This is a genomic window from Ruegeria sp. HKCCD6604 (assembly GCF_013110635.1).
Taxonomy (GTDB): domain Bacteria; phylum Pseudomonadota; class Alphaproteobacteria; order Rhodobacterales; family Rhodobacteraceae; genus Ruegeria.
The window spans coordinates 1-56,409 of the sequence record NZ_WVQW01000001.1; the positions used below are offsets into that span (position 1 = coordinate 1).

Annotated in this window: 57 protein-coding genes (1 of these 57 only partly in view); 33 read left to right on the forward strand and 24 right to left on the reverse strand. The window is 58.3% G+C overall.

Features of this window, described 5'->3' with window-relative positions:
* Positions 1 to 89 precede the first annotated feature (89 nt).
* Positions 90 to 305, reverse strand: coding sequence for an acyltransferase family protein (locus GS614_RS00005; RefSeq protein ID WP_171116457.1), 216 nt, complete (start codon positions 303 to 305; stop codon positions 90 to 92).
* Positions 306 to 621: 316 nt separating this feature from the next.
* Here GS614_RS00005 and GS614_RS00010 point away from each other — a divergent pair, with 316 nt between their 5' ends.
* The 4 genes from GS614_RS00010 (at position 622) to GS614_RS00025 (ending at position 6,269) form a co-directional block, all read left to right on the forward strand.
* A complete protein-coding gene (locus GS614_RS00010; RefSeq protein ID WP_171725215.1) occupies positions 622 to 2,505 on the forward strand; it encodes a glycosyltransferase family 2 protein in 1,884 nt (627 codons plus the stop codon).
* A 94-nt stretch (positions 2,506 to 2,599) separates the two neighbouring features.
* Positions 2,600 to 3,271, forward strand: a complete 672-nt coding sequence (locus GS614_RS00015; RefSeq protein WP_170346632.1) for a class I SAM-dependent methyltransferase — start codon at positions 2,600 to 2,602, stop codon at positions 3,269 to 3,271.
* Between the two features lie 22 nt (positions 3,272 to 3,293).
* Entirely contained in the window at positions 3,294 to 4,346 is a 1,053-nt protein-coding gene (locus GS614_RS00020; RefSeq protein ID WP_171613694.1) for a glycosyltransferase family 2 protein, read from the forward strand.
* Between the two features lie 27 nt (positions 4,347 to 4,373).
* On the forward strand, positions 4,374 to 6,269 hold the full coding sequence (locus GS614_RS00025) for an ATP-grasp fold amidoligase family protein (RefSeq protein WP_171725216.1): 1,896 nt from the start codon (positions 4,374 to 4,376) through the stop codon (positions 6,267 to 6,269).
* A gap of 49 nt (positions 6,270 to 6,318) precedes the next feature.
* On the opposite strand, the gene GS614_RS00030 is transcribed toward GS614_RS00025, so the two are convergent.
* Positions 6,319 to 6,621: a DUF6476 family protein gene (locus GS614_RS00030; RefSeq protein ID WP_152457651.1), complete on the reverse strand. Its 303-nt coding sequence runs from the start codon at positions 6,619 to 6,621 to the stop codon at positions 6,319 to 6,321.
* On the opposite strand from GS614_RS00030, the gene GS614_RS00035 reads away from it, so the two are divergent.
* From GS614_RS00035 to GS614_RS00060, 6 genes are all read left to right on the forward strand, one after another.
* Positions 6,620 to 7,654, forward strand: a complete 1,035-nt coding sequence (locus tag GS614_RS00035) for an RluA family pseudouridine synthase (protein WP_171725217.1) — start codon at positions 6,620 to 6,622, stop codon at positions 7,652 to 7,654. The genes GS614_RS00030 and GS614_RS00035 overlap by 2 nt on opposite strands.
* 145 nt (positions 7,655 to 7,799) lie before the next feature.
* Complete coding sequence (rpoH, locus tag GS614_RS00040) at positions 7,800 to 8,696, forward strand: RNA polymerase sigma factor RpoH (protein ID WP_171116444.1); 897 nt, start codon at positions 7,800 to 7,802, stop codon at positions 8,694 to 8,696.
* 250 nt (positions 8,697 to 8,946) lie between these two features.
* Complete coding sequence (locus GS614_RS00045) at positions 8,947 to 9,921, forward strand: Gfo/Idh/MocA family protein (RefSeq protein ID WP_171725218.1); 975 nt, start codon at positions 8,947 to 8,949, stop codon at positions 9,919 to 9,921.
* 58 nt (positions 9,922 to 9,979) lie between these two features.
* Entirely contained in the window at positions 9,980 to 10,249 is a 270-nt protein-coding gene (locus GS614_RS00050; RefSeq protein ID WP_170346639.1) for a DksA/TraR family C4-type zinc finger protein, read from the forward strand.
* 113 nt (positions 10,250 to 10,362) lie between these two features.
* Entirely contained in the window at positions 10,363 to 10,656 is a 294-nt protein-coding gene (locus tag GS614_RS00055) for an antibiotic biosynthesis monooxygenase (protein ID WP_171725219.1), read from the forward strand.
* Between the two features lie 98 nt (positions 10,657 to 10,754).
* Positions 10,755 to 11,156: a GFA family protein gene (locus GS614_RS00060; protein WP_256368876.1), complete on the forward strand. Its 402-nt coding sequence runs from the start codon at positions 10,755 to 10,757 to the stop codon at positions 11,154 to 11,156.
* A gap of 138 nt (positions 11,157 to 11,294) precedes the next feature.
* Here GS614_RS00060 and GS614_RS00065 read toward each other — a convergent pair whose 3' ends face one another.
* The 3 genes from GS614_RS00065 to GS614_RS00075 all read right to left on the reverse strand — a co-directional run bounded on the left by GS614_RS00065 (position 11,295) and on the right by GS614_RS00075 (position 14,463).
* The gene (locus GS614_RS00065; RefSeq protein ID WP_171228542.1) at positions 11,295 to 13,115 is read right to left on the reverse strand and encodes a M3 family oligoendopeptidase; all 1,821 of its coding nucleotides are present in this window, start codon (positions 13,113 to 13,115) and stop codon (positions 11,295 to 11,297) included.
* A gap of 83 nt (positions 13,116 to 13,198) precedes the next feature.
* Positions 13,199 to 14,173: an alpha/beta fold hydrolase gene (locus GS614_RS00070; RefSeq protein WP_171725220.1), complete on the reverse strand. Its 975-nt coding sequence runs from the start codon at positions 14,171 to 14,173 to the stop codon at positions 13,199 to 13,201.
* A complete protein-coding gene (locus GS614_RS00075) occupies positions 14,173 to 14,463 on the reverse strand; it encodes an SCP2 sterol-binding domain-containing protein (protein ID WP_152457676.1) in 291 nt (96 codons plus the stop codon). Before GS614_RS00075 ends, GS614_RS00070 begins: the two co-directional genes overlap by 1 nt.
* A gap of 30 nt (positions 14,464 to 14,493) precedes the next feature.
* Here GS614_RS00075 and GS614_RS00080 point away from each other — a divergent pair, with 30 nt between their 5' ends.
* The 6 genes from GS614_RS00080 to GS614_RS00105 all read left to right on the forward strand — a co-directional run bounded on the left by GS614_RS00080 (position 14,494) and on the right by GS614_RS00105 (position 20,367).
* Positions 14,494 to 15,102 carry a tetratricopeptide repeat protein gene (locus GS614_RS00080; RefSeq protein WP_171204570.1) on the forward strand — a complete coding sequence of 203 codons (609 nt, stop codon included), beginning with the start codon at positions 14,494 to 14,496 and terminating at the stop codon, positions 15,100 to 15,102.
* A gap of 21 nt (positions 15,103 to 15,123) precedes the next feature.
* The gene (locus GS614_RS00085; RefSeq protein ID WP_171725221.1) at positions 15,124 to 17,919 is read left to right on the forward strand and encodes a helicase-related protein; all 2,796 of its coding nucleotides are present in this window, start codon (positions 15,124 to 15,126) and stop codon (positions 17,917 to 17,919) included.
* Positions 17,920 to 17,925: 6 nt separating this feature from the next.
* Complete coding sequence (locus GS614_RS00090; RefSeq protein ID WP_171725222.1) at positions 17,926 to 18,291, forward strand: RNA-binding S4 domain-containing protein; 366 nt, start codon at positions 17,926 to 17,928, stop codon at positions 18,289 to 18,291.
* Positions 18,292 to 18,357: 66 nt separating this feature from the next.
* The gene (gene fdxA, locus GS614_RS00095; protein WP_171725223.1) at positions 18,358 to 18,696 is read left to right on the forward strand and encodes a ferredoxin FdxA; all 339 of its coding nucleotides are present in this window, start codon (positions 18,358 to 18,360) and stop codon (positions 18,694 to 18,696) included.
* 282 nt (positions 18,697 to 18,978) lie between these two features.
* Complete coding sequence (locus GS614_RS00100) at positions 18,979 to 19,488, forward strand: CarD family transcriptional regulator (RefSeq protein WP_152457681.1); 510 nt, start codon at positions 18,979 to 18,981, stop codon at positions 19,486 to 19,488.
* Positions 19,489 to 19,605: 117 nt separating this feature from the next.
* Positions 19,606 to 20,367 carry an ion channel gene (locus GS614_RS00105; protein WP_152457682.1) on the forward strand — a complete coding sequence of 254 codons (762 nt, stop codon included), beginning with the start codon at positions 19,606 to 19,608 and terminating at the stop codon, positions 20,365 to 20,367.
* On the opposite strand, the gene cobS is transcribed toward GS614_RS00105, so the two are convergent.
* Positions 20,364 to 21,128, reverse strand: a complete 765-nt coding sequence (gene cobS / locus GS614_RS00110) for an adenosylcobinamide-GDP ribazoletransferase (RefSeq protein WP_171725224.1) — start codon at positions 21,126 to 21,128, stop codon at positions 20,364 to 20,366. The two genes, GS614_RS00105 and cobS, sit on opposite strands and share 4 nt — an antisense overlap.
* Positions 21,129 to 21,206: 78 nt before the next feature.
* Between cobS and cobT the strand changes: the two genes are divergently transcribed.
* Positions 21,207 to 22,217 (forward strand): nicotinate-nucleotide--dimethylbenzimidazole phosphoribosyltransferase, encoded by a 1,011-nt coding sequence (gene cobT / locus GS614_RS00115; RefSeq protein ID WP_171725225.1) that lies wholly within the window; start codon positions 21,207 to 21,209, stop codon positions 22,215 to 22,217.
* Positions 22,218 to 22,247: 30 nt separating this feature from the next.
* On the opposite strand, the gene GS614_RS00120 is transcribed toward cobT, so the two are convergent.
* A complete protein-coding gene (locus GS614_RS00120; RefSeq protein WP_171116422.1) occupies positions 22,248 to 24,128 on the reverse strand; it encodes a monovalent cation:proton antiporter-2 (CPA2) family protein in 1,881 nt (626 codons plus the stop codon).
* Positions 24,129 to 24,148: 20 nt separating this feature from the next.
* Complete coding sequence (locus tag GS614_RS00125) at positions 24,149 to 24,604, reverse strand: Lrp/AsnC family transcriptional regulator (protein WP_152457686.1); 456 nt, start codon at positions 24,602 to 24,604, stop codon at positions 24,149 to 24,151.
* 147 nt (positions 24,605 to 24,751) lie between these two features.
* Between GS614_RS00125 and hppD the strand changes: the two genes are divergently transcribed.
* Positions 24,752 to 25,849, forward strand: coding sequence for a 4-hydroxyphenylpyruvate dioxygenase (gene hppD, locus GS614_RS00130; protein ID WP_171725226.1), 1,098 nt, complete (start codon positions 24,752 to 24,754; stop codon positions 25,847 to 25,849).
* Between the two features lie 89 nt (positions 25,850 to 25,938).
* On the opposite strand, the gene GS614_RS00135 is transcribed toward hppD, so the two are convergent.
* The gene (locus GS614_RS00135; protein ID WP_171725227.1) at positions 25,939 to 27,888 is read right to left on the reverse strand and encodes a hypothetical protein; all 1,950 of its coding nucleotides are present in this window, start codon (positions 27,886 to 27,888) and stop codon (positions 25,939 to 25,941) included.
* Between the two features lie 155 nt (positions 27,889 to 28,043).
* On the opposite strand from GS614_RS00135, the gene GS614_RS00140 reads away from it, so the two are divergent.
* Positions 28,044 to 28,748: an SIMPL domain-containing protein gene (locus tag GS614_RS00140; protein ID WP_371809369.1), complete on the forward strand. Its 705-nt coding sequence runs from the start codon at positions 28,044 to 28,046 to the stop codon at positions 28,746 to 28,748.
* Here the strand turns inward: GS614_RS00140 and GS614_RS00145 are convergent.
* The 3 genes from GS614_RS00145 to GS614_RS00155 form a co-directional block, all read right to left on the reverse strand.
* Complete coding sequence (locus GS614_RS00145) at positions 28,745 to 29,461, reverse strand: GNAT family N-acetyltransferase (protein ID WP_171725228.1); 717 nt, start codon at positions 29,459 to 29,461, stop codon at positions 28,745 to 28,747. The two genes, GS614_RS00140 and GS614_RS00145, sit on opposite strands and share 4 nt — an antisense overlap.
* Before the next feature lie 2 nt (positions 29,462 to 29,463).
* Entirely contained in the window at positions 29,464 to 30,756 is a 1,293-nt protein-coding gene (locus GS614_RS00150) for an O-acetylhomoserine aminocarboxypropyltransferase/cysteine synthase family protein (protein ID WP_152457691.1), read from the reverse strand.
* A gap of 72 nt (positions 30,757 to 30,828) precedes the next feature.
* Complete coding sequence (locus GS614_RS00155; protein ID WP_171665580.1) at positions 30,829 to 31,824, reverse strand: hypothetical protein; 996 nt, start codon at positions 31,822 to 31,824, stop codon at positions 30,829 to 30,831.
* A 442-nt stretch (positions 31,825 to 32,266) separates the two neighbouring features.
* Between GS614_RS00155 and GS614_RS00160 the strand changes: the two genes are divergently transcribed.
* Genes GS614_RS00160 through preA form a run of 3 tightly spaced genes read left to right on the forward strand, consistent with a single transcriptional unit; the run spans position 32,267 to position 35,807 of the window.
* Positions 32,267 to 33,601, forward strand: coding sequence for an NAD(P)-dependent oxidoreductase (locus GS614_RS00160; protein WP_171204581.1), 1,335 nt, complete (start codon positions 32,267 to 32,269; stop codon positions 33,599 to 33,601).
* Between the two features lie 46 nt (positions 33,602 to 33,647).
* A complete protein-coding gene (locus GS614_RS00165; protein ID WP_171231815.1) occupies positions 33,648 to 34,484 on the forward strand; it encodes a methyltransferase domain-containing protein in 837 nt (278 codons plus the stop codon).
* Between the two features lie 18 nt (positions 34,485 to 34,502).
* Complete coding sequence (gene preA, locus GS614_RS00170; protein WP_171725229.1) at positions 34,503 to 35,807, forward strand: NAD-dependent dihydropyrimidine dehydrogenase subunit PreA; 1,305 nt, start codon at positions 34,503 to 34,505, stop codon at positions 35,805 to 35,807.
* 47 nt (positions 35,808 to 35,854) lie between these two features.
* Here the strand turns inward: preA and GS614_RS00175 are convergent, their stop codons facing one another.
* Positions 35,855 to 36,463: a TetR family transcriptional regulator C-terminal domain-containing protein gene (locus GS614_RS00175; RefSeq protein ID WP_171639665.1), complete on the reverse strand. Its 609-nt coding sequence runs from the start codon at positions 36,461 to 36,463 to the stop codon at positions 35,855 to 35,857.
* 172 nt (positions 36,464 to 36,635) lie between these two features.
* Between GS614_RS00175 and GS614_RS00180 the strand changes: the two genes are divergently transcribed.
* From GS614_RS00180 to GS614_RS00225, 10 genes are all read left to right on the forward strand, one after another.
* Positions 36,636 to 37,886 carry a Zn-dependent hydrolase gene (locus GS614_RS00180; RefSeq protein WP_171725230.1) on the forward strand — a complete coding sequence of 417 codons (1,251 nt, stop codon included), beginning with the start codon at positions 36,636 to 36,638 and terminating at the stop codon, positions 37,884 to 37,886.
* Between the two features lie 92 nt (positions 37,887 to 37,978).
* A complete protein-coding gene (hydA, locus tag GS614_RS00185; protein ID WP_171725231.1) occupies positions 37,979 to 39,433 on the forward strand; it encodes a dihydropyrimidinase in 1,455 nt (484 codons plus the stop codon).
* A gap of 55 nt (positions 39,434 to 39,488) precedes the next feature.
* Positions 39,489 to 40,286, forward strand: coding sequence for an ABC transporter ATP-binding protein (locus GS614_RS00190; RefSeq protein ID WP_171725232.1), 798 nt, complete (start codon positions 39,489 to 39,491; stop codon positions 40,284 to 40,286).
* Positions 40,276 to 40,719, forward strand: coding sequence for a GNAT family N-acetyltransferase (locus GS614_RS00195; RefSeq protein WP_253285271.1), 444 nt, complete (start codon positions 40,276 to 40,278; stop codon positions 40,717 to 40,719). The genes GS614_RS00190 and GS614_RS00195 overlap by 11 nt, the downstream gene beginning before the upstream one ends.
* Entirely contained in the window at positions 40,716 to 41,633 is a 918-nt protein-coding gene (locus GS614_RS00200) for an ABC transporter permease (RefSeq protein ID WP_171725233.1), read from the forward strand. The genes GS614_RS00195 and GS614_RS00200 overlap by 4 nt, the downstream gene beginning before the upstream one ends.
* Positions 41,630 to 42,475, forward strand: a complete 846-nt coding sequence (locus tag GS614_RS00205) for an ABC transporter permease (protein ID WP_171725234.1) — start codon at positions 41,630 to 41,632, stop codon at positions 42,473 to 42,475. The genes GS614_RS00200 and GS614_RS00205 overlap by 4 nt, the downstream gene beginning before the upstream one ends.
* 59 nt (positions 42,476 to 42,534) lie before the next feature.
* Entirely contained in the window at positions 42,535 to 43,524 is a 990-nt protein-coding gene (locus GS614_RS00210) for an ABC transporter substrate-binding protein (protein WP_152457702.1), read from the forward strand.
* 157 nt (positions 43,525 to 43,681) lie between these two features.
* Entirely contained in the window at positions 43,682 to 44,395 is a 714-nt protein-coding gene (locus tag GS614_RS00215; protein ID WP_152457703.1) for an ABC transporter permease, read from the forward strand.
* Entirely contained in the window at positions 44,388 to 45,122 is a 735-nt protein-coding gene (locus GS614_RS00220; protein ID WP_171116391.1) for an ATP-binding cassette domain-containing protein, read from the forward strand. The genes GS614_RS00215 and GS614_RS00220 overlap by 8 nt, the downstream gene beginning before the upstream one ends.
* A gap of 22 nt (positions 45,123 to 45,144) precedes the next feature.
* Positions 45,145 to 45,960 (forward strand): substrate-binding domain-containing protein, encoded by an 816-nt coding sequence (locus GS614_RS00225; RefSeq protein ID WP_171116389.1) that lies wholly within the window; start codon positions 45,145 to 45,147, stop codon positions 45,958 to 45,960.
* Positions 45,961 to 46,009: 49 nt separating this feature from the next.
* On the opposite strand, the gene GS614_RS00230 is transcribed toward GS614_RS00225, so the two are convergent.
* The 11 genes from GS614_RS00230 to GS614_RS00275 form a co-directional block, all read right to left on the reverse strand.
* Entirely contained in the window at positions 46,010 to 46,882 is an 873-nt protein-coding gene (locus GS614_RS00230) for a helix-turn-helix transcriptional regulator (protein WP_171725235.1), read from the reverse strand.
* Positions 46,883 to 47,008, reverse strand: a complete 126-nt coding sequence (locus GS614_RS22325; protein WP_256367494.1) for a hypothetical protein — start codon at positions 47,006 to 47,008, stop codon at positions 46,883 to 46,885.
* Between the two features lie 13 nt (positions 47,009 to 47,021).
* On the reverse strand, positions 47,022 to 48,284 hold the full coding sequence (locus GS614_RS00235; protein ID WP_171725236.1) for a c-type cytochrome: 1,263 nt from the start codon (positions 48,282 to 48,284) through the stop codon (positions 47,022 to 47,024).
* Positions 48,285 to 49,481: a formate dehydrogenase subunit gamma gene (locus tag GS614_RS00240; protein ID WP_171168539.1), complete on the reverse strand. Its 1,197-nt coding sequence runs from the start codon at positions 49,479 to 49,481 to the stop codon at positions 48,285 to 48,287. It abuts the gene before it with no gap.
* A gap of 27 nt (positions 49,482 to 49,508) precedes the next feature.
* Complete coding sequence (locus GS614_RS00245; protein WP_171168537.1) at positions 49,509 to 49,859, reverse strand: putative quinol monooxygenase; 351 nt, start codon at positions 49,857 to 49,859, stop codon at positions 49,509 to 49,511.
* Positions 49,860 to 49,970: 111 nt separating this feature from the next.
* Complete coding sequence (fdh3B, locus tag GS614_RS00250) at positions 49,971 to 50,564, reverse strand: formate dehydrogenase FDH3 subunit beta (protein WP_010439472.1); 594 nt, start codon at positions 50,562 to 50,564, stop codon at positions 49,971 to 49,973.
* A 12-nt stretch (positions 50,565 to 50,576) separates the two neighbouring features.
* On the reverse strand, positions 50,577 to 53,471 hold the full coding sequence (locus tag GS614_RS00255; RefSeq protein ID WP_171725237.1) for a formate dehydrogenase subunit alpha: 2,895 nt from the start codon (positions 53,469 to 53,471) through the stop codon (positions 50,577 to 50,579).
* Between the two features lie 105 nt (positions 53,472 to 53,576).
* Positions 53,577 to 53,765: a ubiquinol-cytochrome c reductase iron-sulfur subunit N-terminal domain-containing protein gene (locus tag GS614_RS00260; RefSeq protein WP_171116379.1), complete on the reverse strand. Its 189-nt coding sequence runs from the start codon at positions 53,763 to 53,765 to the stop codon at positions 53,577 to 53,579.
* Positions 53,766 to 53,822: 57 nt separating this feature from the next.
* Entirely contained in the window at positions 53,823 to 54,434 is a 612-nt protein-coding gene (locus GS614_RS00265; protein ID WP_171725238.1) for a molecular chaperone, read from the reverse strand.
* A 4-nt stretch (positions 54,435 to 54,438) separates the two neighbouring features.
* Positions 54,439 to 55,020, reverse strand: a complete 582-nt coding sequence (locus tag GS614_RS00270) for a DUF3306 domain-containing protein (protein ID WP_171168535.1) — start codon at positions 55,018 to 55,020, stop codon at positions 54,439 to 54,441.
* Positions 55,017 to 55,571, reverse strand: a complete 555-nt coding sequence (locus tag GS614_RS00275) for a DUF3305 domain-containing protein (RefSeq protein ID WP_171204594.1) — start codon at positions 55,569 to 55,571, stop codon at positions 55,017 to 55,019. The genes GS614_RS00270 and GS614_RS00275 overlap by 4 nt, the downstream gene beginning before the upstream one ends.
* Positions 55,572 to 55,834: 263 nt before the next feature.
* Here GS614_RS00275 and GS614_RS00280 point away from each other — a divergent pair, with 263 nt between their 5' ends.
* A protein-coding gene (locus GS614_RS00280) for a 4Fe-4S binding protein (RefSeq protein WP_171725239.1) crosses the window boundary here: on the forward strand, positions 55,835 to 56,409 show its 5' end (the start). It continues 1,378 nt past the right edge of the window; the window shows 575 of its 1,953 coding nt (coding positions 1-575); its start codon is at positions 55,835 to 55,837; its stop codon lies off the right edge, out of view.

Consider the following 56,409-nt stretch of genomic DNA (forward strand, 5'->3'; position numbering starts at 1 on the left):
TCGCCCGCCAGCGCCCGAAACCATCATACCAATGGATCGCAGGCCGACAATGCACTAACAATCAATTTGGACCAGTCAGATGAGGCTGCTCAGGGCACTCCTTTTGGGTAAGCCAGCGACATGGACATCGCGCTGATTATGAAAAACAGCGGCACCCCCATCGAAAAATAGTCGACACCCCAGTCTGTGTAATCGACACCAAGCGGATGAATTTTCACCGCGTGTACAAACACGACCGCAGACGCCGCGATACCGCGCAGTGAATCAAGGCCATGCGCCCTTTGATCTTTGAGATTGCCTGTCATGATCCACTCGAGATGCCGCGCCTGTGCTGCCAAATGACTTCGACAGCGGTGAATGCCAGCGATAGATGGTTGGCGCGCGATGGCAATCCGAATGACGGTTTCAAGGCGGAGACACGCTGGGGGATCGCTGTGTGCGGGGCCGTGGCCGTCTGCGGGATCTGGAGTTGGCAGACGTTGAACCGGCGGGCTCGTCCACTTGCATTGCATTTCCGGGGCCCGTAACAAAGCCGCAGGCAGGGATGCGCGCTACACATCTGCAAAGATGTGTTTTTTCCCGCTATCCTGAATTTGCGGGCCACGGGTACAGGTAGACGCGATGAGACTTGTCATATCCACGATGAAAGACGAGGGGCCGTTCATCCTGGAATGGATTGCATACTATCTTTCGATCGGCTTCACCCATTTTATCGTCAATTCGAACGATTGTTCCGATGGCACCGACACGATCCTTCAGCGGTGCCAGGAACTGGGGTTTCTGGCGCATATCGACAATCCCGACCCGTGGGAATTTGGACCTCAGGCTTCAGCTTATGCAAACGCCATGGAACACCCCTGGTGCAAAGAAGCCGAATGGATATTGGTCTGCGACGTGGATGAATTTCTTGATATTCGCGTCGGCGACGGAACACTGGACGATTTGTTTCGTGCATTGCCGCATGCGGACGGTTTCGCCGCAATCTGGCAGTTATTCGGGCACAACGGAATCGTCGAGTTCGAAGACAGGTTCATTGTCGAGCAATTCACCCGTGCGGGCGAGCTTGGCGCCGTCAGTCCTCACAACTTGCGGGCGTTCAAATCGCTGTTTCGCAACAACGGATCGTATCGCACAATCAGCACGCATCGACCGCGCGGCCCGATACCCAACAAGGCGGATCGATTTGCTTGGGTCGACGGGGACGGGGATCCGTTGCCGCCGGCCATGCGAAGACGCGGGTGGGCGTATTCATCAACGGGCGCCGGGTTTGGTCGCAGGCTTTTTCGGATGAACCACTATGCGGTGAGGTCCGTGGAAAGCTATCTGATGAAACGGTTGCGCGGGGATGTGAACACCTCGAGCTTTCATCCGAAGATGGAGGCAACCGGTCAGGCTTACTGGAAGCTGCATTGCTATAACGACATCGAAGAAACCTCGATCCTGTCCAAAGTCGCGCGACTGCGGGAGGTCTACGAAAAACTGCGATCCGATCCTGTTCTGGGGCAATTGCATCATCAGGCGGTTGCATTTCACAAGGAACGTATCGCAAGCCTCAGAAAAACTGAGGTGGCGCAGGATTTCGTTGCAAAGTTCAGCCGCTTTCGCAGCGGGCGCTATGTCAAGGCGCTGGACCTCGGCGTGATGGAAGACGGCGATCTGTCCTTCAACGCCGAAATGTACAAGGACCCGGAAATCACATTTGCCCAGGTCGCGAAATGGACGCGGCTTGGCAAGATGTCCAAGCCCGAGAACTCCAGGCCATACAATTTCCCCTGGTTTGTTCGGCTCGACTCCCTCGAAACCTCATTCGATTACGAAGAGGCCGCCGCGCAGCACGCGCAAATCACGGATGCCAAACAAGTTTCGGTGCCGTTTGATCCAAAGGATCCTGTCTACCTGCCTGCTGTCCCCCCGGAAGTTGAAAGAACAAAAGACCAGCGGCAGAGTTTTCTTCGATCGATCAGTGGCAAGAAGAACTGGGTGCTGATCGGACATGTTGAGACTGAAATCATTGAAGAAATACTTGACCTTGACGCTGTCGAGAGATTGACGGTCATAGGACCGTGGGGGCTGTCATGGGACGGTTTCACCTGCCCGGATGCAACCCAGGATCCCGAGCTACAGGCGTTGGACCGCACGTTCTATGCATTGCTGGAATATTTCCGCGACCCCATTCTTGCCGGACGATTGCGTGTCTACCGGGCACTGCCCCCCTTGATGCTGAAGCTGTTTGAAGACGAAAGCGTCGGTGTCGTCATCATCCGCGGGGTGCGGGCAGAGCAGGTGATGACCCAGCTGTTGCGCCGCATCGACCGGGTTCTTGCACCCGGGGGCAGTATCGCATTCACATCTTATCGCCGTCTTGGTGGCGGGTCGTATACGGGTATGAATGCGGCGATAAACAGTTTCCTGGGGCGCAATGCTGCGCGGTACCGGGTAACCAGCTTGCAGCCACCGTGGCTTGGTATCGACAAGTTGCCACCACTTGACAAAAAGGATGCATAGCTTCTGGTTCTTGCGCCGACGGCGTGGTAGCCATGTTTCAATAAACAAAACGGGTTCTGCGTGAACAGGATACCCGTCTGCAAGTGAGGTCGAGATGTCAAACGAATCCAAGGTTATCGGTGTTGCGCCCGGCAGCCAGAAGAAACCGAAGGCTGACAAGGCGACCAAGCGCAAGAACAGCAAGGAAGCAATCCGTCGCACATTCCTTTCGCGTTTGCCAAAGGGGGGCTTGGCCGTTGAAATCGGTGTCTGGCAGGGTGAGTTCTCTCCGACCATTCTGAAACTGATCGAGCCCAGTCAGCTTTTTCTGATCGACCCATGGAAACATATTGGTGAGGAATCACACACAACCGCGTTTGTGGGCCGGACCGAAGATGAAAAGATGGAGGCCATCTTCCAGAAGGTCGTAAAGTCTTTCGAGGCCGAGATCGAAGAAGGCAAGGTTGGTATCATACGCGATTTTTCGGTACCTGCGTTGGAGCTTTTCGATGATGACAGCATCTCGTTTGCCTATGTTGATGGGGATCATTCATATGAGGGCGTGACCGCCGATCTGGCCGCTTTGTTTCCCAAGATCAAACCCGGTGGGATCATGGCATTCGACGACTACCACCGCCGCGGCTGGTGGGGCGACGGCGTGATCCGTGCGGTCAACGAGTTTCTGGGCCAGCACCCCCGAGAGCTGCGCATCCGCGCGATTGCCGGCGCGCAGATCGCCATCGAAAAGATTGTCCCGCAAGATGACAGCAAAGGTCAGAACGACTAGGCGGCGGGGATAAGTGGCAGCGATGGAAAAGCCTGAAAAGATCCTCATCACTGCGATGAAGAACGAGGGCCCCTATATTCTGGAATGGGTGGCCCATCACAAGGTGCTGGGGTTTGACCGGATCATTGTCTACACCAATGACTGTACAGACGGCACCAACCAGATTCTGAGACGGTTGCAGGACTTGGGCCATGTGGAGTTTCACAGGAACCGGGTTGGAACCGGAGGGATTCATCGGTCTGCGCTGCGACAGGCACGGCGCTTGCCGGTGGTGAAAGACGCAAAGTGGATATATGTCGGCGACGCGGATGAATTCCTGAATATTCACGTTGGAAATCACAGGGTTGATGATCTGATCGAGGCAACGCCCGGCGTTGACGTCATTTCCATCCCCTGGAAGATTTTCTCGAACAGTGGTCGGCATGTTATGCGCGATACGCTGGTGACGCGGCAGTTCTTCGATTGTGAACTGGATTTCGAACAAGGCGGGGCAGGGCGCCGGTTTGTCAAATCCCTGTTCAGGCAGGGCGATTTCTATCTTCGTTTCGGGTTGCACAACCCGCACCCCCGTCCCGAACTTCAGGCCGGCGTGTTCCGGTCCGTGCCCGGAGGGCACGCCACGGAACCTGCGCCCTTCGGCAACCATGTCTCGCCTCCGTTTGGTTTTGAAGTCGCACAGATCAACCACTATGCCGTCAGATCCACGCAGGCCTATCTGGCCAAGCGCAGCCGAGGTCGGGCAAATCATTCCTCGCAGACACTTGGAACCGAATATTGGGACCGCTGGAACCGTGGCGGTGCCAAGGATGAAACAATCCTGCGGTACAAGGATGAAGTGGATGCGGCGCTGGAAGAGTTTCGCGCCGACGACAGGCTTCGACGGCTACATAGAAGAGCGTTCCGCTGGCACAAGGCCCTGATCAACGATCTGCTGAAACTGCCAGAGTATGATGAGCTGTACCAGAAACTTCTTGAAAAACCGGCTGTGGATTTTGTCGCAAAGGACCGTGGCGTAAGGGAACGCATGTCGTCCAGCGCGCCGTCTTCGACTGACGAAAACCGGACAGAGTCCTGACAAAACAGCCCCTGGAGAAATAGACGAATGGTTGCGGATCACTCTCTTCCGACGATTGGGATGCTGTGGATGGAAGGCAGCCTGAGCTTTCTGGAGCAGATGTGCATGCTGTCATTCGTCGAATGCGGGCACAGGGTTGTTTTGTTCCACTATGGGCAAGTCGACAACGTTCCGGATGGTATCGAACTGGTGTCGGCAAACGAAATCCACGAACCCAGGCAGTTCATCGTGAACAACCAGTTCAAGACGCCGGTGCCCCAATCCGATATCTTCAGATTGCACCTGATGAAGAAAACGGATTTTCTGTGGTGCGACACGGATGTTTTGGCGCTTGCCCCGATACCAAGGGCCGATCATGTTTTTGGGTATTTCAACCGCGATACCATCTGCAATGCTGTTATGCGGCTGCCCTTCGACAGCCCCACGTTGAACGCGTATTCCGAATACTGCCAGGATCCCTATCCGATCCGCCCTTGGGTTGAAGGGGAGGAACGGAAAGAACTGGAACGCCTTAAACAGGCTGGAGAGTTGCCTCATGCGTCAGATCAGGAACACAGTGTCTACGGCCCCGGCGTCATGACATGGTTTCTGCGCCATTTTGACGAGTTGAAGCATGCCAGCCCCATACCGGTCTTTTATCCTTTGCCGTTCAGACGGGCAGGGCAGGCCAATGACATTCACGTCCGAGAGTTCAGGGACGCGTATATCAAAGAGGAAACGCTTGCCGTGCATCTGTGGGGGCGTCGGATGCGGTGGTGGATTGCAAACGGGATCAAACGGCATTCGTTTCTGGATCGACGTTTGCGGAACCTGGGGGTGAGACCGGGCGACGCGCCTTTGCCGCGCCACGGCCGAGCGGGCCTCAAACCGGTGGAGTTTCCGGCAAACCTGCCCACCTTGCGCGCTACGACTGAAGAAATCCACGACGCCACCGGCGGCGTTGTTTCCGTTGCTCTGCTCTCTGACAGGGAAGACTATCTCAAGGCGGCACAGGCTGATCTCGACGCAATTGCAGCTGACAATCTGCATGGCTCCAACACCCCGCTACGCGTCGGTTTTTCGCGCGGTTGGGAACACTATGGCAGTGACCCTGCACGGCTGAATGCGCTTGGCATGTCACTGTACAACTATGCGGATAGCCATCGGTCTTTACCCGATCTGCGCGCGCCAAAGACGTTCGCCGAAAAGCTGGTGGTCATGAAGCTGTTTGGCGAAGTCCCTGATGCGTTGATTTCTGACCGGTCCAAATACGTGGGCAGCGCCTCGGAACTGCTCGCCTGCCCACAGCGCATGTGGGGGGCGCACATTCCGGCATTGCCCGAAACACTCGACCTCGGGCCCGGCCAGTATTGGTTGAAAGGAACGATGAGCCATGGTCACAAGCTGGCCCTGTCGTTCCCGCTGGATGGCACGCAGCGCGACGATGCCAACCAGAAACTGGCCGCGTGGCACAAGACAAAAACACCCGAAGGGTTCTGGACAGGCGAATGGTGGCGCGCCACGCAAAAGCCCCTCTATTACATCGAAGAAGACTTGTCCGCCGGGGATCGACAGGCCGGCACCTGGAAATTCTGGGTGATCGCCGGACGCGTGCAGCTGGTGCAGGTTGACCGTGACCGGGGGCGAGGGCGCATCCAGATGCTCCATGATCGCGACTACGATTACCTTGCAGATGAGCTGTATTCACCAACCAGCAGCACTGTTGAACCCCGGCCCGAACGTTTTGAAGACATGATCCGGATCGCTGAAACCCTGGGGCAAGACCTTGAATGCGCAAGCGTAGAGCTTTTCCCGGTTGGTGACAGGATTTGCTTGGGTGACATCATGTTGGCGCCGGTGTCGGGCAAGCACAAGATGCGGTCGGATGCGCTGGATCAGCGTCTGGGTGCTGCGTGGACCGGAACTCGGCTGTTTCCCGGCTGAGGCTGGACGATTCCCGGATCTTTCATGCCGCCGGAACAGGTGGCAGGGCCTATTCGACCGCGATTTCCTGGCGCAGTTTTCCAGTTGTTTTGTCAAAGATCAGAATGCGATTGTCATCGGTTGCGACGGCATACCAGTTTGCCCCGATGGTCAGGGCCTGCGCCCGGGCGCCGTCGGGCAGCGCGATCTGATCCGGCAAGGTCGGTGTGCGGTCCGATAGGCGGATGACAATCAGGGCGAATGTCACTAGAACCCCGCCAATCATCACCGCGGTCAACAGCATGACCATCCGCCGCAGCAATCGCAGTTGCGGAGTTTCCTGCGGTTCTTGAGGTTCGGAAGGGACAGTCATGGGCACCCGCCAGATTGAGTTTCAGATCGCGGCCGATCCGCCGCCTCGCCTTGATAAGGCGCTTTCCCGGGATGTGCCAGACGGGGAAAACTTGTCGCGCACCCGACTTGCGCGTCTGATCGAAGGGGGCGCGGTGCAGATCGAGGGTGCCGAGATACGCGACCCCAAGGCCAAGGTGGCCGAAGGGGCACGGGTCACGATTGCCGTGGCCGAGGCCGAAGACAGCCATATCGGCCCCGAGGACATCCCGCTCGAGATCGTCTTCGAGGATGCGGACGTAATCGTCGTCAACAAACCCGCAGGCATGGTCGTGCACCCTGCGCCGGGATCACCCAGCGGGACATTGGTGAATGCTTTGCTCCACCATTGCGGAGACGATCTGTCGGGCGTCGGCGGGGTGAAACGCCCCGGTATCGTGCATCGCATCGACAAGGAAACCAGTGGTCTTCTGGTGGTCGCTAAGTCAGACGCGGCGCATCACGGTCTGGCCGAGCAGTTCGCGGCGCATAGCGTCGAACGGTATTACCGTGCGGTGTGTTACGGGGTGCCGGATGCCAACGATCCTCGGTTGCGCGGTGTCAAAGGGATCAGCTTTGAACCCGGAAACATCATGCGCGTCACAACGCAACTTGCGCGACACAAGACCGACCGTCAAAAACAGGCGGTTCTGTTTCATGGCGGGCGGCATGCCGTGACACGCGCACGCGTTGTCGAGACATTTGGTGTGCCGGCGGGTCTTGCCCTGATCGAGTGCTGGCTTGAAACCGGCCGAACGCATCAGATCCGCGTTCATATGGCCCACGCAGGGCACGGGCTGGTGGGCGACCCGGTTTATGGTGGCAAGCGCAAGCTGTCCGCAAAAGCGTTCTCCGCCGCTGCCGCCGGTTTTGTAGGCACTTTTCCCCGTCAGGCGCTTCATGCCGCCGTTTTGGGATTCGAGCACCCCGTCACCGGTGAATCCCTGCGGTTCGAGGCCGATTTGCCGCAAGATATGCAATGCCTTGTCGAACGTCTGCGCACACCGCTGTCATAATAAGCAAACTCCTGTGAGAAAGGGCTTTTTACCTTTTCTTAACGTAAGATTAATTCCAGACTGTTAGCAGCACCTCTTGAATGGGAAGGGTTCCTTACCCATATCCTATGTTAAACATCTAAACATTTGTCGGAGGGACACAATAATGGCAAACTACGCAAATCTTCCCGCACCGACGCCCGAGGGCGGCCTGAATCGCTATATGCAGGAAATCCGCAAGTTTCCTCTGCTGGAGCCGGAAGAAGAATACATGCTGGCCAAGCGTTGGGTCGAAGAGCAGGACACCGAAGCCGCGCACAAGATGGTGACGTCTCACCTGCGTCTGGCGGCCAAGATCGCCATGGGCTATCGCGGCTATGGTCTGCCGCAGGCCGAAGTGATTTCCGAGGCCAATGTGGGCCTGATGCAGGCGGTCAAACGGTTTGACCCTGAAAAAGGCTTCCGTCTGGCGACCTATGCAATGTGGTGGATACGTGCCTCGATCCAGGAATACATCCTGCGATCCTGGTCTCTGGTGAAACTGGGCACGACCTCGGCGCAGAAAAAGCTGTTCTTTAATCTGCGCAAGGCCAAGGCCCGCATCGGTGCACTGGAAGAGGGCGACCTGCGCCCTGAAAATGTCAAGAAGATCGCCACTGATCTGGGCGTGACCGAAGAAGAAGTGATCAGCATGAACCGCCGGATGTCCGGTGGCGATGCGTCCCTGAACGCCACGGTCGGGTCCGAAGGCGAAGGCACCATGCAATGGCAGGACTGGCTTGAGGATGAGGATGCCGATCAGGCCGGTGATTACGAAGCACGCGATGAACTGGAAGCACGTCGGGAATTGCTGGCGGCGGCTTTGGATGTGCTGAATGATCGGGAAAAGGATATCCTGACCCAGCGCCGATTGATGGATCAGCCTGTCACGCTCGAGGAGTTGAGCACTCAGTATAACGTAAGCCGAGAACGCATTCGCCAGATCGAAGTGCGCGCGTTCGAGAAGCTGCAAAAGAAAATGCGGGATCTGGCGCGGGAAAAAGGCATGTTGGGCGTCAGCTAACAGTTGCGCCCCTGCTTGCCTCGCAGGAAGATTCTTTGCGTTCAAGCATTAACGGAAAACGCCTTCTGATGATCAGGGGGCGTTTTTTGCGAATGTTGGCGGAAACTGAACCAAAGCCCTGAATCAATGGCTGAAGGTCGAAAGCTGTGTTAGGAAAAGACGTGTTTTGTCTTTGATTTCGCAGCAGAACGAGCGCTGGTGCCCCCTCGGGAAGCGCGTAATTTGAAACAAGCCGAGTACGGAGGGTGCAATGCAAAGACCGGTTCAATTTGGTGTATTGGGTGCAGCGAAATTTGCGCGCGAATACATGGCCCCGGCGATACATGCCGCCAATGGCGCGCGCTTGGCCGCGCTGGCAACCTCGGATACCGCAAAGGCAGAACCGTTTCAGTCCTTTTGCCCAGATTTGCAAGTATTTGACAGCTATGATGCGTTGTTGGCAGACGCCGGAATCGACGCAGTCTACATCCCGTTGCCCAATCATATGCATGCGGAATGGAGCCTTAAGGCTTTGAGCGCTGGTAAGCATGTTCTGTGCGAAAAGCCCATGACCATGAAGGCGGATGAATTCGACGCATTGATCCAAAAGCGGGACGAAAGCGGCCTGCTGGCCGCCGAGGCATACATGACCGTCCATCACCCTCAATGGCAGCTTGCAAGGAAACTGATCGCTGATGGTGCCATCGGCAATTTGGTACATGTGACCGGTGCATTCAGTTTCGACAATCGCTCTGACACTCGGAACATTCGAAACCGTGCGGAAACGGGCGGCGGAGGATTGCGTGACATCGGGGTCTACGTGATCGGTGGAGCACGCTTTGCAACCGGGCAAGAGCCTGTGTCGGTGCAATCCGCGATCCGTTGGCAGGATGATATCGACATCTTCACTGAAATACGCGCCCAGTTCCCCGGATTTACCTATTCCAGCTATGTGTCCATACGGATGCATCCCCATCAAGAGATGGTATTTCACGGCGAGAGCGGTTTGATCCGCCTGACGACCCCGTTCAATGCGCGTGTGTTCGGAGAGGCGCGGGTCGAGCTGCACCGGCCGGGGCTTGAAGTTCAGGTCACCCGCTTCCCCGGAGCAGACCATTACAAGTTGCAGGTCGAGGCCTTTTGCCGATCAATCAGGGATGGGGCGGAATATCCTTGCCCTTTGGAATTCTCACGCGGGACGCAAGAGGTGATTGATCGTGTATTCGAGGGCGCGGTTTCACTGTAACTTGCGTTGCGGCCAACGGCTCAGCTATCCTGAGTGTCACAGTTTCAGGAGATGACCGATGGCCGGAGGTTGGGCACGCGACGGCGCTGTAAGCGAACAGATCGAAGCGTCGATCTCAGATGAACTGGCGCGGATGCAGGCGCAAAAGCGGCCCCAGGGCGAAAGCCTGACCCATTGTGCCGAATGCGAGGAACCCATACCGGAAAAGCGTCGCGTCGCGTTGCCGGGAGTAAAGCTCTGCCTGGATTGCCAGCAAGAGCGGGACGGCGCGTTCAAGGCGCGCGGCGGTGTAAATCGGCGTGGATCGAAAGACAGTCAGTTGAAGTGATCTTGGTATGGCCGCGATGAGCCCAAAGCAGACAATCTCGGAACGAAATGATATGTTCGCAGAACCAGAGGCGCTCATACATTCAGGAACCGTACTTTACGGAGGTCGGATGAATGATCATGCGTATTTTTCAGGTCGTGACACGGCCAGGCAAAGAGGAAGAGTTCAGCAAGTTCTTCCATGAAACAGCTATCCCCTTGATGAGGGGTACCAAGGGCATCGTTAAAGTGTTTCCTGGTGCCGCACGTGCTGACACACCGCGAGAGTTCAGCTTTGTGATGATTTGGGAAAACCTGGAGTCACTAAAGGCTTTTGCCGGCGATAACTACCAGAGTCCGCATATCGATCCGGCGGAGGCCGAATTGGTCGAGTCGCGTTCGATCAAGCATTATGAGCTGGTTCAATAAGAGCGATGGCTTGAATGCAAGGAAGCAATTAGGGGGAAACAATGATCAAGGGGAAATGCGGTTGCGGAGCCGTAACGTATAAGATGACTTCGCCACCCATGTTCGTGCATTGCTGCCACTGTCGCGAATGCCAGCGACAAACCGGAGCGGCCTACGTCTTGAACGCAATCATTGAAGCTGATCGCGTGCAGTTTGAGGGGCCAATCACTGAACATGAGCTCTCTACTCCAAGCGGGAAAGGTCAGATCATTACGCGCTGTAGGGATTGTGGCGTCGCCGTTTTTAGCAGCTACATGATCCGCCTTGGCAAGCTAAGGTACGTGCGCGTCGGAACATTGAACAACCCGGATCAATGTCCTCCGGATGTACAGATTTTCACCAACAGCAAGCAGGCCTGGGTGCCACTCAGCAAAGACATTCCTATCTTTGAGGAATTTTACAAATTCGATGAGGTGTGGCCGCCCAATGCGTTGGACCGTTTGGAGATAGCTCTATCCTGACGGTTCAGTCGCTCGGGCCATAAGGTCCGCATTGTCCCACGTAGCGGACGCTTGCATTCAACAGCCCCTTGGGCGCGACAGTGCCGAGGAAGGAGGATTTCCACAAGGCAGATGTCGCCACCCTCTGTTACGGGCGTCTCAGCCCTCCATCGCCTCCAGCTCGTCAATGAAGCCCGAGATCATCGACAGGCCCTTGTCCCAGAATTTCGGGTCGCTGGCATCTAGCCCGAACGGGGCCAGCAGTTCTTTGTGGTGCTTTGATCCACCTGCGCGCAGCATTTCGAAATACTTGTCCTCGAAACCTTCGGCGCCGCTTTCATAGACCGAGTATAGCGCGTTCACCAACCCGTCGCCGAAGGCATAGGCGTAAACGTAGAAGGGCGAATGAACAAAGTGCGGGATATAAGCCCAGAAGGTCTCGTACCCGTCCATGAATTCGAATGCCGGGCCAAGACTTTCGGCCTGAACGCTCATCCACAGGGCATTGATGTCGTCTGGGGTCAGCTCCCCCTCGCGGCGGGCGGCGTGCAGTTTGCATTCAAAGTCGTAGAAGGCGATCTGGCGGACCACCGTGTTGATCATGTCCTCGACCTTGCCGGCCAGCAGAACCTTGCGCTGTTCGGGCGTTTCGGCCTGGTCCAGCATCTTGCGGAAGGTCAGCATCTCGCCGAAGACGCTGGCGGTTTCGGCCAGCGTCAGCGGAGTCGAGGACAGCATCTCGCCCTGATCGGCAGCCAGCACCTGATGCACGCCGTGGCCCAGCTCGTGCGCAAGCGTCATCACGTCGCGCGGTTTGCCCAGATAGTTGAGCATCACGTAAGGATGCACCTCGGTCACGGTGGGATGCGCGAAGGCGCCCGGAGCCTTGCCGGGCTTCACCGCCGCGTCGATCCAGCCTTTAGAGAAGAACGGCGCCGCGATGTCGGCCATGCGGGGATCGAAGGCGGCGTAGGCTTCCATCACGGTTTTCTCGGCGTCCTCCCACGACACGGTGCGGGTGTCTTCCATCGGCAGCGGCGCGTTGCGGTCCCAGACCTGCATCACATCCAGCCCCAGCCACTTTCGCTTGAGCTCATAGTACCGATGGCTGAGTTTGGGATAGGCGGCCACGACCGCCTCGCGCAGGGCTTCGACCACTTCGGGTTCGACATCGTTCGACAAGTGACGCCCTGTTTGCGCGGTCGGCATCTTGCGCCAGCGATCGACGATTTCTTTCTCTTTGGCCTGCGTGTTGTGGACACGGGCAAATGTTTTGATGTTCTCCTGAAACACGCGGGCCAGTTCGCGCGCCGCGGCCTCGCGCTTGGACCGGTCCTGTTCGGTCAACAGGTTCAGGGTGCCTTCGATGTTCAGCTCTTCGCCGTCCACCGTAAAGGTCAGCCCGGCGATGGTTTCGTCGAAAAGACGCTCCCACGCGTCGCCGACAACGCCCAGATCGTGCAGGAATTTTTCCAGCTCGTCAGACAGCTGATAGGGCTTCATCGCGCGGATGCGCCGGAACACGGGCTCGTATCGGGCAAGATCCGGGTTGGCAGCAAAATGCGCCCCAAGCACATCATCTTCGATCCGGTTGATCTCGAGCGTGAAAAACACCAGAGGCGTTGTGAACACGGTGATCTTTTCCTGCATGTCCGACAGGAACTTGGCCCGCTCTGCGTCGGTGGTCAGTTGGTAATAGCGCAGACCGGCAAAGGACATGATACGGCCTGCGACGGCGTTGATCTTTTCATTGCGCTGAACGCAGGCCAAAAGGGCCGCAGCGTCCAGCTCTGCCAGCTTGCCTTCATAGTCTGCCGCAAAGGCGGCACATTCGCCTTCCAGCCAGTCCAAGTCGCGCGCCAGTTCGGGCGCCTCTTCCGAGGCGTAGAGATCCGTCAGATCCCATTCGGGAAGATTGCCCAGATTGTCAGCACCGCCCATTGCGTTTGCGTCACGGACGGGAAAGGGAAGGTCGCGCATGGATCACCTTTTGTAGACTGCTTTGCAAACATCTAGGGTTGGCGCGCGCGGATCACAAGCGGCCAATCCCAAGGTGAAAAGGTTTACGTGGAAACCAGCTTGGACGCCCCATTTGATTGGTTGGCCCGGAAATGACTGGCAAGCTGGTCCAGAACCGGGCCCCGAACGTCCGGTGCTTCCATCAGCACCTCATGTTCACCGTTCGGGATTTCGATCAATGTACCATTCGGCCAATTGGCCATGCGCGTCCGTATGGCCTTGCGATCCACGATTTGTTCGTGGCTGCCCAGAAAAGTCAGACAGGGTGTTTTTGGGGCGGGCTGTTCCATCAACCATTCGCATTCGTCCAGCGACTCGCGCAGCCAGCGGTTGGAAGGGGCACCAAGAGCCAGTTCGGGATGCGCATTCAGCTGATTTTGCATCATCCGGTACATGTCCGGGTCGCGGGTCAGCATATTCCCGTCGAAAGGTTGCGACAGGACATAGCTTTCAAGCGTCGTGGTCGGGGGGGTGCGTTCGCCAAGGCCAAGCGCGGTGCCCCAATATGCGGTAACGCGGCTCAGAGGTTTCATGACCGGAGTGAAGAAAATTCCCCACATCGGGCCGGTGAACGCGCACGCGGCAAAACACCCTTTTTCGATGACGGCACGCAACCCGATGGCACCGCCCATCGAATGCCCGACGACGTACCACGGCTTGGGCAAATCCAGAGCGTTGGCAAGGTCCAGGGTTGACTGAACATCATATTGGTAATCTGTGAAATGATCGACATGGCCGATGCGTGGGTTGTCCAGCAACCGATCCGCAAGACCCTGACCGCGCCAGTCCACGGCCAGCATCGCAAAGCCGCGCTTCGCGAATTCACCGGCGGTACTGCCATATTTTTCGATATACTCGGTGCGTCCGGGGAACATCATGACGGTGCCATGTGCGCCATCATCCGGATGCCAGTGACCCACGCGAATGCGTTTTTGGTCAGACGTCGTCAACCAATGGGCCTTTCCACCGGCAGGTCCGCCGGCCACGTCTTCAAAAAAGGGGGCCGGCGACAACTCCATCAGGCCAGCACCGAGGCAAGCTTCATGGCAACACCCATGTCGCCGTCAATGCTCAGCTTTCCGGACATGAACGCGCCGGTCGGATTCAGCTCACCGCTGAGGATCTGTTCGAATGTCTCTGCATCAGCGCTCATGGTGACACTGGCCTCTTCATCGCTGACCCGCGCACCGTTTTCGTCCAGAACGATCGAACCCAGATCGGTGATGGCGAACTTGGCCGTGTCATCAAACGCGCCGCCATCCAGTTTTTCGTTCAGTGCGGCAGCCGCCTTTTCAAGAGTCTCGCTCATGCTTTTCCTCATATTGTTAGTGCGCCGTGAATGGACATCCCCGGTCGCAACGCTACACTGACTATTGTTATGAGCATTGCAATTCACAATCTCAAAGGTACCGTTGCGGCACTTTTTGTCCTAGTCACGTTTTCCACCAATTGTTTCGCGCAGCAGGCGGATTCACGGGACGAGGATGAGTTGCTGCAAAAACTGGCGCAGTCGACCCCGGAACAGGCAATTGCACTGGATCGGCAGTTGCAGGCGCTGTGGTCGCAATCGGGGTCTGCGTCGGCTGATCTGCTGCTGGAGCGGGGACGCGAGGCCTTGGATGAGGGCGACGTCGATGCTGCTCTGGATCACCTGACCGCGCTGACGGATCACGCGCCTGATTTTGCCGAAGGCTGGCATCTGCGCGCATCTGCCTTTTTCGGGGTGGAGCGATTTGGTATGGCAGCCGCCGATCTGGAACATGTGCTGACGCTGAATCCAAATCACTATGAGGCTATTTACGGTCTGGGTCTGATCTTTGAAGTTATCGGGGAACCTCGGAAAGCCTACGAGGCTTATTCTCGGGCGTTGTCTATACATCCTCATCACGAAGAAGTAACCAATGCCGTGAATCGGCTGAAGCCTCAGGTTGAAGGCAAGGCGCTGTAAGGCTCGGGGCAGGGGGCGAATGTGAGCGGGTCATCCCGAATCGTGGCCGTACTTGGCCCGACCAACACTGGTAAAACCCATTACGCTATCGAACGCATGCTGGGCCATCGGACCGGCGTGATCGGTCTGCCGCTGCGCCTGCTGGCGCGCGAGGTCTATGACAAGATCGTTGCGATCCGTGGGCCGTCGGTGGTGGCGCTGGTCACGGGTGAAGAACGGATCGTACCGCCCCGCGCCCAGTATTGGGTGTGCACGGTTGAGGCGATGCCGGAAGGCATGGGCGCTGATTTTGTTGCCATCGATGAGATCCAGCTCTGTGCCGATCCGGAACGGGGTCACGTCTTCACCGACCGTCTGCTTAGGTCTCGCGGCACGAACGAGACATTGTTCCTGGGCTCGGACACAATGCGTGGCCCGATTTCGGCGCTGGTCCCCCAGGCGCAGTTCGTGCGGCGAGAGCGGATGTCACAGCTGGTTTACTCGGGCTCCAGAAAGATCAGCCGGATGCCTGCGCGCAGCGCCATCGTGGGGTTCTCGGTTGAAAACGTCTATGCCATCGCCGAATTGCTGCGCCGCCAGAAAGGTGGTGCTGCGGTGGTCATGGGGGCGCTCAGCCCGCGGACCCGGAATGCACAGGTGGACCTGTATCAAAACGGCGAGGTTGATTACCTGGTTGCCACGGACGCTATCGGGATGGGGTTGAACCTGGATGTGAACCACGTTGCGTTTTCATCCCTGTCCAAGTTCGACGGGCGCAGGATGCGTCCGCTTGCGCCGAATGAGCTGGCGCAGATCGCAGGCCGGGCAGGTCGCGGGATGTCGGATGGCACCTTCGGCGTAACCGGAGAGGCCCCGCCGCTGGACGAGGGCGTGGCGCAGGCGATCATGGACAGCCGGTTTACGCCGATGAAAAAGCTGAACTGGCGGAATGCCGCCCTTCGGTTCGGCTCGATTGATGCGCTGATCGACTCGCTTGAGGTCAGCCCGGATGATGAACACCTCATCAAGGCCCGCCCTGCTGATGACCTGAACGCTTTGAAATCGCTGTCGCAAGTGACCGAGGTTGTCGCCCGGGCAAGCGACGGCCCGTCCGTCCGGTTGCTGTGGGATGTGTGCAGAATCCCGGATTTTCGCGGTATCAGCCATGCGGAACACGCCAGCTTGCTGGAGGTGATCTATGGCCATCTGCATGAACGGGGATCTATTCCCGACGAGTTCATGGCACGGCAGATCAGACGGATCGATCAGACCCACGGCGATATCGACGCTTTATCTAAAAGATTGGCATATATTCGCACGTGGACATATGTTGCGCAGCGGAAAGGGTGGGTTCGTGACGAATCACATTGGCGTGACGAAACCCGCATTGTAGAAGACAGACTGTCCGACGCTCTGCATGAGCGTCTCACGCAAAGATTTGTGGATCGGCGCACATCGGTTTTGTTGCGCCGGCTCAAACAGAAGGAGGCCCTTTTGGCCGAAGTAAATGACAAGGGTGAAGTGACCGTCGAAGGCGAATTCGTCGGTCGTCTGGAAGGGTTCCGGTTCATCCCGGACAAAAGCGCGCAGGGAACCGAGGCGAAAGCTCTGAAATCGGCGTCTCTGCAAGCACTCGCGCCGCAATTCCATCTGCGCGCCGATCGCTTCTACAACGCGCCCGATACTGAAATTGATTTCACTGATCAGGGTGGCCTGATGTGGGGTGAATACGCCGTTGGCAAGCTGGTTGCCGGGGCGGAACCTCTCAAACCTATGGTCGAAGTGTTCGTTGACGAAGCGGCGGGGCCGGATGTCGAGCAGAAAGTGCAGCGCCGTTTGCAGCACTTCATTGACCGCAAGGTGGCCGCTCTGTTCGAGCCGCTGCTGAACCTGTCCCGCGATGAGGAACTCAGCGGCCTTGCCAAAGGCTTTGCTTTCCGCATGGTCGAAGCGCTAGGTATCCTGCCCCGCGCCCAGGTCGCACAAGAGGTCAAGGATCTTGATCAGGACGCCCGCGGTGCCTTGCGCAAGCATGGTATCCGGTTCGGCCAGTTCACCATTTTCATGCCGCTGCTGTTGAAACCGGCCCCCACGCGTCTGCGTCTCGTGCTTTGGGCGCTGTCCAGCGGGTTGCAGGAATTCCCCGAAGCGCCACCTCCGGGCCTGGTGACCGTGCCGGTCGCCAAGGATGCACCGCAGGGCTATGACACCATGTGTGGCTACCGCGATGCAGGCGAGCGTTCGATCCGTATCGACATGTTGGAACGTTTGGCGGACATGCTGCGCGCTGAAGACAGCCGCGGGGGATTCGAAGCCAAACCCGATATGCTGTCGATCACCGGTATGACCCTGGATCAGTTCGCAGACCTGATGCAGGGGCTGGGATACAAGGCGGAACGCGGCGAGCGGCCGAAAGTCAAACCTGCACCGGTCGAACAGCCGGCGGCAGCTGAAGCGGACAAACCGACCGCCGAAGAAGCCCCGGCAAGTGAAGTCGCGGCAGAAGAGGTCGCCGCACCCGCCGAGGCGGCAGCCGAGGCTGGCGCGGACAGCCTTCCCGCAGAACCAGTGTCAGACGAACCCGAGGTTGAAGTGTTCTACACCTTCACCTGGGCCCGTCAGCGACAACCCAATCGAGGCCCGCGCCGCGAGCAGGGGCAGGGCAAGGGCAAACCGCGCGGCAAACCGCAGGATGGCCGTGGCAAACCGCATGGCAAGAAGGGCGGCAAGCCTCAGGGCGCCAAGACCTTCTCGTCGCGGCCGCCGAAAAAGGAAAAGGCGATTGATCCCGACAACCCGTTTGCAGCCGCGCTGATGGGTTTGAAGGACGGCAACTGATCCGAAATGGCCGAGGCCAAGCTGCGGATTGACAAGTGGTTGTGGCAGGCGCGGTTCTTCAAGACCCGCAGCCTGGCCGCCAAACAGGTCAACGGCGGCCATGTCAGGTTGAACGGAAACCGGGTGCAAAAACCGGCGCAGGCCGTGGCCCCGGGCGACGTTCTGACCTTTCCTCAGGGCCGTATCGTCCGCGTCGTGCGTATCGAAAAAATCGGGGATCGCCGTGGTCCGGCCCCCGAAGCGCAAACGCTGTATTTCGATATGACCGAAAAACAGGACGTTCCGCCCAAAAATCCGGGGTTTGAGGGAAAAGGTCGCCCGACAAAGAAAGATCGCCGTTCACTTGATCTTTCTCGCACCGAAGATCGCTGATCATATCTTGAAGAGTAGGCCAGACTGAATTAGCTAAACGCTCAAACCGCAAACGGGAATCCGATCATGACCTATGTTGTCACCGAAAACTGTATCGCCTGCAAATATACCGACTGTGTCGAAGTATGTCCGGTGGACTGTTTCTATGAAGGTGAGAACACGTTGGTCATCCATCCCGACGAATGCATCGACTGCGGTGTTTGCGAACCGGAATGCCCGGCCGACGCGATCCGCCCCGATACTGAACCGGGCATGGATCAATGGGTCGAATTCAATCGCAAGTACTCGGAAATGTGGCCCGTGATCGTCACCAAGAAAGATCCGCTTCCCGATGCGGAAGAACGCGACGGTGAAGAAGGCAAGATGGAGAAGTATTTCTCGGAAGCACCGGGCGAGGGTAGTTGAACGATTCGCGCTCAAACCCCTGTTTGATGCGCAAAGAACGCGGCACAACCTGTTGAAAACAGGTTGAATATGAAAATTTACCGTGGGGTAAACTTTCGGGTGTCGTATTTTTGTGATATACTTGGTTCTTGTATGATGACCGAGATTGGGATGCGCTCCACAAGTATGCTCGCTTTGGAGATTTGAATTTGTGACAATATCGCCGCCTGTCGGGGCTGAAAAAGTCCCCGCATGTGGTGTTTTTGTTGTCTGTGTCCCGTCCGCAAGCAAGGAAAAAACTGAATGACAAAGTCGAAAAAGCTCGAGTTCCGCCCGAACGACTATGTTGTCTACCCCGCCCACGGCGTAGGCCAGATCATCTCGATCGAAGAACAGGAAGTCGCGGGATTCTCTCTGGAGCTGTTCGTCATCTCATTTGAGAAAGACAAGATGACACTGCGCGTGCCGACCAACAAGGTTACCGAATCCGGTCTGCGGTCGCTCAGCTCGCCCGACGTGATCAGTCAGGCGATGAAGACGCTCAAAGGAAAGGCAAAGGTCAAACGCGCCATGTGGTCGCGCCGTGCTCAGGAATACGAGCAGAAAATCAACTCGGGCGATCTGATCTCGATTGCGGAAGTGGTCCGCGATCTGCATCGCACGGACGATCAGCGCGAGCAGAGCTATTCCGAGCGTCAGTTGTACGAAGCTGCCCTGGAACGCCTGACCCGCGAGGTCGCGGCGGTTTCCGGCGCCGGCGAAGTATCCGCTGCCAAACAGGTGGACGAAGTTCTGACCTCTCGCGCTGCCTGACAGCGAGTTCGATATGACAACAGGCCGCTCCACCATCGGGGCGGCCTTTTTCGTGGCTTGGTGAATTCCGCAAGTACCGCTAATTTCACTGTATATGCAGCAAGCTACAGGGCGGACATGAAGCAGACAGTTAGATATCTGTATATCGGACATGACCCGATTTCGGTCTGGTTTCGGTACGCTCTGATCCTGTTCGATGTTGCGACAATCATTTTCTTTGTCGCAACGGCTCACGTCCCTCATGGTCCCGGCTTGGTCCTTGCAAGCCAGTTGATCGGTTTTTTGATTTTCTTGGACTTCTCTGCGCGGCTTTGGATTTCAAAGGATCGTTGGAAGTTGCTGCGCCAGATTTATACGCTGGCGGATATTGTCGTCATCGTCTCGCTGGTTCTGGATCCGTTCCTGACGGGCAACCTGGCTTTCCTGAGGATTCTGCGGGCCTTGCGCCTGATCCACTCATACCATCTGCTCAGGGACTTGCGACGCGACAGCAGCTTTTTTCGCACCCATGAAGACGCGGTGATTGCGGCAATCAATCTGATGGTATTTGTCTTTGCCACCTCTACGGCGGTTTTGGTGTTCTTCATTCCGGAAGACGCCCAGACGCCTTACATAGACGCGCTGTATTTCACTATGGCCACCCTGACCACAACCGGGTTCGGTGACATCACGCTGAGCACCCCTTGGGGCAAGCTGTTCTCGGTGTTCATCATGGTCGTGGGCGTCGCGTTGTTTGTCCGTTTGGCGCAGGCGATATTCATGCCGCAGAAGGTACGTCACAAATGCCCAAGCTGCGGGTTGTATCGGCATGATCCCGATGCCGTGCATTGCAAGCATTGCGGTGGAACACTGCGGATCGAAACAGGCGGCGTGTCCTAGATCTGCGCGCTGATGGCAAGCAGAAACGCGATCTCGGACAGTTGTTGCGATGCCCCAAGTATGTCCCCGGTCTGGCCGCCGATCTTCTTGCGCGCTGTCAGCGCCAAGATGGCAGCAACCGAGGCGGCAGAGAAGATGGCGGTGATCGCCGCACCCCCGCACAGAAAAACGGCGATTGGAGCGGCCAGGCCCAAGGACATGCTGACCGAAATCGCGCCGGGGGTTCCCACCGAATGGCTCAGCCCCGATTTTCTGGCGTTTGGCAGGGATGCCATCAAAACCGGCATCAAGGCGCGTGAGAACATGCAGGCTGCCAGAATCGCCCAAATCGACCCGGTTGCCAAAATCGTGGCAACTGCCGAAACCCGAGCAAGCTGAGAAAAAACCAAAGCGAGAACACCATAGGTTCCGATCTGGCTGTCTTTCATGATTTCAAGTCGACGTTCAGCGGTGAACCCGCCCCAGAGGCCGTCGAAGGTATCGGCCAGACCGTCCTCGTGCATCGCGCCCGTCGTCATGATCAACGTTGCAACCAATAGGGCCGCGGTAACAAAAGGGGGCAGATGAAAGACCATTGCCAACCATCCGACCAGACAGGCAATCGCTCCGACGGCCAGCCCGGCGATGGGGAAGGCCCATGCCGCCTGTGCCTGCCGCTTGAATACAGGTTCAGGCAATCGGGGCAGGGGCAGGCGGGTCAACAGCACCAGAGCCAGCGGAATGTCCCACAGGGAAAAGGGATTGGTGTCGTTTTTATGCACGCCCGTGCCTTTCGGGGTCTTGTTGGATTCGATGCTTCGGTTAAACACACAGGACCACTCTGATGCAATGAGGCTTTCATGTTGCCTGAACTGAATGATTTGAACGCGTTCCGTGCTGCGCTTGCAGCGGCTCCGGGGCCGGATGCCACCGCGGCGCAGGGCGCGGCAGAGCGAAACGGACAACTGACGAAACCCCCGGGCGCGCTGGGGCGACTTGAAGATTTGGCAATCTGGTACGCAGGATGGCGAGGAGATGCCCGGCCACAGATCGCGGCGCCACAGGTCATCGTCTTTGCCGGAAACCACGGAGTCACTGCACAGGGGGTCTCGGCTTTTCCGTCGGAAGTGACCGTGCAAATGGTGATGAACTTCGAACATGGCGGTGCGGCGATCAACCAACTGGCCCGGGCGGCGGGTGCAACGATGGATGTTCACGCGCTGGATCTGGACAACCCGACCGCAGATTTCACCCAGGCACCGGCCATGACGGAGGCCGAATTGCTGGACGCGCTGCGCACCGGCTGGCAGGCCGTGGACCCGCAGGCTGATCTGTTGGTCGTGGGCGAGATGGGCATTGGCAACACGACCCCGGCAGCCGCCATTGCCTGCGCGCTGTTCGGCGGTGACGCGGCCGATTGGACAGGTCGCGGGACAGGCGTCGATGATGCAGGGCTGACCAACAAGACCCGCGTTGTGGCCGAAGGTGTAGCGTTGCACAAGTCAGAGGACGGCCTTGAAATCCTGCGCTGCCTCGGAGGTCGTGAGATCGCGGCGATGGCAGGGGCGATTGTCGCCGCGCGGATATTGCGCATTCCTGTGATCCTTGACGGTTTTATCTGTACCGCCGCCGCTGCCTGCCTGTGGAGGCTGTCGGACACCGCGCTGGATCACGCCGTGGCCGGCCACCAAAGCGCCGAGGCCGCACACGGTGCCGTATTGGCGAAGCTGGGCAAGGAACCGCTGCTGAGTCTTGGTCTTCGGCTGGGCGAAGGGTCGGGCGGGGCACTGGCGATCAATATTCTCAAAAGCGCCGTGGCCTGCCATTCCGGTATGGCAACCTTTGCCGAGGCAGGAGTGTCTGACGGTTGATTCATTGCCTGACCCGGGCACAGGCTTGGGTCAGGCGGACTTCTTGGCGTGTTTTTCGGCCAGCTCAAGCAGCGCGGTTTCCAAATCTTTTTCCAGCTGCTGTGCACGCTCGATGTATTTCTTGTTTTCGGCAGTTGGCAGACCCGGGACCCATAGTTCGGCGAGATCGCGAACAGACATCCGGTCATGGTGATAAAAGGTCTGTTCCGCCTGTGCGGCCTCGTACTCACTTAGCCCGACATTCTCCAGAACATAGCGGCCTGCGCGCAATGAGCTGTCGAAAAGTTCCCGCACGATGTCGTTGGCGCCAGCCTGATAGAGCTCGTACACATGCGTCCGGTCGCGGGCGCGGGCGATGATGTGAAGGTCAGGGCGCTGCCGTCTGGCATACCCGACAAGCCGCGTGACTTGCTTGTGGTCATCCATGGCGGCGACAAGGACCGACGCTTTTTCCAACCCCGCAGCGCGCAGCAATTCAGGGCGTGTAGGATCGCCCAGAAACCCTTTGACGCCGAAACGGCGCATCAACTGAATGGTTTCAATATCATGGTCCAGTACAACCGTCTTGAAACCGCTGGCCCGCACCAGCCGGTTTACAATCTGCCCGAACCGACCAATCCCGGCGATGATGACGGGGCCTTTTTCGTCAATTTCGTCCGGCACAGGTTCTTTGGAAGTGTCGCCGATCTTTCGCGACAGAAGATCGTAGATGATAAACAGAAGCGGTGTGATCAGCATCGTCAAAGCGATGATCATCAGCAGTTTTTGGGACAGGTCGGGGGGGATGACATTCTGTTGCGTGGAAAATGCCAGCAGAACAAAACCAAACTCACCCGCTTGCGCCAACCCCAAGGTAAACAGCCAGTGATCGCGCCCACGCAACTTGAAGGCCTTGCCCACAAGATACAGGATGATCCCTTTTGCAAGGATCAAAAGAAGCGCCAGACCGATCAGGTCAAGGGGATCATCAAAGAAATAGGCAACATCGATCCCGGCACCGACCGTGATGAAGAAAAGCCCAAGCAAAAGCCCTTTGAATGGCTCAAGGTCGCTTTCCATTTCATGTCTGAACTCGGAACTGGCCAGAACCACGCCCGCCAGGAAGGCGCCCAGGGCAGGAGAAAGTCCGACGAGGGTCATCAGGAAGGAAATCCCGACCACGATCATAAGCGCCAGAGCAGTATACATCTCGCGCAGGCGGGTCGCGTGGATGAAGCGAAACAGCGGGCGGGTCAGGTAGACACCGGCCAGGATGACAAACACCACTGCCCCGATCGTAACCAGCGTGACGGCCCAACCCGGCAGACCTTCGACCAGAGAAAGGCTGTGATGGTCCGCGCCGTGAAGGTCTCCGGCCCCGCGGTCAATCGAACCATCCGATTCGATATGAGGCATGGCCGGCAAGGCCAGAAGTGGAAGCAAGGCCAAGATCGGAATGACCGCTATGTCCTGCGTCAGCAGCACCGAAAACGTAGCTCGACCGCCATTTGTTCGCATCAGGCCCTTTTCCGAAAGAGTCTGAAGAACGATTGCCGTGGATGACAGCGACAAGGTCAGCCCTACGGCCAGGGCGACCGACCAGGGGTGGTTGGCGTACATTGCCACGGCAGCGATCGCAGCCGTCGACAACGCAACCTGCAACCCGCCCAACCCCAGCAACTTGTCGCGCATATCCCACAGGGCGCGCGGCTCCAGTTCCAGACCGATCAGGAACAGCATCATCACCACACCGAATTCGGCAACGTGCTGAAGGTTTTCCGTTTCCGCGCCGACAAGCCCAAGAACAGGTCCAATGATGATCCCGGCGGCCAGGTATCCCAGCACCGACCCCAGCCCCAGCCGTGCAGACAGGGGAACGGCGATGACCGCCGCTGCCAGATAGATCGAAGCCTGATATAGGAATACGTCCATAGGTGTCCTCTCGGGCCCGTTCAGGTGGGCAGGGGGGCGTCGCGTTTCAGTTGGTCCATTACGATCTGGCTATGGACCCTTGCAACGGCAGGATGCGGCAGGATGACCGAATGTAGCAAGCTGTTGAGCGCGGAAAGATCGTCACAATAGATGTGCAGCAGGTAATCTGCCTCTCCGGTCATCGTCCATGCGCTGGTAATTTCGGGGCGGGTGTCGACCATGCGGGCGAAGCTTGCAGATTGTTCAGGGCCATGTGTCCCCAGATGGACTTGAACAAAGCCTTGCACCTGCAGACCCAGTTTCAACGGGTCCAGCCGGGCGGCATACCCGGTTATGTACCCTTCGGCTTCAAGCCGCTGGCGGCGGCGCCCTGCCTGACTGGGCGACAGGTTCAGCATTTCGCCCAGTTGGTGCGCGGTCAGGTGTGCGTCCTTTTGCAGGGCGGAAAGCAATCGCTTGTCGGTCGCGTCCAGCATGTGCGGAAAAATCCTGCCTTTATTAACTTTTATGCGCGTTTTGCGCGCCCACCGGCAGTTTACACGAAAACAATGCGCAGAAACAGCGTCACAAAAGTCATATTTTTGAATCAGCAAAGAAATTCCTGTTTTCGAAGGAGACGCGCCATGGGTCCTTTCCCACACAACGCCCCGAAATCTGTTATCAGCGAAGAAAACCCTGCCGGTACCGATGGGTTTGAATTCGTAGAGTTTGCCCATCCTGAGCCGCAGGAGCTGCGTGATCTGTTCGCGAAGATGGGGTTTGATCTGGTGGCCCGCCACAAAGAAAAACCCGCCATCGAGCTGTGGCAGCAAGGGGATGTCACCTATATCCTGAACGCGGATCCCGACAGCTTTGCCGCGAGGTTCGTGGACGAGCACGGCCCTTGCGCGCCATCCATGGGGTGGCGCGTTGTTGATGCGCAAAAGGCCTATGACCATGCGGTGTCGAAAGGTGCAGAACCTTACGACGGCGCTGACAAAACCATGAATGTGCCTGCGATCAAGGGCATCGGCGGATCATTGATCTATTTCATCGATCAATATTACGACACATCGCCCTACAATCAGGAATTCGAGTGGATCAAGGAATCCAAACCACGGGGTGTGGGCTTCTTCTATCTCGATCACCTGACGCACAACGTCTACAAGGGCAACATGGACAAGTGGTTCAAGTTCTACGGCGACCTGTTCAACTTCCGTGAAATTCGTTTCTTTGACATTCAGGGCAAGTTCACCGGGTTGTACAGCCGGGCGCTGACGTCTCCTTGTGGTCGTATCCGCATCCCGATCAACGAAGACCGCGGTGAGACGGGGCAAATCGTGTCTTACCTGAAGAAATACAAAGGTGAAGGCATCCAGCATATTGCTGTCGGCAGTGACGATATTTACGCCTCGACCGATGCAATTGCGGAAAACGGTCTGAAATTCATGCCGGGCCCGAACAAGGCATATTACGAGATGTCCAAGACCCGTGTGGCCGGCCACGAGGAGCCGTTGGACCGGATGATGAAACACGGCATCCTGATCGATGGTGAAGGCGTTGTTGACGGTGGTGAGACCCGGATTCTGCTACAGATTTTCTCGAAAACCGTCATCGGACCGATCTTCTTCGAGTTCATTCAGCGCAAGGGCGACGACGGTTTCGGCGAGGGAAATTTCCAGGCGCTATTCGAATCCATCGAACGCGAACAGATCGAAAGCGGCGAGATTTCCGCAGCCTGATTGCAACGCACTGACACGCCGGGGGCAGTTCATCTGCCTTCGGCGCTTTCATGTGACGGTTGGTGCGTCAGAAGATCGATTGCCGGTTTTCAGCTGCGCGGCATCGCCAGGGTCACGTTGCGGCCCTTTTTCTGATATCGAAGCTCACTGTCGCTGATCGCGATCACTTTCCCGCCATCAAGGCGGTCTCCGACTTTCAGCTTTTTGTAACGCCCGCTGGGAAGCCGCACCAACGCGCGTCTGTTGGCTGGCGTTCCGTAGACCCCGATCAGGTTCAATCTGCGTAGGTTGATTGCGTTGTCGATCGTGGCTTGTCGTGCGACCGAGGCAGTCGAAGGGATTTTGGGTGCGACGGTTTTTGGTTGGAACGATCCTGCTTCATCGGATTTCTGATCCAATGCTGCTGTGGACCCAAGATTCGAACTGTTTGAAACAGGTGATTTGGCAGGGGCCAATCCGGCAGGGCGTGATTTGGGGCGCGGTACTCTTACGACAGCCAAGGCCGTTGGTGCATCATCGACCTGTGGCTTGGTCTGAAGGCTTTCCGGGCGCGCTTTCGGTCGCTTGGATGCCAATTCCTCCAATGACCGGCCACCCAGTTGACCGCGCTCGAAATTCTCGACCAGATCAGCAGGGCGTGGCTTGGGCCGAATGCCCGCCAATCTGTCGTCGACCTCGTCGACCACCGGTTCTTCTTCGAAACGAACCGGAGTTTCAGGCGGAACCTTGGATGGGCGCCCCAGATAAACAACGATCCCTTCCGGATTCACGGTGCCTTCCGGTGTTGGCACGACCAGGCCGTTCTCATCCAGATCAAACCGAGTGCCCGCAATGTTGGGGGATACGTCGGGTTCAAAAGGAGCGTCGGTGTCAAAACTGGGGTCGGGCGGTAAGGCAACCGCATCCTCGAACAGATCGGCGTTGTCGAGCGATGCCAGATACAATTCCTGCGGTTCAACAGTTTCGGGTATTTCCGGTGCCGCAGGCGCTGTCGTGCTTATGCCCGTAACGGCCTCGACACCTCTTTGCGTCTCGGGGTCCTGAGCGACGGATTCCACCGCGGTAGGGGCAACTTTGAGGGCCTCCAGAATGGCTGCATCTGTGGCAGTCAGATCCGGCTGCGTGCCGGTCTCGGTTTCTGAGGCCTCGTTCGCTGGCTCTTCAGCGTCATCGGTCGCAAGGTCCGGAACGGTTTGTTGCGGGGTTTCCAGCGCAGCAGTGTCCAGCTCTGGTTCAGGCAGGGGCTCTGCGGCCGGTTCAGAAGTCGAAACCGCAACCTGCGCCGGGCTCTGTTCCGCCTGATCCTGTTCAGGGTCGGACCCCGATGCCAGCCAAATACCAACTAGTCCACCAACGAGAAACACAGCGGCAAAGACAGCAATGGCAGACCGTTTTACCCTTGAAGATGCATTCAGGCTGTTCACTGTTTCCCGGGGTACTCGGAAAGCCTCGGGCGCGGCGGTGCCGGCAATCGGATGGGTGGGCAGGCCGGAATCATCAGCCTGTTCAACTGCGTCCATTTCCACCGGAGATGGCTGGTTTTCCGGGTGTGACAGATCGGAAGCGTCCGAGGTTTCGCGAAACAACGCCTCGCGCGGGAACGCGCCCTCTTTGTCTTCGGCAGTGAACGCCACCACCACAAAACCATGTTCCGAGGCAAAGGTCCGTGCTTCGGCCAGAGTTTCAACCGCCACGGCGGCAACAAAGGTCGTGCCGCCTTCGGTGTGACTGTCATAACTCAGTTCCGACAGGGCGTAAGGCGTGGCCTCGGTCAGAGCACTTTCGATACGTTCCGTCCGGCCTTCCGGCAGCAACCCATCGGTCGAAAGCTTTAGAAACCGAACCTGATCTTCTGGCAGCACGAGCTTGCAGCTCAGATCATTTTCCAGCGCAAATGCCTTTTCCCGCAACGCCTGCATCTGTGCGGACAAGTCCGGAACATCCAGCGGAATCGTACCGATAACAAACCAGTCGTCATCGGAGCGGTGGTGCAGTGTTATTCCGGTCGCAGAAAAAGACAGCGCAAAAGCGGGTTTCATATTCCGGAGGAACCATAATTATCAATGTCAATGCAAACGACTTTGCGTTTGCAGACCGACATTAAAGCAGGAACCCGCCGAGGGAAAGAAAAAGGCGGTATCCCCTCTTGTATCGCAAGGGCCGGTCAACCCATCTAAAAGCAGAGTAATTTGGAGTGATAACCTTGAAGACATTCGCTTTTCTGGCCGCGATGATGGCGGCTACGGCTGCCGGGGCCGCTCATGCGGAAGAACGTCGCATCAACGTTGATGCAACCGGAACAGTGCAGATTGCGCCTGATATGGCGACGATAACCTTGGGCGTGACCAACGAAAACGCCGAAGCCTCGGCTGCGATGCAGGCGACGTCGGATGCCGTTTCCAAAGTCCTGGCGCGTCTGACCGAGATGGGTATCGAAGATCGTGACGTCCAGACACGGGATCTGTCATTGTCCCCCGTCTGGTCGGGTCGTCATGGACAGAATGGGGAGACACCGGAAATCACCGGCTTTACTGCGTCCAATCGCGTGTTTGTGCGTGTGCGCGACCTGACCCAACTGGGGAAGATCATGGACGCGGTCATTCAGGACGGCGCCAATGATTTCGGGGGCTTGAGCTTTGGCGTGCAGGATCCCAAACCGATCGAGGCGCAGGCGCGTGCCAAGGCCGTTGGCGAAGCCACGGTCAAAGCACAGCAATTGGCGCAGGCAGCGGGCGTGACGCTTGGTCCGGTTCAGTCGATCTCGGAACAAACAGCTGGCATTCGTCCGATGGCAGAAATGCGCGCGCTGAGCATGGCGGATGCGGGTGGTGTTCCCGTCGCGGGAGGCGAGGTCTCGGTTTCCGTCAGTGTCTCGATGGAATTCGAGATTTCAGACTAAGATCTCGCTTTCGCACGGGCCATCAGCGGTTTGCGCTGCTGGCCCGTGCCGTCAAAATTGTCGGGCGACAGCCAGGCTTCGAATGCATCGCGAATGCGCGGCCATTCAGTGTCGATGATCGCGTACCATGCCGTGTCCCTGTTGCGGCCCTTGTAGTGGGTCGCCTGCCGAAACACCCCTTCGAAAGTAAATCCCAGCCGTTCAGCGGCATTGCGTGACGGTGCATTCAGTGCGTCGCATTTCCACTCGTACCGGCGATAGCCAAGCTCGTCGAAAACCCGCTTCATCATGAGGTACATGACCTCGGTCGATTGCGGCTTGCGTTGCAGCAGCGGCGAAAAGTGGATGTGGCCGACTTCGATGGCACCCGCTGCGGGTTCGATCCGAAGATAAGAGGCCATGCCCACCGGCACTTCGTCCGCATCCAATACGGTATGAAACATCGGGTCCGCATCCACGCAGTTGGCGCGGGCCCAGTCTTCAAATTCCGGTTCGCAGTCAAACGGGCCATATGGCAGGTATGTCCAGTTACGGCCATCCCTGTCATTTGCAAACGCCCGAAAAAGTCCGGGCGCATGGCGATTCACATCTAGTGGCACGACAGAACAGTACCGGCCTGCCATCGGTGTATAAGGCGGTGTCGGGCGCGGAGAGTCACCCGACACCGGCAAACCGATGGGCTGGCCAAGGTCGTTTGTGTCGTGCCCGGCCATTGTCAGGCGCTGGCCTTGGCGAGGGCCTGATCAAGGTCCGCGATCAAGTCGTTCACGTCTTCGATGCCGATAGACACCCGCACGACACCGGGGCCCGCGCCCGCGGCTTCCTGTTGTTCCGGCGTTAGTTGACGGTGGGTGGTCGAGGCCGAATGGATGATCAACGAGCGGGCATCGCCCAGATTGGCCACATGGCTGAAAATCTCAAGAGCGTTGACCAGTTTGATACAGGCGTCATAACCGCCCTTCACCGCAAAGGTGAACAGTGCACCGGCGCCACGCGGATACTGCGATTTGACCCGGTCCTTGTAAGGTGATGACGGCAATCCCGCATAGGTGACGTATTCCACGCGGTCATCCGCTTCCAGCCACGCTGCGATTTTCTGGGCGTTTTCGACGTGACGCTCCATCCGCAGCGACAGTGTTTCGATCCCCATCAGCGTGTAATGGGCTGCCTGCGGGTTCATGGTCATGCCCAGATCACGCAGACCGATGGCAATGCCGTGGAAGGTGAAGGCCAGCGGGCCAAAGGTCTCGTGGAACTTCAGGCCGTGATAGGCAGGCTCGGGTTCGCTCAGTGACGGGAATTTGTCATTCGCGGACCAGTCGAACTTGCCAGAATCCACGATGCACCCGCCTGTGACGGTGCCGTTGCCGGTCAGGTACTTGGTGGTAGAATGCACAACCAGCGTTGCGCCGTGCTCGATCGGACGGCACAGGTAGGGCGTGGCCGAGGTGTTGTCGACAATCAGCGGGATGCCCGCTGCATCAGCAACATCCGCCAACGCACGGATATCAGACACGTAACCGCCCGGATTGGCGATGGACTCGCAGAACACGGCGCGGGTGTTTTCGTCGATGGCATCCTTCACGGCGTCCAGATCATCGGTGTCCACGAACTTGGCGGACCAGCCAAAGCGTTTGATCGTCTGGCTGAACTGCGTGACCGTACCGCCATACAAACGGGTCGAGGCGACCACGTTGCAGCCGGGGCCCATCAGCGGAAACAGCGCCATGATCTGTGCCGCATGCCCGGACGAGCAGCACACCGCCCCGACGCCGCCTTCAAGCGTCGCCACGCGTTCCTGCAGAACGGCGACGGTTGGGTTGGTCAGGCGGGAATAGATAAAGCCCACCTCTTGCAGGTTGAACAGGGCCGCTGCGTGGTCCGCATCCCGGAACACATAGGCCGTGGTCTGATAAATCGGTGTCTGGCGTGCTCCGGTCGCCGGGTCGGGGCGGGCACCCGCATGAATTTGCAATGTGTCGAAACCGTAGGTCGGGCCGTCAGACATCGTGAAAATCTCCTGTTGGTATCTGTCTTGCGGAATCTGTAGGCCATTGCCCGCCTGCGCACAACGATCCTGTCAGCGCAGCCAGAGGCCTTTGCTTTTGATCGCGTTGCGCAGCGCCTGTTCCCGCCGCGGCAGATTGTCCTGATCAAAGAGCGCACGGATTTTTTCGCCTTTGCCCTGAAGAACCAGCTTTTTCAGCGGATCATACTGTTTGAGCACTTTTTTGACCTTGTTGGGGGCCACGACGGTTTCCAGCACATCGATCACGTGATCGCTTTCGCGGGCATAAAGCAAAGGGAACAGGCGATAGTGGCAGCTGACGGACCCATCCAGAAGCCCGTCCGGCAAAGCATCCCGCCCGCCGCCGAAAGAATGAATGACCAGCGGCAGGGCTGCCTGATCCAGCCATGGGTCAAGGTTCTGGCCCGTCAGTTCGGGAATGTTTTCATCCCGGATCGTTCTTGCGTAGTCCAGGTAACGTTCACCGAACATCCTGGGGCATTTGTAAAAGAAGTAACCTGCGTTGAAGTAAAGGTATCGCCGCCAGTAACCATCGGGTTGGTCCGGATCCACCGAGCTTTCGAAATCCAGCCCGAAGCGGGCATAAAGCGCCCGCCAGATACCGTCAAAGCCGGGGCCGTACAGCGTCGGCTTTGGCCACGTGCCCTCGACCTTCAGTGAGGCTCCGGGGCGGTCGAAATCGAACGGAACGCTTGTGATGTCGCCGGTGATCAGCGTGTCCGTATCGAAGAACACAAAGGGTTCACCTTCCGGCAGAGCCAACAAAGCCTCGATCTTGTTGCCATAAGGGTAGCTTTCGCCAAAAACATGCGAGTCGAAGGGCAGGATTTCGGCATCCAACTGTTTCAGGGCTTTCAAAACGTCTTCGTCCTGGATGCTGGGGTTGTGGGTCCAGCGCGGGCCCGGGTTGGGTGTGGCGACAAACAGCCTGCCTTTGAACCCGGGCGAGCAATGGCGAAGCGAGGCCGCAAACAACAAGGCCTCATATTGCAGGCGGTTGTTTTGCCCGACAACCGCGATGTTGAATTTCCGAGAACTTGCCTGCATCTATGCCCATTCCTGAAAGCTGCCGGAACCGGCACCCTTTGATCCGGGTTACAGCAAGCGGGGTGGGGCGTCAAAAGCCGAAAGTTTGATTTCTTGTTATCTATGGCATTCCTCTCATCGCGCCGAGAAAGGGTTGAGCAAGGTCCTTTTGCGGATTTTCCGAGGTTGGCCCGGTTCATGTCGAAAGGTGAAATCGACAGCGTGCCATGTTCACCGAACCTTGTTTGCCAATACCCGCACAGCCCTTTCCTGGGCAAATCCTGCCTTTGGGCCCAGTGATTCAACGCGGTTCCTGCTCAATCGCTAAGCGAAGTGGCCAAAAACAAGGTTGTTTTTGCAGGGCTTTTCATTTTTTGACCATTTGGCAAATTTTACCAATTGATAAAAAAAATTTTTGTGGCAAGCTGAGAGCATAACAAACATATCTACAGGGAGTAGAGTGATGGCACAGGGCCAGATGGCACCCGGTATCGTAGCCGGGCGGCTTTCAAGCGATGAGCTGACCTCGAATTTCACCGATCTGCATCCGCCACTTGCGCAGCATGAGGCCGCAGTAGCCGCAGATCGCTGTTATTTCTGCTACGACGCACCATGCGTAACGGCCTGTCCAACGGATATCGATATCCCGTTGTTCATTCGCCAGATTCAGGCCGGTCAACCGCAATCAGCAGGGCGCACGATTCTGGAACAGAATATTCTGGGCGGAATGTGCGCTCGGGTCTGTCCAACCGAAACGCTGTGCGAAGAGGCCTGCGTTCGCGAAGCCGCCGAAGGCAAGCCGGTTGAGATCGGGCGCCTGCAACGTTTCGCCACCGATGAAATCATGGCCTCGGGTGTGCATCCGTTTGAACGGGCGCCTTCGACCGGCAAGACAGTTGCCGTTGTGGGGGCCGGGCCTGCGGGTCTGGCCTGTGCCCATCGGCTGGCGATGCTGGGCCATGACGTGGTGATCCATGAAAGCAAGCCCAAACCCGGCGGCCTGAATGAATATGGTATCGCAGCCTACAAATCGACCAACGATTTTGCACAGGCCGAGGTGGACTGGCTGCTGAAAATCGGAGGGATTGCAATCGAGACCGGTTCGGTTTTGGGCGAAAGCATCTCGTTGGATGGGCTGGTCGAAAACTACGACGCGGTGTTTCTGTCCATTGGTCTTGCCGGTGTCAACGCCTTGCGTGCAGGCGGTGTCGACAAGGACGGTGTGCGGGCCGCGGTCGATTTCATATCGGACGTGCGGCAGGCCAGCGACCTTGCCGATCTGCCCGTTGGACGGAATGTGGTCGTCATCGGCGGGGGCATGACAGCTGTGGATGCCGCCGTGAAATCCAAGCTTCTGGGCGCCGAAAACGTCACGATTGCCTATCGCCGCGGCCGGGATGCCATGGGGGCCAGCCGGTACGAGCAGGACCTGGCAGCGTCGCATGGCGTTCGGATCATGACCAATGTTCAGCCGGTGGCCATCCACGGCAATGGTACCGCGACCGAGATCGAGCTGGAATATACATCCAGCCAGAACGGTCAGCTCATCGGCACCGGAGAAACGATCCGCTTGCCGGCCGATCAGGTTCTCAAGGCTATTGGGCAGACCTTGGAGGGCGCACCCGAAGGCCTGACGCTGGATGGCAACAAGATCGCCGTCAGCGGTGCTGGCCGAACCTCCTTGGCTGGTGTCTGGGCTGGTGGTGACTGCGCTGCGGGCGGTGAAGATCTGACCGTAACGGCCGTTGCCGAAGGTCGGGACGCGGCGATGGACATCCACGCAACGCTCGTTTCGTGATAGGGTGGGGTATTCACCCCATTCCTTTCGCTGCTGAGGTATTCCCATGTCCCAGATCGAACAAGCCGTTGCTCAACACTATACCACCGGTGCACTGACCGAACGCGTCCGCGCGGCGCTGAAGGCCAGCGGCATCGACCCGGATGCGGCCACGGTCGCTGATCTGAAGGCGGGGGATGAATTCCATACAGGCGGCGTTCTTGCGACCGACAACCTGTTTGCGCAACTTTCCCCGACCCATGCGACACGCGTTCTGGATGTTGGATGCGGCATCGGAGGCACATCCAGGTACATAGTGGACAAATATGACTCAACGGTGACAGGGGTCGATCTGACGCCCGAGTTCGTGGAAACCGCAACTGCGCTCAGCGATCTGGTCGGGCATTCCGAAAAGACAAGCTTTCACGTTGGCAGTGCTCTGGACATGCCTGTGCCGGATGCCGGGTTCGACCTTGCCGTCATGATGCATGTGGGCATGAATATCGAAGACAAAGCGGGGCTGTTCGCTGAAGTGTCACGCGTACTGGCCACCGGTGGCACCTTTGCCCTGTTCGACGTCATGGGCGGAGAGGTGGATGAGCCGCTGGCTTTTCCGCTTCCCTGGTCCACTTTTCCGGAAACCTCCTTTGTTCACGCGCCAGAGGTATACAAAGACGCTGCGGCCGCGGCTGGTCTTGAGCTGGTTGCCGAAACAGACCGCACCGCGTTTGCGATCCAGTTCTTCGAAGACGTGTTTGCCAAGATAGCCGAGACCGGACCAGCGCCGCTGGGAATCCACCTGATGATGGGCGAAACGGCGCCCGAAAAGTTCCAAAACTACGTCAAAAACCTCAAGGCCGGGCGTATTCGCCCGACCGAAATGATATTCAAAAAATCCGGCTGAGCCGGGAAGGGAGAAGCCATGGCCGATCTGACGACAAACTTTCTGGGCATTTCCAGCCCCAACCCGTTCTGGCTGGCCTCTGCGCCTCCGACGGACAAGGAATACAATGTGCGCCGCGCCTTCGAAGCCGGGTGGGGCGGCGTTGTCTGGAAAACGCTTGGCGCAGAAGGACCTCCGGTCGTGAACGTGAATGGCCCGCGCTATGGCGCAATCTACGGGGCCGACCGCCGTTTGCTGGGCCTGAACAATATCGAACTGATCACGGATCGCCCTCTCGAGGTGAACCTGGAGGAAATGGCGCGGGTCAAATCCGATTACCCGGATCGCGCCTTGATCGCGTCGATCATGGTTCCGTGTGAGGAAGAAGCATGGAAGGCCATTCTGCCACGCGTGGCAGAAACCGGTGCGGACGGGATCGAGCTGAACTTCGGCTGCCCTCATGGGATGAGTGAACGTGGTATGGGCTCGGCCGTGGGGCAGGTTCCGGAATATATCGAGATGGTCACGCGCTGGTGCAAACAGTATTACGACCGTCCGGTCATCGTTAAGCTTACGCCGAACATCACTGACATCCGCAAACCGGCTGCGGCAGCCAGAAACGGTGGCGCGGATGCGGTGTCGCTGATCAACACCATCAATTCGATCACCAGCGTCAATCTGGACACGTTCAGCCCTGAACCGTCCATTGACGGCAAAGGCAGCCACGGTGGGTATTGCGGCCCCGCCGTCAAGCCCATTGCATTGTCGATGGTGTCCGAGATCGCGCGGGCCGACGCGACGCGGGGCCTGCCGATTTCCGGCATCGGCGGCGTCACCACATGGCGTGACGCGGCCGAGTTCATCTCGTTGGGTTGCGGCAACGTTCAGGTGTGCACCGCTGCGATGACCTATGGCTTCAAGATCATCGACGAACTGACGGCAGGGCTGTCGGAATGGATGGATGAGAAGGGTTATTCCAGCATAGATGAAGTGATCGGACGTGCGGTGCCCAATGTCACCGACTGGCAGTATCTGAACCTCAACTACGTCGCCAAGGCGAAGATCGATCAGGATCAGTGCATCAAGTGTGGCCGGTGTTATGCGGCCTGCGAAGACACCAGCCACCAGGCGATTTCCATGTCCGAGGACCGCGTCTTTGAGGTGATGGATGACGAATGCGTCGCCTGCAACCTCTGCGTCGATGTTTGTCCGATCGAAGGCTGCATCGATATGGTGCCGATGGCAGCGGGCGAAGTTGATCCCCGGACCGGAAAAGAAGTTCAGCCAACCTATGCGAACTGGACGACGCATCCGAACAACCCGATGGCCAAGGCGGCCGAATGACGGGATTGCGACAGATCGTCAAGGGGCCGTTTTTTCGGCCCCTTTTTTCAGGGGCTCAGAAGTTTGCGGTACAACGTGTCAACAAAGGTTTCTGCGCCCTCGAACGGATCTTCGTTGCCCAGAATTGCACGAACCTGAACATCGAAATCCGCATAGTGCTGCGTCAAGGCCCAGATCGAAAACACCAGGTGGTAGGGGTGCACCCGCGCGATTTTTCCTTGATCCATCCAGCCGGTAAGGATCGTGACCTTTTCGTCGACCAGTGTCTTGAGATCATTGGACAATGCATCGTGAATACGCGGCGCGCCCTGCACAAGCTCGTTGGCAAAAAGGCGGCTTTCCCGTGGTAGCTCCTGACTCATCTGCAACTTGCGCCGAATGTATGCCAGGATTTCCTCCATCGGATCGCCGTCGGCGTCCAGATCATGCAGCGGAGCCAGCCAGGTATCCAGCAGGCCGGACAGCAATTCAGTATGGATCGCTTCTTTTGATGGGAAATAGTACAGCAGGTTCGGCTTGCTCAGACCTGCTTCTGCCGCGATCTGGTCTACGGTTGCGCCGCGAAACCCGTGGGCTGAAAACACGTTCAGGGCGGCTTCTAGAATCGCGGCGCGGTTCTTTTTCTGAATACGGGTCGGTGCGCGGTCTTTTGGCATGTTTTCAGCGTGTCTCTTTTTTCGTCGAACAGGTGCGGGACGTACTGGAAATTTCAGCTGAACCGCGCAAATTCTTGACTGATACCGAACCCGTGATAGCGTGAGTTTGACCATATGGTCAAATCAAGACATCAAAAGCGAGCCAACTCGCCAGCAAACAGGGAAGATGAACATGGCAGCTCCGGCGCAGAATCTCAGGATCAATGGCGACAGGTTGTGGGACAGCCTGATGGAGATGGCCAAGATCGGCCCGGGTGTCGCTGGTGGCAACAATCGCCAGACCTTGACGGATGAGGACGCGGAAGGCCGCGCCTTGTTCCAGAAATGGTGCGAGGAAGCAGGGTGCACCATGGGGCTTGACCAGATGGGCAACATGTTTGCCCGCCGCGAAGGCACTGACCCGGACGCGCTGCCGGTTTACGTGGGATCGCATCTGGATACGCAGCCGACAGGCGGTAAGTTTGACGGCGTGCTGGGTGTCCTGGGAGGGCTGGAACTGATCCGGACGCTGAACGACCTGGGGATCAAGACGAAACATCCGATCGTCGCCACCAACTGGACAAACGAAGAAGGCACGCGTTACGCGCCGGCGATGCTGTCTTCGGGCGTATTTGCCGGGATGCACACGCAAGACTGGGCATACAACCGCGAAGATGCTGAGGGCAAAAAGTACGGGGATGAGCTGAACCGGATCGGCTGGCGTGGTGATGAAGAGGTGGGCGCCCGCAAGATGCACGCGTTCTTTGAACTGCATATCGAACAGGGCCCGATCCTTGAAGCTGAAGGCAAGGATATCGGCGTCGTCACCCATGGTCAGGGGCTGAGCTGGACGCAGATCACGGTAACGGGCAAGGACGCGCATACCGGATCGACACCGATGCCGATGCGCAAGAATGCCGGGCTGGCCATGGCGCGGATCCTGGAGAAAGTCGACGAGATCGCATGGTCTCATGCTCCGCATGCGGTGGGCGCGGCGGGGCATATCGATGTCTACCCGAACTCACGCAATGTGATCCCGGGCAAGGTGGTGTTTACGGTCGATTTCCGCTCGCCCGAGCTGGAGGTGATCACCGACATGGAAAACCGCCTGCGGGTGGCTGCCGAGGACATCGTTGACGAGATGGGTCTTCAGATCGAATTCGAGAAAGTCGGCGGGTTCGATCCGGTGAAATTTGACGATGCTTGCGTATCGGCCGTGCGAAACGCAGCCGAACGGCTGGGCTATTCGCACACTGATATCATCTCGGGCGCGGGGCATGATGCCTGCTGGATCAACCGGGTTGCGCCGACCGCGATGATCATGTGCCCCTGTGTTGACGGGCTGAGCCACAATGAAGCCGAAGAAATCAGCAAGGAATGGGCCGCAGCCGGGGCGGATGTTCTGCTGCATGCCGTGGTCGAGACTGCCGAAATCGTGGAATAGGGGGCGCTGCCCCCGTCGCCCTAAGGGCGACTCCCCCGGGATATTTTTGGCCAGATGAAGCAAGCGGCGCAGACCGCATCAGGGAGTTCAAAATGAGTACTGTCATCAAAAACGGAACCGTTGTCACCGCGGATTTGACTTACAAGGCGGATGTGTTGGTGGAGGGTGGGTTGATCACCGAAATCGGCATGAACCTGAAGGGGGACAAGGAACTGGACGCAACCGGCTGTTTTGTGATGCCGGGCGGGATTGATCCTCATACCCATCTCGAAATGCCGTTCATGGGCACCTATTCCAGTGATGACTTTGAAAGCGGGACGCGGGCGGCCCTGGCGGGTGGCACCACCATGGTTGTCGATTTTGCACTTCCCAATCCGGGTGAAAGCCTGCTGGATGCGCTTAAACGTTGGGACAACAAGTCGACACGGGCCAATTGTGACTATTCGTTCCACATGGCGGTGACCTGGTGGGGGGAACAGGTGTTCGACGACATCAAAACCGTGATCGAGACGCGCGGTATCAACACCTTCAAGCATTTCATGGCCTACAAGGGCGCGCTGATGGTGAATGATGATGAGCTGTTCGCCTCGTTCAAGCGTCTTTCCGAGCTTGGCGGTACCGCCCTGGTGCATGCCGAGAATGGGGATGTGGTGGCAGAGCTGAGTGCCAAGCTGCTTGCCGAAGGCAATACCGGCCCCGAGGCACATGCGTATTCGCGCCCGCCGCAGGTGGAAGGCGAAGCCACCAACCGGGCGATCATGATCGCGGACATGGCGGGTGTCCCGCTGTATGTTGTACACACCTCGTGTGAAGAGGCGCATGAAGCCATCCGTCGGGCAAAAATGCAGGGTAAACGGGTGTGGGGAGAACCCCTGATCCAGCACCTGACATTGGACGAAAGTGAATATTTCAATCAGGATTGGGACCACGCGGCGCGACGGGTCATGAGCCCTCCGTTCCGCAACAAACAGCATCAGGACAGCCTGTGGAATGGCCTGCAATCGGGAACGCTGAGCGTGGTTGCAACCGATCATTGCGCCTTTACAACCGAACAGAAACGCTTTGGCGTCGGGGATTTCACCAAGATCCCGAATGGCACCGGCGGGCTGGAAGACCGGATGCCGATGCTGTGGACACATGGGGTCAACACTGGGCGTCTGACACCGAACGAATTCGTGGCTGTCACTTCAACAAACATTGCCAAGATATTGAATTGCTATCCTAAAAAGGGTGCGGTTCTGGTCGGGGCGGATGCTGATCTTGTTGTCTGGGATCCTGAGAAAAGCAAGACAATCAGCGCCGCGTCGCAGCAATCTTCGATCGACTACAATGTGTTCGAGGGCAAAGAGGTCAAAGGTCTGCCGCGCTTTACTCTGACGCGGGGTCAGGTGGCGGTGCATGACGGTGAAATCCGGACGCAGGAAGGTCATGGGGACTTTGTCGCGCGTGAGGCGAACACCACCGTCAACAAGGCGCTGAGTACCTGGAAAGAGCTGACCGCCCCAAGACCCGTCGAGCGGACAGGAATTCCGGCGACCGGTGTTTGATCAGTTGGGGCCGCTTTGCTGGCGGCCCTGACACCACTCTTTTCAAGGCAGTAAAATGAACACTGAAAGCACGACCCAGCCCGTCATCGAGGCAAGGCAGCTGGACCTGACATTCCAGACCAATGATGGGCCAGTACACGCGCTTAAAGACGTGAACCTGACTATCGACAAGGGCGATTTCGTCAGTTTCATCGGGCCGTCCGGCTGTGGCAAAACCACCTTTCTGCGCTGTATTGCAGCCCTTGAGACTCCCACGGGCGGGACGCTGACCGTCAATGGCATGACGCCTGATGAGGCGCGTCGAAAACGGGCGTACGGGTATGTCTTTCAGGCGGCGGGCCTATATCCCTGGCGCACCATAGCAAAGAACATAAAACTGCCTCTTGAGATCATGGGATACCCTGCTGCCGAACAGAATGAACGGGTGAGAAAAGTCCTGGAACTAGTTGATTTGGAAGGGTTTGGCGGCAAGTTTCCCTGGCAGTTGTCCGGTGGGATGCAGCAGAGGGCCAGTATTGCTCGGGCCCTTGCGTTCGACGCGGATATCCTGCTGATGGACGAGCCGTTTGGGGCGCTGGATGAGATCGTGCGGGACCATCTGAACGAGCAGCTTCTTGAGCTTTGGGCGCGTACGGAAAAGACGATCGGATTTGTGACGCATTCCATTCCCGAGGCGGTTTATCTGAGCACAAAGATCGTGGTGATGAGCCCACGGCCCGGGCGGATCGCCGATGTGATTGACAGCCCGCTGCCCAAGGAACGGCCGCTGGACATTCGCGACACCCCGGAATTCATCGAGGTCGCGCACCGTGTGCGCGAAGGTTTGCGGGGTGGGCATTCCAATGACGGCTGAGTTGAATGCGGATAAGATCCGGCGCGCGGCGCCAGACGATGTGTCAGCCTGCGCCAGGGTTGTTCATGACTGGGCCACGCAAACAAGCTGGATGCCCGACGAACTGCCGGTCGATGAACTGGCGAAACTGATCAGCGACGCATTCGACAACCGCGAAATGTGGGTCGCAGGTGATCCGGTCGATTGCTACATGTCAGTGGACCCGGCACAGAATAAAATCGGCGCGCTGTATTGCAGCCGGACGGGGCAGGGTATCGGCAAGCGCCTTGTCGACAAAGCAAAAGAGGGCCGAAATTTTCTCTGGCTGACGACGCACCGGCCCAATACGGCGGCGCAACGTTTTTATCGCCGTGAAGGGTTTGAAGTGACGGCCGAGGAACCCCCTGTGCCGCCGGATACCGTGCCCGTCTATCGGATGGAGTGGCGTGCATGAAGCAGGTCATCGCCGTATTCACAGTCATCGCCGCAATTGTTCTGTTCTGGTACGTGGCCTGTATTCCGATGAACATAAAGGGCGTGTTGACCGAACAGGAACGCGCAGGGGCCGTCGTGCAGCCGCCATCCGCCAAGGACCGGCGGGACATGTCCGAGGTTGGTCTTGTTTTGAACAACTCATTCGCCATCCCGGCCACGTGGGAACAGGACAGGCCTCGATTACCGGCCCCGCATCAGGTCGCTGTGGAAATGTGGGAAACGACGGTCCAGAAAAAGATCACTTCGAAACGGTCGCTGATCTATCATGGCTGGGTCACGCTCAGTGCGACGATGCTGGGATTTGCGATTGGCACCGGCCTAGGCATTCTTCTGGCCGTGGGTATCGTGCATAGCCGCGTGATGGACCTGTCGGTCATGCCATGGGCCATTGTCAGTCAAACCATTCCGATCATCGCGCTGGCGCCGATGATCATTGTGGTGCTGTATTCCGTCGGTATCCAGGGCATCATTCCCAAGGCGATCATATCGGCCTATCTGAGTTTCTTTCCGGTTGTCGTCGGCATGGTCAAGGGCCTGCGCAGCCCCGATGCGATGCAGCTGGACTTGCTGCGGACGTATAACGCCAGCCGGTCTCAAGGCTTTTGGAAGCTGCGCCTGCCGGCATCCATGCCGTATCTGTTCACCTCGCTGAAAATCGGGATCGCTGCGTCGCTGGTCGGCGCCATTGTTGGTGAGCTTCCGACTGGGGCTGTTGCCGGTCTGGGCGCGCGATTGCTTGCCGGCAGCTATTACGGTCAGACGGTACAGATCTGGTCGGCTCTGTTCGCGGCTGCCATTCTGGCGGCGTGCCTGGTCGGGTTGCTGGGGCTGATTGAACGGGCCGTATTGAAACGGATGGGGGTGGCGCAATGATACTGGTTTTGTATGCTGTCCTGCTTTGGCTTTTGGGCTGGTGGTTGAACAGCCGGTTGGCCAGCGGGCCTTATGCTGACACCCGAATGGTGCGATTTCTGGCCCCGCTGATCTTTGGCCTGACGGTCATCGGGATCTGGGAGCTTCTGGTGCGCGGGCTTGAGGTTCCTCTGGTTATCCTGCCAGCGCCATCGGTCATTGCGGTGCGATTTGCGGACAGCCTTCCGATCCTGTGGGCTGACTTTGTGCAGACCATCATCAAGGGCGCGTTCAGCGGCTATGTCATCGGGTGCATCGCGGCCTTTCTGATGGCGATTGCGGTGGATCGCTGGGATTTCCTGCGTCTGGGCCTGTTGCCGGTCGGGAATTTCGTGGCCGCCCTGCCGATTGTGGGAACCGCCCCCATTCTGGTGATGTGGTTTGGGTTCGACTGGCACTCCAAGGCGGCGGTGGTGGTTGTGATGGTGTTCTTTCCGATGCTCGTCAACACCGTGGCGGGCTTGCGGGAAGCCACCTCGATGCAGCGCGATCTGATGGAGACCTATGCCGCAACCTATTGGCAGAGCTTCGTGAAACTGCGTTTGCCCGCAGCGATGCCCTTCATTTTCAACGGGTTGAAGATTTCCACCACTTTGGCACTGATCGGCGCTATCGTGGCCGAGTTCTTCGGTTCACCGACACTTGGTATGGGGTTCCGGATCTCTACCAGTGTCGGGCAATTGTCGCTGGACATGGTCTGGGCTGAAATCGTTGTTGCGGCACTGGCCGGCACGGCCTTTTATGGGCTGGTGGCGGGGATCGAAAAAGTGGTGACCTTCTGGCACCCGTCACAGCGCGGATAAAACAAAGAAATCAACAGACCCCGAAATTGGGGCACAACAAGCAACTAGGAGAAATGAAGATGAACAAGCTACTCAGCGGGGCGGTTGCCGCCTTTAGCCTCGCAGCCAGTGCGGCGCTGGCGGCGGATGAGGTGACATTGCAACTGAAATGGGTCACGCAAGCACAGTTCGCGGGTTATTATGTTGCCAAGGACAAGGGCTTTTACGAAGAAGAGGGGCTGGACGTCACCATTCTGCCCGGCGGGCCTGACATCGCTCCGACGCAAGTGATTGCAGGGGGTGGCGCCGATGTGACCGTCGAATGGATGCCTGCCGCGCTTGCTGCCCGTGAAAAAGGGCTGCCGTTGGTGAACATCGCGCAACCTTTCAAAAGCTCGGGTATGATGCTGACCTGCTGGAAAGACGCCGGGATCTCGTCGCCCGAAGACCTCAAGAACCGCACGCTGGGTGTCTGGTTCTTTGGCAACGAGTTTCCCTTCATGAGCTGGATGAGCCAGTTGGGCATCAGCACCGATGGCAAAAGCGAAAACGGAGTGGAAGTTCTGAAGCAGGGCTTCAACGTCGACCCGTTGCTTCAGCGTCAGGCGGATTGCATCAGCACCATGACCTACAATGAATACTGGCAGGTCATCGATGCCGGTGTCAGCCCGGATGAGCTGGTGACCTTCAAATACGAAGACCAGGGCGTGGCAACGCTGGAAGACGGTCTTTATGTGCTGGAAGAGAACCTGAGCGATGCGGCCTTCGCCGACAAGATGGAGCGGTTCGTGCGCGCGTCGATGAAGGGCTGGAAATACGCCGAGGAGAACCCGGACGAAGCGGCGGAAATCGTTCTGGAAAACGATGCAACCGGTGCCCAGACGGAAGAACACCAAAAGCGTATGATGGGTGAGATCGCCAAGTTGACCGCAGGGTCGAACGGCGCGCTGGACCCGGCTGATTTCGACCGCACCGTCAATACATTGCTGGCAGGCGGGTCTGATCCGGTTATTACCAAAAAGCCCGAAGGGGCCTGGACACATCAGATCACCGATGCTGCACTGAATTGATCTCAGCCTTTCCTTGGGGAATTGAAGCGCGGTCCCAAGCGGGGCCGCGTTTTTCATTCTAAATGCCGGATAAGTGTCTGTACTCGACCTGAAATCAGAGTAGTATTTACCTGTAAACGAACGCATTTCATACGAAATGTGAATTTAATGGGATAAAATGCAGGGATTTGCATCAGAATTCAGCTCTGCCATCGCGCTGATCTTTGAGGGAGACTCAGAGCTTTGGGCGATTGTGCTGTTGTCCCTAAAAGTATCCGTGTTTGCGGTTCTGATTTCTGCCCTGATCGGCATGCCCGTCGGTGCCGCCCTGGCTGTGGCCAGGTTTCCGGGGCGGCGGATGCTGATCGTTCTGATGAATGCCCTGATGGGGTTCCCGCCCGTGGTCGTGGGGCTGCTGGTCTATCTGATGCTGTCCCGTTCCGGCCCGTTGGGTGTGCTAGAGCTTTTGTATACCCCGACGGCCATGATCATTGCGCAGGTCGTGTTGGTCACTCCCATTATCGCGGCATTGACCAGGCAGGTGGTCGAAATGCTGGCCGAGGAATATTCTGAACAGCTGCGATCACTGGGCGTGTCGCGGCTGGCATCGGTTCCCGTGCTTCTCTGGGATGCGCGGCTGGCACTGGTTACGGCCTTGCTTGCGGGGTTTGGGCGCGCCATTGCCGAGGTCGGCGCCGTGATCATCGTGGGCGGCAACATCAATCATGTAACGCGCGTGATGACGACGACGATCGCGTTGGAGACGTCGAAGGGAAATCTGGCGCTGGCTCTGGCGCTGGGGGCAATCCTGATTGGGATCGCGGTGGCCGTGAACGCGATGGTCAGCGCGGTCAGCCTGCGGGCCGAACGGGAAGGGGTACGTCATGCGTGACCTGTTCTGCGACGCGGTGAATTGCCTGAAAGTCGAGAACCTGCAAATCCGAAGTAACGGCAAGGCGTTGTTGGACGTCTCGTCATTGGTTCTGGATGGGCCGGGGCCAACCTTGATTCTTGGCCCCAACGGTGCAGGCAAAAGCCTGTTGCTGCGCTGCCTGCACGGTTTGATCACGCCGGATCGGGGGCAGGTCGTCCAGGATGGAAAACCGCTGGGCGCGGCACAGAAAGCCCGCCAGGCGATGGTGTTTCAGAAACCGGTTCTGCTGCGTCGATCAGTTGCGGCAAACCTTGACTTCGTTCTCAAGCGTCAAGGCATGGGGCGAAGGGCCCGTAAGGCCCGTATCGCCGAATTGCTGGCCGAAGGCGGGCTGGACGGCAAGGCCAGACAACCCGCGCGGTCATTGTCCGGGGGAGAGGCGCAGCGATTGGCGATTCTCCGTGCGCTGGCGCTGGACCCCGAGACCTTGTTTCTGGACGAGCCCACCAGCGCGCTGGATCCAAGCGCGACCCAGATGATCGAACGAATGATATTGCGGGCATCGGCTCGGGCCGTGCGGATCGTGATGGTGACGCATGATATCGGTCAGGCACGTCGTTTGGCCTCGGACGTGGTCATGATGCAGGGCGGGCACGTCGTGGAACATGGTGTGGCAAAACAGGTTTTGAATTCACCCGAAAGCGATGCGTCGCGCCGCTATTTGGCGGGCGGATTGGTTACCTGAAACAGAGAAAGCGGAGAGAGTGATGTTCCGAAAAGCAATTCGGGCAGCAGCGGTGGCTTTGGGCCTGTTGACCAGCGCGGTTTCGGCGGAAGAGCCGTTTATTGTGGTGCAGTCGACCACGTCCACACAGAACTCGGGACTGTTGGAATACATTCTGCCGTGGTTCGAAGCCGATTCAGGTATCGATGTCCGTGTCGTGGCGGTTGGAACCGGTCAGGCCATTCGCAACGCCATCAACGGGGACGGGGATGTTCTTTTGGTTCACTCCAAACCGGCCGAGGAGAAATTTGTTGCTGACGGTTGGGGCGTAGAACGGAAGAATCTGATGTACAATGATTTCGTTCTGGTCGGCCCCAAGTCTGACCCTGCCGGAATTCGCGGCGGCACCGATGTGTTGGCCGCGCTGTCGAAAATCGCCGAGGCCGAAGCGCCGTTTGCATCACGCGGTGACGACAGCGGAACACACAAGGCTGAACTGGGCTATTGGTCCGCAGCCGGGCTGGACCCTGCCGAGGCTTCGGGTGCGTGGTATCGCGAGACCGGATCTGGTATGGGCGCGACGCTGAACGTGGCCAGTGGAATGGATGCCTATACGCTGACGGATCGGGCCACTTGGCTGTCGTTTGGGAACCGGGGAAATCTTGAGGTATTGGTCGAAGGGGATCCACGCCTGTTCAATCAATACGGCGTGATTCTTGTAAACCCTGACAAGCACGCGCATGTGCGGGCGACGGCCGGCCAGCGTTTCATCGACTGGCTGACGGGGCCGGACGGGCAGGAGGCGATTGCGTCGTTCAGGCTAGACGGGCAGCAGGTGTTCTTTCCGAACGCCGACTAAGCCGGCCTGTGACGGGCGTATCCTGACAAGGTAAAAGGCGGGCGAGGGGTCATCCGCTGGCACCGTTGTGGTGTATCGTGCCCAGGCCCGACAGGTCGTAGCCACCGAATTCACGGGCCCTTTGGGCAAATTGATCCGAGCGCAGCAGAGTTATCAGTTTTTGCATTGGCGGATCAAAATATGACCTGCGCCAAACCGCCAGATCCAGCCTTTCGGAATGGGTGGGGACGAAACCCAGGTTGTAAAGCCCTGCCAAAGCACCCAGCCCGAAGCCGGCCTCGGCCTTTTCGCCGTGAAGGGCGATGGCCAGTTCTTCTTCGGTGCGCGCGCAGCCGGGGGTTACGTCCAGATCGTCTCGGCTCATGCCATGGGCTTCCAGCTGGCTATCGAAGAGGTGTTGGCTGGCCGCACTGTCCTGACGCATGATCACGCGGCGCGATTTGAGATCCTTGAACGTTTTGATATCCGATATGCCCGGGGCAAGAAGGAGCCCCCGCTTGCGCCGGGCGACTTCGTACAGCACCACCGGCCCTTCGCCCAAGGCGTCTCGCAGGGATTTTTCGTTGAACCCTCCGTCTTCGTGGATGTGCAACACAGCCGCCTGTGCGCTGCGTTCGCTCAGCCGTGTCAGCCCGTCAAAGGAGCCGTCGTAATAGGTGGCAAGCCCCGATCCGCTTTCACGCAGCGCCCAATCCAGCAGGGGATCGTGGCTGCCGGCAACAATCTGTGGCAGGGGCGGTTCGGCGACCTGCGGACCGGATCGCGACGCGTTGAGCCAGGCAATGATTTCGGCCCGCGGGAACAGCAGCTTGCCCATGGCGCGTACACAGGGCACCTCGCCCGAGGCGGCAAGATCATAGGCTTTGCGCTCGCCGATGCGCAGCAGATCTGCCAGTTCGCGGGTGGTCAGGTAGTGCGACATTCAGTCGAGGCGCACGGCAGAGCCGGACGTGGCATCGGCGGCGGTGAACCCGATCCGATCCAGCACGGCAGGGGCTGCCACGGCAATGACGACCATTGCGGCGACCGCGGCAAGAAAGGCTTTCATGGTCTCCTCCAGTTCAGTTCCGGGCGCTTGTTGCGCGGCGCAGAAAAGCAATAAGATCCTGACGATCCTGAGCTTGTGTAATTCGCTGCATCGGCATCTTGGACCCTGGAATGTAATGGTCAGGCCCTTCGTCGAAAAGAGCATTTATTGTTTCGTCATTCCAAATGATATCAGAGCCTTGCAGCGTATCCGAGTACAAATATCCCGGTAACGTGCCCGCGCGTCTGCCGAAAACCCCGTGCAAGGAGGGACCTGCGCGGCGTTGGCTGTCGGGTGTCAGGCTGTGACAGATCGAGCATTTCCGCGCGAACTGACGCTCACCATTGTCCATCTCGTCGGGGTTTTGCAGAAAACTCGGCTCGGCAGAAGCCATCTGTTGCCGGTCGGACAAGGTGGTGACTGGCCAACTGTACATGGCCTCGTCAATTCCGCCCGCATGGATGTTTTCACCATCGACCGAAAAGGCCAGGGCCCAGACTGGCCCCCGCAACGTTGCGCGAAAGTCCTGCGCGATGCGCCAGTCCGAGGTATCGATGACCATGATATAGCCTTCACCATCGCCCACGGCCAGAAACCGACGATCCGGGCTGAGCGCCATGGCAAGGATCGGGCGACGATCCAGAGTGAAATCGCGTTCTTCACCGGTGGAAAGGTCCAGTATTCGGGTCACTCCATCAACAGCACCGTAAGCGATCCAGTTATCCTGTTCATTCAGGACCAGTTCGTTGATGCCGAACCCGTGTTCGATGAGCCGGGTGATCTCTTGTCCACTCCTTACGTCCCAAATGCGCAGCGATCCATCGATGCCCGCTGAATAAAGCCGTGTGCCGTCAGAAGAAAACACCACGGCGTTCACACCGCTTCCGGTCGGCCCAAGAGTTGTGGGGGCAGTTCCGTTCACGGGCCAAACCCCAATCGTTCCGTCCCAACTGGCGGTTGCGACGTGGGTCTTGGACGCTGCCAGACCCACGATCTTGCCCTGATGTCGCCCAATCACGTCACCACCGGGCCACTTGCGCAGAGTGAAGTCATCTCCGGCGGAATAGATGGCCGTGCCATTGAAGGCAACGGCGTTCACGGCGGCTTCGTGACCTTCCAGCCATTCGGGGGTCCGATCAGCCCAGAGCCCGACGGAATTGTCGAAACTGGCTGTTGCGATCCGCCCGTCCGGGGCTGTGGCGATTCCCATGATTGGGCCGCCGTGTCCCTTGAGCGTGAAGAATTCGGCCAAGGCGGGCAGAGGGATCAGCGCCAGGGCCAGAACCAGCCCCCGCATCTATTCAGCAGGCGAGGTGGCGGTCTTGCCAGCCTCTTTTTCCTGAACTTCCTCCAGCCACAAAGAGTGGTGTTCACGGGCCCATTGTTCTTCGACCTCGCCGGTGCCCATGGCGTCAAAGGCGCCCTCCATTCCAACGGAGCCGAGATAGATATGCGCCACGATGATCGCAATGAACACATAAGCAACCATCACGTGCCAGACTTGGGCATATTGCATTTCTTCCTGCGGCGACATCTGCTCCGGCAGGTTCAAGCCCATCATTTGTGGAATACCGGTCGCATTGGCGATCTGGAAGGTTTTGGCAAACAAGGGCATCTCGAATGGGAACAACAGCGACAGACCCGACAGGCTGATGGAGACGCCCAGCAGGATGCAGGCCCAGAATATGATCTTTTGTCCCGCGTTGAACTTCTTTGCCGGTGGGTGGCTGTTCTTGGTGAACAACCCGCCACCTGCGGCCAGCCATTTCAGATCGACGCGGTTGGGGATGTTATGGGCAATCCAGTTTACCGTGACGATGATCAGGCCCAGCATGAAGGCCCAAGCCAGATTGTTGTGCAACCACTTGCAGCCCTGTGCGAGGGCCGCAAAGCCCTCTTTCCCGAAAACCGGGATCAGGAAGTCGCGCCCATAAAGCGTCAGCAGGCCCGTGACGCCAAGGATCAGGAACGACCCGGCAAACAGCCAATGGCCGAACCGCTCGAATCCGTTGAAACGCGTGACCGTGCGGCCGGTTTTCTCACCATCGATGCGAATTTTGCCTCGGATCAGGAAAAATAACAGGATGATGCCCAGCATCCCGGCAACGATATAGGTGCCGTATTCGCGCAGCGGTCCGGTGCGGAAGGTCAGCCACCACATGCCGCCATCCTGAATCAGCACGCTGTCTGCCGGACCATGAGAAGACACCGTCACATCAGCCGAGCCATAGCGCAAAGCGCGATACACGTCACTGTCCGAGGCCACACCACGCGTGCCAAGCTGCCCCAGCAACCCCTCGGCATTGCCCTGACCAGTGTTCTCGGAACGATAGCTGTTGTCGACGGTTTCACCACGCTGCCGGGCGAGAATGTCTTCCAGCGTTGTCGCTCCGCCGGTCGAGGTGCGCTCATCTGCCGTGGGTTCAGAGGTCTCTTGCGCCCATGCGGCTCCGGTCAGAAAAATCGAAACCAGCAGATACTGGATCAGACGCATAGGGGTATCCTCCTGTGCAATTTCATATCAGCGGTCAAACCCGCCAATTTGCTGGTGAAAGACGGCGCCGACCGGTGCGAGCGCTTCGCGAAGATCATCCTTGGCCGGACCATACACGTCCAACCCTACTGGCGTCAGAAGGGCCAGAAACCGTTCAGCAAAACTGGCACCGAAATTCTGCATATGTATCATGGCATCTTCGGAACTGGCGTAGCGTTCATAGATATGAACAGCCGAACCGGTCATGTGCCATTCATAGCTTCTGGCGCCGGTCTCCTGCTGCGTGGCCGTGACCATTTCTGCCATAAGCGCTTCGAACTCATCCTTTTTATCCAGATCGAGGTCAAGCTTCAGCAGCCAGTAAACATCATTGGTCATGCGCGCCTCTCAAATTTGTTTGCTGTGACGTTGCAGGAAACGGATCCCCGATCACATCACTTGAAAAGCCCCCCGCAAAGGGCGGGAGGCTGCTTTGTCAAAAGCCGGATTTCAACCGTCCTTCTGGTCGTAGGCCGTGCCCCAGCCCCAGGCGCCCGAGCCGAAACCGCGCGCCACGACGCGTTCACGGTAAACTGCGGAAACCACGTCGCCGTCACCGGCGAGCAGGGCCTTGGTGGAACACATTTCGGCGCAGATGGGCAGCTTGCCCTCGGCGATCCGGTTGCGACCGTATTTGGCGAACTCTGCGGTCGAGTGCGTTTCCTCGGGGCCGCCGGCGCAGAAGGTACATTTGTCCATCTTGCCGCGCGATCCGAAGTTACCCGCCTGTGGATATTGCGGCGCGCCGAAGGGGCACGCATAGAAGCAATAGCCGCAGCCAATGCACAGGTCCTTGGAGTGCAGGACGACCCCTTCTTCGTTCTGATAGAAGCAGTCGACCGGGCACACCGCCATGCAGGGCGCATCCGAACAATGCATACAGGCGACCGAGATCGAGCGTTCGCCCGGGTTGCCGTCATTGATCGTCACCACCCTGCGGCGGTTGATGCCCCACGGCACCTCGTGTTCGTTCTTACACGCGGTTACGCAGGCGTTGCACTCGATGCAGCGTTCAGCGTCGCAGAGAAACTTTGCTCTAGCCATTTATCGTCCTCCTTACGCTGCCCAGATCTTGCAGAGAGTCGCCTTGGTCTCTTGCATCTGGGTCACTGAATCATAGCCATAGGTCTGGGCGGTGTTGGTGCTTTCACCCAGCACATAGGGGTCTGCACCTTTGGGGTATTTCTCCCTCAGGTCCTCGCCTTGGAAATGGCCGCCGAAGTGGAACGGCATGAAGGCCACGCCGGCACCGACCCTGTTGGTCAGCATCGCCATCACCTTGACCTTGCCGCCCTCGGGACCTTCGACCCAGACCTGTGATCCGTCTCGAATGCCAAGGTTGTTGGCATCGCGCGGGTTGATCTCGACGAACATGTCCTGCTGAAGCTCGGCCAGCCACGGATTCGACCGGGTTTCGTCACCGCCGCCCTCATACTCGACCAGACGACCAGACGTGAGGACTATCGGGTAATCCTTTGAAAAGTCGTTCTTTTGGATCGATGCATAAAGTGTGGGTAGGCGATAGGCCTGACGGTCCTCGTAGGTCGGATAGTCCTCTACCAGATCGCGACGCGGCGTATAAAGTGGCTCACGATGGATTGGGATCGGATCCGGGAAGGTCCAGACAACCGCACGGGCCTTTGCGTTCCCGAAGGGCGCACAGCCATGTGCGATCGCGACCCGCTGGATACCGCCGGACAGGTCGGTTTTCCAGTTGGTCTTTGGTCCGGCCACGGCGTCGATGGCCGCGCGTTCCTCGGCCGTCAGATCACCGTCCCAGCCAAGATCCATCAGCATCTGCATCGTAAACTCTGGATAGCCATCCTGAATTTCCGATCCAACGCTATAGACCCCTTCGGCCAGCAGGTTGTCACCGTCGCGTTCCACACCGAAACGGGCGCGGAAGGTCAGGCCGCCTTCGGCCACCGGTTTGGACATGTCATAAAGGTTTGGTGTCCCCGTATGACCCATCTCAGCCGTTCCCCAGCAAGGCCAAGGTAGGCCGTAATACTCACCGTCGTTGGGTCCACCGATTGCCTGCAGCGTGGTTCTGTCAAACGTGTGCTGGTTGGCCATGTGGCTTTTCAGACGTTCCGGTGACTGACCGGTATATCCGATGGTCCAGAGGCCCGAGTTGAACTCACGCGTGATGCTTTCAACATTCGGGGTTTCCGGGTCGTCCATTTCGATGTTGCGGAAGAACCGATCCGCCCAGCCAAACTTGTTGGCGAATTTGGCCATGATGACCTCGTCCGGCAGACTTTCGAACAGCGGATCGACCACCTTGTCGCGCCACTGCAACGACCGGTTCGAAGCCGTGACCGAGCCACGGGTTTCGAACTGCGTACAGGCGGGCAACAGGTAGACGCCATCGGTGCGGTCATGCAGAACGGCCGAGACGGTGGGATACGGGTCGATCACGACCAGCATGTCCAGCTTTTCCATCGCCGTCTTCATTTCCGTCATCCGGGTCTGCGAGTTGGGCGCGTGGCCCCACAGAACCATGGCGCGGACATTGTTGTCCTGATCCATGTTGGCCGGGTCTTCCAGAACACCGTCGATCCAGCGGGAAACAGGAATGCCGCGCTCGTTCTGCAGCGGTTTGTCCTTGCCGTCCTTGTCCTTGATCGCGGCGAATTGACCGGCCAGCCATTCAGGTTCTTCGCCCCAGACACGGGCCCAGTGACCCCATGCGCCTGCGGACAGGCCATAATAGCCGGGCAGGGTATGGGAAAGAACACCAAGGTCCGTTGCGCCCTGAACGTTGTCATGACCGCGGAAGATGTTGGTGCCACCACCCGAGGTTCCCATGTTGCCCAGTGCAAGCTGAAGGACGCAATACGCGCGGGTGTTGTTGTTGCCGTTGGTGTGCTGCGTTCCGCCCATGCACCAGACAACCGTTCCAGGACGGTTGTTGGCCATCGTGCGGGCAACCCGCTTCAACTGCGATCCCGGAGTGCCGGTGACACGTTCCACCTCATCCGGGTTCCACTTGGCAACTTCTTCGCGGATCTGATCCATGCCCCAGACACGGGTGCGGATGAACTCTTTGTCTTCCCAACCGTTGTCGAAGATGTGCCAGAGGATACCCCAGATCAGCGCAACGTCCGTGCCGGGCCGGAAACGGACATATTCATCCGCATGCGCCGCAGTGCGCGTAAAGCGCGGGTCGCAGACGATCAGCGGGGCGTTGTTCTGCTCTTTTGCGCGCAGAATATGCAGCAGCGACACGGGATGCGCCTCGGCCGGGTTGCCGCCGATGATGAAGATCGCCTTGCTGTTGTGCATGTCGTTGTAGCTGTTGGTCATGGCGCCGTAGCCCCATGTATTCGCAACACCCGCAACAGTGGTCGAGTGGCAGATCCGGGCCTGATGGTCCACGTTGTTCGTGCCCCAGTAGGCGGCGAACTTGCGGAACAGATAGGCCTGTTCGTTGTTGTGCTTGGCGGAACCCAGCCAGTACACGCTGTCAGGCCCGGATTCTTCGCGGATGCTCATCATGCCGTCGCCGATCTCGTTGATCGCCTCTTCCCAGCTGATGCGCTTCCACTCTCCGCCTTCCTTTTTCATCGGATATTTCAGGCGGCGCTCGCCATGGGCGTGCTCGCGAACGGCGGCACCCTTGGCGCAATGGGCGCCCAGGTTGAACGGACTGTCCCAGCCGGGCTCCTGCCCGATCCAGACGCCGTTCTGAACTTCGGCAACCACCGTGCAACCGACCGAACAATGCGTGCAGACGGACTTGATGTTCTCGACAGCCGTGTTGGCTGCGGTCTGGGCGCTGGCTGGCGTCACGGTTCCACCCGTGGCGCTGATCGCGGCAAGGCCGCCGATCGTCAGGCCCGATCCACGCAGGAATGCGCGGCGATCGACGGTTTTCTCGCCGACCTGGGACAGGATACTTGTCCGCTGGGGGCGTCTCGCAACCCCGTTGGTCTTTTTCCTAAGCATTTGTTTCCTCCCTTGCGCGCCGTGTATGCCACGGCTGGCTTGGTACTGCTGAAGCCGACGTCGGGGCCAATCGCAACCGTCAGTCGGGTGTGAAAACGTCCGATCCTAGAACCGGGTGCTTTCGATGTAGGCGCGTGTATGCGCGGTATCCTGGATGCGGGTATCGTCTGTCGGCGCTTCGGCCGCTTCGGCTTTCCCGGTCAGGCTGGCGGCGGCAACAGCAGCAGGCGCTGCGGTTCCGGCCAGTTTGAGGAAGTCGCGGCGTGTGGCGCCTTCTTCCTTGGTCTTGCTCATGGGCTCCTCCTGTCCCAATTGCGGTTTGGTGCCCACAGGGCACCGGCGATGTGCGGGCTACCCCGCTGTCATCCGGAACGCTTCGCGCTCGATCTCCATGAATACCCGACCGGCGGTGCCGACGGATGCATAGAGAACAGAGTTTTCAGCAGCTTCCAAATCCGAATAGAAATGTGCGGCCCATGGGCCGATATGTTTGCTCCAGAATGCTTTCTGGTCTTCAAGCGATGCCGGGCTGCCAAAACGCCCAACGATCATGCCTGCCATCATCTCCATCAATGAGGCGATGTTGTCCTCGGGCTCAAACACGTTCTGGGCGCGTGTGATCCCGCGCACCGCCATGTCATTGCGGAGCTGCGCCAGAGGTTTCTCGTTCAGAAAACCCGTGAGATAGAAGCTGGCATAGGGCAGCAATTCGCCCCGACCCAAACCGATGAACAATGCGTTGAATTCCCGTTCCGCGGCGGCGGGCTTGGTGACCTTTGCAACCCGCGCCATGGCTTGGATGGCCTGACCAAGATCAGTGTCATCCCCGCTAAGGCTCGCCATTTGATCCAGCAGCATCTGGTCGGGTGTACCGGCCAGCAGCAAGCCCAGAAAGTTGTAGAAATCCGCGCGCAGGCGATCCTCGGCTGAAACGTCCAGAGTGTGCGCGTCACTTGCGGTCATTCGGTCATCCTTCAAATTCAAATGTCATTCGACGTGGCGCCGGGGGAAGGTCGATTTCTTCCGGCTCGTCCGCGCGGGCGACGGAAACCGGTTCGGGCCCGGTATCGGGTTCGACCGGCTCGGCCTCGGGTTCAGCGCGCGTATCGGCTTCGCTTTCAGCAGCATCGTCTTTGGCCTCTTCCGCGTCGGCCGCCAGTGCTTCGATATGTGCCAGCATGCCCTTTCCAACCTGATAGGCGGTTTGCATGTTTTCGATCACGCAGGCCGCATCGGTGTAGTCTTCGCCGTAATCAACCAGCCCGTCGACATTGGCCAGAACCGGGTTCAGCCGCCACAGCCGACGCAAAGCCCGACGGCGCAGGCGATCAGGCACGGCCTTGGCCATGAAGCCCGAAACATCGTCGCCGGGTTGCAGGGTCTCTGGGTCGGGAAGGTTGAACTCGGCGAGGATCTCGGCGTCATCCTTTTCTTCCAGCTCCGCTTGCCGTTCTGCGATCGCCTGTTCTTCAAGGGCCAGTGCCTCGGCCTCGGCTTCGGCGTGAACGGCGGCCTTTCGGCGAGACCAGAAATCATCGGGCCGGTTCATTGCAGCGCCTTTCTCGGGGCGCGATACACGTCCGACGTCTGCCGGATACGAGCATCACCCTTGCCGTCTTCAACCAGATCTGTCCGCTTCTTGTCGCGGCGGCGCTTGACGAAAACTTCGTGCTGATGATGTTTCAGAGTAAAATCGCGAACCCAGGCAATCAGCCCTACAGTCATCGGGATCTTCTCGACAATTTCTTCACCGGTATCCGCGTAATCCTGCCCCTCGAACGGAGAGGCGGTGATCAGAACTGCATTCAGGGGAGTTTCGCCTTTCAGTTCGTCCCGCAGCACAAGGTACAGCGAAGGCTGCCCATCCGACAAATTGACCATGTAGGCTTCGGTTTCATCTGCCCAGAGCGTCAGGGGCAAGGTGGCCGCGTGATACTCGACGGCATCGCCTTCGCGGCGCAGTTCCTGCCAGTCGGCCGGCCCCGCGCCGGGTAAAAGGGCCACAGCGCGCCAGTTCCACCGGGCCCACCGTGTGACCCCGGGTGTCTTGCGCACGATGACGCCAACCGGCATTTCAGTCTGGCTTGCGGCCTTGGCCACTGGCTCCTCCCCGAAAGGCTCTCCCCTGCCTTTCCAAGTCCACTATGGTACACAAACTGGCTGTGTGCCAAGCCTAAGCTCTACGACTTTGGTCGTAGTCCAGGGTAGCAACTGCGTGAGCAGGTCCTGTGAATGCTTGTATTTCGTGGCATTTATTGCCGAAATTCAACCCTATGCAGGAAACGCGGCAAGGGGTTGAAGTTGCTTTCCCGGGGGTACAGCCTAGTGTGCATGGAACCGGGGCGGTTGCCCGAGGAGAGGATATGGCCACGAAACTACTGCTATGTGATTGCGCCGGAACACAGGCATTCGATCCGGACAAGATCGAAAGCGCCTGCGGCGTTGCCTGTTCCAGGTTGCATACCGCGCTTTGTACCGATGAGTTGCAGTCCGCCGCGGACTTGATGAAAGAAGGTGATACCGTCATCGCTTGTGCGCAAGAGCATGACGTTTTCAGGTCACTGGCCGAAGACCTGAATATCGACGTGCCCGGATTTGTCGATCTGCGCGATCGGGCCGGGTGGTCAGACCAAGGTGCGGATGCGACCCCCAAGATGGCGGCATTGGCGGCCGAGGCCGTTCTGGCGCAACCGGTAACACCCAGCGTGGATGTCTTCAGTGAAGGCACCTGTTTCATCATCGGGCCCGGTGCGGTGGCCTTTGATCTGGCAGAGCGTCTGGCGGAGTCGTTGGCAGTGACCGTCATGACGACCGATTTGTCAGAGCCCCTCTCGCGCGCCTATGACGTGGTACGGGGGCGGCTGCGTTCGGTTTCCGGTGCGCTCGGTGGGTTTTCGTTGCGTCTGGACGAGCTTCAGCAGGTCGTGCCCGGTGGGCG

Coding starts and splice junctions, on each gene's coding strand:
- hydA (WP_171725231.1), top strand. CDS start 37,979: ATGAGTACTGTCATCAAAAACGGAACCGTTGTCACCGCGGATTTGACT.
- hppD (WP_171725226.1), top strand. CDS start 24,752: ATGGGTCCTTTCCCACACAACGCCCCGAAATCTGTTATCAGCGAAGAA.
- GS614_RS00090 (WP_171725222.1), top strand. CDS start 17,926: ATGGCCGAGGCCAAGCTGCGGATTGACAAGTGGTTGTGGCAGGCGCGG.
- GS614_RS00265 (WP_171725238.1), bottom strand. CDS start 54,434: ATGACCGCAAGTGACGCGCACACTCTGGACGTTTCAGCCGAGGATCGC.
- GS614_RS00075 (WP_152457676.1), bottom strand. CDS start 14,463: ATGAGCGAGACTCTTGAAAAGGCGGCTGCCGCACTGAACGAAAAACTG.
- GS614_RS00010 (WP_171725215.1), top strand. CDS start 622: ATGAGACTTGTCATATCCACGATGAAAGACGAGGGGCCGTTCATCCTG.
- GS614_RS00125 (WP_152457686.1), bottom strand. CDS start 24,604: ATGCTGGACGCGACCGACAAGCGATTGCTTTCCGCCCTGCAAAAGGAC.
- GS614_RS00165 (WP_171231815.1), top strand. CDS start 33,648: ATGTCCCAGATCGAACAAGCCGTTGCTCAACACTATACCACCGGTGCA.
- cobT (WP_171725225.1), top strand. CDS start 21,207: ATGTTGCCTGAACTGAATGATTTGAACGCGTTCCGTGCTGCGCTTGCA.
- GS614_RS00055 (WP_171725219.1), top strand. CDS start 10,363: ATGATCATGCGTATTTTTCAGGTCGTGACACGGCCAGGCAAAGAGGAA.
- GS614_RS00120 (WP_171116422.1), bottom strand. CDS start 24,128: ATGGACGTATTCCTATATCAGGCTTCGATCTATCTGGCAGCGGCGGTC.
- GS614_RS00070 (WP_171725220.1), bottom strand. CDS start 14,173: ATGGAGTTGTCGCCGGCCCCCTTTTTTGAAGACGTGGCCGGCGGACCT.
- GS614_RS00175 (WP_171639665.1), bottom strand. CDS start 36,463: ATGCCAAAAGACCGCGCACCGACCCGTATTCAGAAAAAGAACCGCGCC.
- GS614_RS00195 (WP_253285271.1), top strand. CDS start 40,276: ATGACGGCTGAGTTGAATGCGGATAAGATCCGGCGCGCGGCGCCAGAC.
- GS614_RS00030 (WP_152457651.1), bottom strand. CDS start 6,621: ATGACTGTCCCTTCCGAACCTCAAGAACCGCAGGAAACTCCGCAACTG.
- GS614_RS00080 (WP_171204570.1), top strand. CDS start 14,494: ATGGACATCCCCGGTCGCAACGCTACACTGACTATTGTTATGAGCATT.
- GS614_RS00135 (WP_171725227.1), bottom strand. CDS start 27,888: ATGAAACCCGCTTTTGCGCTGTCTTTTTCTGCGACCGGAATAACACTG.
- GS614_RS00270 (WP_171168535.1), bottom strand. CDS start 55,020: ATGAACCGGCCCGATGATTTCTGGTCTCGCCGAAAGGCCGCCGTTCAC.
- GS614_RS00020 (WP_171613694.1), top strand. CDS start 3,294: ATGGAAAAGCCTGAAAAGATCCTCATCACTGCGATGAAGAACGAGGGC.
- rpoH (WP_171116444.1), top strand. CDS start 7,800: ATGGCAAACTACGCAAATCTTCCCGCACCGACGCCCGAGGGCGGCCTG.
- fdh3B (WP_010439472.1), bottom strand. CDS start 50,564: ATGGCTAGAGCAAAGTTTCTCTGCGACGCTGAACGCTGCATCGAGTGC.
- GS614_RS00225 (WP_171116389.1), top strand. CDS start 45,145: ATGTTCCGAAAAGCAATTCGGGCAGCAGCGGTGGCTTTGGGCCTGTTG.
- GS614_RS00260 (WP_171116379.1), bottom strand. CDS start 53,765: ATGAGCAAGACCAAGGAAGAAGGCGCCACACGCCGCGACTTCCTCAAA.
- preA (WP_171725229.1), top strand. CDS start 34,503: ATGGCCGATCTGACGACAAACTTTCTGGGCATTTCCAGCCCCAACCCG.
- GS614_RS00065 (WP_171228542.1), bottom strand. CDS start 13,115: ATGCGCGACCTTCCCTTTCCCGTCCGTGACGCAAACGCAATGGGCGGT.
- GS614_RS00210 (WP_152457702.1), top strand. CDS start 42,535: ATGAACAAGCTACTCAGCGGGGCGGTTGCCGCCTTTAGCCTCGCAGCC.
- GS614_RS00240 (WP_171168539.1), bottom strand. CDS start 49,481: ATGCGTCTGATCCAGTATCTGCTGGTTTCGATTTTTCTGACCGGAGCC.
- GS614_RS00205 (WP_171725234.1), top strand. CDS start 41,630: ATGATACTGGTTTTGTATGCTGTCCTGCTTTGGCTTTTGGGCTGGTGG.
- GS614_RS00160 (WP_171204581.1), top strand. CDS start 32,267: ATGGCACAGGGCCAGATGGCACCCGGTATCGTAGCCGGGCGGCTTTCA.
- GS614_RS00025 (WP_171725216.1), top strand. CDS start 4,374: ATGGTTGCGGATCACTCTCTTCCGACGATTGGGATGCTGTGGATGGAA.
- GS614_RS00050 (WP_170346639.1), top strand. CDS start 9,980: ATGGCCGGAGGTTGGGCACGCGACGGCGCTGTAAGCGAACAGATCGAA.
- GS614_RS00155 (WP_171665580.1), bottom strand. CDS start 31,824: ATGCAGGCAAGTTCTCGGAAATTCAACATCGCGGTTGTCGGGCAAAAC.
- GS614_RS00060 (WP_256368876.1), top strand. CDS start 10,755: ATGTTCGTGCATTGCTGCCACTGTCGCGAATGCCAGCGACAAACCGGA.
- GS614_RS00045 (WP_171725218.1), top strand. CDS start 8,947: ATGCAAAGACCGGTTCAATTTGGTGTATTGGGTGCAGCGAAATTTGCG.
- GS614_RS00005 (WP_171116457.1), bottom strand. CDS start 305: ATGACAGGCAATCTCAAAGATCAAAGGGCGCATGGCCTTGATTCACTG.
- GS614_RS00105 (WP_152457682.1), top strand. CDS start 19,606: ATGAAGCAGACAGTTAGATATCTGTATATCGGACATGACCCGATTTCG.
- GS614_RS00200 (WP_171725233.1), top strand. CDS start 40,716: ATGAAGCAGGTCATCGCCGTATTCACAGTCATCGCCGCAATTGTTCTG.
- GS614_RS00145 (WP_171725228.1), bottom strand. CDS start 29,461: ATGGCCGGGCACGACACAAACGACCTTGGCCAGCCCATCGGTTTGCCG.
- GS614_RS00245 (WP_171168537.1), bottom strand. CDS start 49,859: ATGACCAATGATGTTTACTGGCTGCTGAAGCTTGACCTCGATCTGGAT.
- GS614_RS00150 (WP_152457691.1), bottom strand. CDS start 30,756: ATGTCTGACGGCCCGACCTACGGTTTCGACACATTGCAAATTCATGCG.
- GS614_RS00190 (WP_171725232.1), top strand. CDS start 39,489: ATGAACACTGAAAGCACGACCCAGCCCGTCATCGAGGCAAGGCAGCTG.
- GS614_RS00235 (WP_171725236.1), bottom strand. CDS start 48,284: ATGCGGGGGCTGGTTCTGGCCCTGGCGCTGATCCCTCTGCCCGCCTTG.
- GS614_RS00180 (WP_171725230.1), top strand. CDS start 36,636: ATGGCAGCTCCGGCGCAGAATCTCAGGATCAATGGCGACAGGTTGTGG.
- GS614_RS00215 (WP_152457703.1), top strand. CDS start 43,682: ATGCAGGGATTTGCATCAGAATTCAGCTCTGCCATCGCGCTGATCTTT.
- GS614_RS00230 (WP_171725235.1), bottom strand. CDS start 46,882: ATGTCGCACTACCTGACCACCCGCGAACTGGCAGATCTGCTGCGCATC.
- GS614_RS00100 (WP_152457681.1), top strand. CDS start 18,979: ATGACAAAGTCGAAAAAGCTCGAGTTCCGCCCGAACGACTATGTTGTC.
- GS614_RS00015 (WP_170346632.1), top strand. CDS start 2,600: ATGTCAAACGAATCCAAGGTTATCGGTGTTGCGCCCGGCAGCCAGAAG.
- GS614_RS00255 (WP_171725237.1), bottom strand. CDS start 53,471: ATGCTTAGGAAAAAGACCAACGGGGTTGCGAGACGCCCCCAGCGGACA.
- fdxA (WP_171725223.1), top strand. CDS start 18,358: ATGACCTATGTTGTCACCGAAAACTGTATCGCCTGCAAATATACCGAC.
- GS614_RS00220 (WP_171116391.1), top strand. CDS start 44,388: ATGCGTGACCTGTTCTGCGACGCGGTGAATTGCCTGAAAGTCGAGAAC.
- GS614_RS22325 (WP_256367494.1), bottom strand. CDS start 47,008: ATGAAAGCCTTTCTTGCCGCGGTCGCCGCAATGGTCGTCATTGCCGTG.
- GS614_RS00035 (WP_171725217.1), top strand. CDS start 6,620: ATGGGCACCCGCCAGATTGAGTTTCAGATCGCGGCCGATCCGCCGCCT.